At 34.9% G+C, this 49347-nt stretch carries 41 protein-coding genes and 1 pseudogene; 2 read left to right on the top strand and 40 right to left on the bottom strand.

The window, feature by feature from the left end:
* Positions 1-136: 136 nt before the first annotated feature.
* The 5 genes from DFR79_RS11895 to DFR79_RS11875 form a co-directional block, all read right to left on the bottom strand.
* Positions 137-1681: an ABC transporter substrate-binding protein gene (locus DFR79_RS11895; protein ID WP_133515702.1), complete on the bottom strand. Its 1545-nt coding sequence runs from the start codon at positions 1679-1681 to the stop codon at positions 137-139.
* Between the two features lie 109 nt (positions 1682-1790).
* Positions 1791-2807, bottom strand: a complete 1017-nt coding sequence (locus DFR79_RS11890) for a LacI family DNA-binding transcriptional regulator (protein ID WP_133515701.1) — start codon at positions 2805-2807, stop codon at positions 1791-1793.
* Between the two features lie 327 nt (positions 2808-3134).
* The gene (locus DFR79_RS11885) at positions 3135-5309 is read right to left on the bottom strand and encodes an HD domain-containing phosphohydrolase (protein ID WP_133515700.1); all 2175 of its coding nucleotides are present in this window, start codon (positions 5307-5309) and stop codon (positions 3135-3137) included.
* Between the two features lie 36 nt (positions 5310-5345).
* On the bottom strand, positions 5346-6686 hold the full coding sequence (locus DFR79_RS11880; protein ID WP_133515699.1) for a GGDEF domain-containing protein: 1341 nt from the start codon (positions 6684-6686) through the stop codon (positions 5346-5348).
* A 165-nt stretch (positions 6687-6851) separates the two neighbouring features.
* On the bottom strand, positions 6852-7520 hold the full coding sequence (locus DFR79_RS11875; protein ID WP_133515698.1) for an HAD family hydrolase: 669 nt from the start codon (positions 7518-7520) through the stop codon (positions 6852-6854).
* A 144-nt stretch (positions 7521-7664) separates the two neighbouring features.
* Here DFR79_RS11875 and DFR79_RS11870 point away from each other — a divergent pair, with 144 nt between their 5' ends.
* A complete protein-coding gene (locus DFR79_RS11870; RefSeq protein WP_133515697.1) occupies positions 7665-8432 on the top strand; it encodes an HD domain-containing protein in 768 nt (255 codons plus the stop codon).
* Positions 8433-8560: 128 nt separating this feature from the next.
* On the opposite strand, the gene DFR79_RS11865 is transcribed toward DFR79_RS11870, so the two are convergent.
* From DFR79_RS11865 to DFR79_RS11750, 24 genes are all read right to left on the bottom strand, one after another.
* Positions 8561-9277 (bottom strand): MurR/RpiR family transcriptional regulator, encoded by a 717-nt coding sequence (locus DFR79_RS11865; RefSeq protein WP_133515696.1) that lies wholly within the window; start codon positions 9275-9277, stop codon positions 8561-8563.
* Between the two features lie 102 nt (positions 9278-9379).
* Positions 9380-10696: a Coenzyme F420 hydrogenase/dehydrogenase, beta subunit C-terminal domain gene (locus DFR79_RS11860; RefSeq protein WP_133515695.1), complete on the bottom strand. Its 1317-nt coding sequence runs from the start codon at positions 10694-10696 to the stop codon at positions 9380-9382.
* Positions 10697-10756: 60 nt separating this feature from the next.
* Complete coding sequence (gene surE / locus DFR79_RS11855) at positions 10757-11569, bottom strand: 5'/3'-nucleotidase SurE (RefSeq protein ID WP_133515694.1); 813 nt, start codon at positions 11567-11569, stop codon at positions 10757-10759.
* A 3-nt stretch (positions 11570-11572) separates the two neighbouring features.
* The gene (locus DFR79_RS11850; RefSeq protein WP_208107545.1) at positions 11573-13159 is read right to left on the bottom strand and encodes a BCCT family transporter; all 1587 of its coding nucleotides are present in this window, start codon (positions 13157-13159) and stop codon (positions 11573-11575) included.
* A gap of 87 nt (positions 13160-13246) precedes the next feature.
* Positions 13247-14686, bottom strand: coding sequence for an FGGY-family carbohydrate kinase (locus DFR79_RS11845; protein WP_133515693.1), 1440 nt, complete (start codon positions 14684-14686; stop codon positions 13247-13249).
* Positions 14687-14713: 27 nt separating this feature from the next.
* A complete protein-coding gene (locus DFR79_RS11840; protein WP_133515692.1) occupies positions 14714-15493 on the bottom strand; it encodes an SDR family oxidoreductase in 780 nt (259 codons plus the stop codon).
* 11 nt (positions 15494-15504) lie between these two features.
* The gene (locus tag DFR79_RS11835; RefSeq protein ID WP_133515691.1) at positions 15505-16461 is read right to left on the bottom strand and encodes an electron transfer flavoprotein subunit alpha/FixB family protein; all 957 of its coding nucleotides are present in this window, start codon (positions 16459-16461) and stop codon (positions 15505-15507) included.
* Position 16462: 1 nt separating this feature from the next.
* Positions 16463-17257 (bottom strand): electron transfer flavoprotein subunit beta/FixA family protein, encoded by a 795-nt coding sequence (locus DFR79_RS11830; protein ID WP_133515690.1) that lies wholly within the window; start codon positions 17255-17257, stop codon positions 16463-16465.
* A gap of 7 nt (positions 17258-17264) precedes the next feature.
* Positions 17265-18563 carry an MFS transporter gene (locus tag DFR79_RS11825; RefSeq protein ID WP_133515689.1) on the bottom strand — a complete coding sequence of 433 codons (1299 nt, stop codon included), beginning with the start codon at positions 18561-18563 and terminating at the stop codon, positions 17265-17267.
* Between the two features lie 247 nt (positions 18564-18810).
* The gene (locus tag DFR79_RS11820) at positions 18811-20298 is read right to left on the bottom strand and encodes an FAD-binding protein (RefSeq protein WP_166638045.1); all 1488 of its coding nucleotides are present in this window, start codon (positions 20296-20298) and stop codon (positions 18811-18813) included.
* Positions 20299-20687: 389 nt separating this feature from the next.
* Positions 20688-21695: a transcriptional regulator EbgR gene (gene ebgR, locus DFR79_RS11815; protein WP_133515687.1), complete on the bottom strand. Its 1008-nt coding sequence runs from the start codon at positions 21693-21695 to the stop codon at positions 20688-20690.
* A gap of 113 nt (positions 21696-21808) precedes the next feature.
* Entirely contained in the window at positions 21809-24115 is a 2307-nt protein-coding gene (locus DFR79_RS11810; protein ID WP_133515703.1) for a glycoside hydrolase family 65 protein, read from the bottom strand.
* 42 nt (positions 24116-24157) lie between these two features.
* The gene (locus DFR79_RS11805) at positions 24158-27133 is read right to left on the bottom strand and encodes a glycoside hydrolase family 2 TIM barrel-domain containing protein (RefSeq protein ID WP_133515686.1); all 2976 of its coding nucleotides are present in this window, start codon (positions 27131-27133) and stop codon (positions 24158-24160) included.
* 26 nt (positions 27134-27159) lie between these two features.
* Positions 27160-27984, bottom strand: coding sequence for a carbohydrate ABC transporter permease (locus DFR79_RS11800; protein WP_133515685.1), 825 nt, complete (start codon positions 27982-27984; stop codon positions 27160-27162).
* On the bottom strand, positions 27984-28880 hold the full coding sequence (locus DFR79_RS11795) for a carbohydrate ABC transporter permease (RefSeq protein ID WP_133515684.1): 897 nt from the start codon (positions 28878-28880) through the stop codon (positions 27984-27986). Before DFR79_RS11795 ends, DFR79_RS11800 begins: the two co-directional genes overlap by 1 nt.
* Before the next feature lie 49 nt (positions 28881-28929).
* Positions 28930-30207 (bottom strand): ABC transporter substrate-binding protein, encoded by a 1278-nt coding sequence (locus tag DFR79_RS11790; protein WP_133515683.1) that lies wholly within the window; start codon positions 30205-30207, stop codon positions 28930-28932.
* Between the two features lie 102 nt (positions 30208-30309).
* Positions 30310-31239, bottom strand: coding sequence for a lysine exporter LysO family protein (locus DFR79_RS11785; protein WP_133515682.1), 930 nt, complete (start codon positions 31237-31239; stop codon positions 30310-30312).
* A 314-nt stretch (positions 31240-31553) separates the two neighbouring features.
* The gene (locus DFR79_RS11780; RefSeq protein ID WP_133515681.1) at positions 31554-32195 is read right to left on the bottom strand and encodes an L-fuculose-phosphate aldolase; all 642 of its coding nucleotides are present in this window, start codon (positions 32193-32195) and stop codon (positions 31554-31556) included.
* A gap of 17 nt (positions 32196-32212) precedes the next feature.
* Positions 32213-33421, bottom strand: a complete 1209-nt coding sequence (gene mtnK / locus DFR79_RS11775; RefSeq protein ID WP_133515680.1) for an S-methyl-5-thioribose kinase — start codon at positions 33419-33421, stop codon at positions 32213-32215.
* Between the two features lie 10 nt (positions 33422-33431).
* Positions 33432-34553: an ABC transporter substrate-binding protein gene (locus DFR79_RS11770; protein WP_243727786.1), complete on the bottom strand. Its 1122-nt coding sequence runs from the start codon at positions 34551-34553 to the stop codon at positions 33432-33434.
* A gap of 31 nt (positions 34554-34584) precedes the next feature.
* Positions 34585-35643 carry an S-methyl-5-thioribose-1-phosphate isomerase gene (gene mtnA / locus DFR79_RS11765; protein WP_133515678.1) on the bottom strand — a complete coding sequence of 353 codons (1059 nt, stop codon included), beginning with the start codon at positions 35641-35643 and terminating at the stop codon, positions 34585-34587.
* A gap of 45 nt (positions 35644-35688) precedes the next feature.
* Entirely contained in the window at positions 35689-36687 is a 999-nt protein-coding gene (locus DFR79_RS11760) for an ABC transporter permease (protein ID WP_208107544.1), read from the bottom strand.
* Entirely contained in the window at positions 36677-38176 is a 1500-nt protein-coding gene (locus DFR79_RS11755) for a sugar ABC transporter ATP-binding protein (protein WP_133515676.1), read from the bottom strand. Before DFR79_RS11755 ends, DFR79_RS11760 begins: the two co-directional genes overlap by 11 nt.
* 84 nt (positions 38177-38260) lie before the next feature.
* Complete coding sequence (locus DFR79_RS11750) at positions 38261-39343, bottom strand: sugar ABC transporter substrate-binding protein (protein ID WP_133515675.1); 1083 nt, start codon at positions 39341-39343, stop codon at positions 38261-38263.
* 300 nt (positions 39344-39643) lie between these two features.
* On the opposite strand from DFR79_RS11750, the gene DFR79_RS11745 reads away from it, so the two are divergent.
* Positions 39644-40393, top strand: a complete 750-nt coding sequence (locus tag DFR79_RS11745) for a DeoR/GlpR family DNA-binding transcription regulator (RefSeq protein ID WP_133515674.1) — start codon at positions 39644-39646, stop codon at positions 40391-40393.
* A 52-nt stretch (positions 40394-40445) separates the two neighbouring features.
* Here DFR79_RS11745 and DFR79_RS11740 read toward each other — a convergent pair whose 3' ends face one another.
* From DFR79_RS11740 to thiS, 11 genes and pseudogenes are all read right to left on the bottom strand, one after another.
* Positions 40446-40922, bottom strand: coding sequence for a hypothetical protein (locus DFR79_RS11740; protein WP_133515673.1), 477 nt, complete (start codon positions 40920-40922; stop codon positions 40446-40448).
* Between the two features lie 124 nt (positions 40923-41046).
* Positions 41047-42438: an SLC13 family permease gene (locus DFR79_RS11735; protein WP_133515672.1), complete on the bottom strand. Its 1392-nt coding sequence runs from the start codon at positions 42436-42438 to the stop codon at positions 41047-41049.
* A gap of 128 nt (positions 42439-42566) precedes the next feature.
* Positions 42567-42986 carry a hypothetical protein gene (locus tag DFR79_RS11730; protein WP_133515671.1) on the bottom strand — a complete coding sequence of 140 codons (420 nt, stop codon included), beginning with the start codon at positions 42984-42986 and terminating at the stop codon, positions 42567-42569.
* Between the two features lie 158 nt (positions 42987-43144).
* Positions 43145-43588, bottom strand: a complete 444-nt coding sequence (locus tag DFR79_RS11725; RefSeq protein ID WP_133515670.1) for a VanZ family protein — start codon at positions 43586-43588, stop codon at positions 43145-43147.
* A gap of 95 nt (positions 43589-43683) precedes the next feature.
* The gene (gene cysC, locus DFR79_RS11720; RefSeq protein ID WP_133515669.1) at positions 43684-44259 is read right to left on the bottom strand and encodes an adenylyl-sulfate kinase; all 576 of its coding nucleotides are present in this window, start codon (positions 44257-44259) and stop codon (positions 43684-43686) included.
* Positions 44253-46064: a GTP-binding protein gene (locus tag DFR79_RS11715; protein ID WP_133515668.1), complete on the bottom strand. Its 1812-nt coding sequence runs from the start codon at positions 46062-46064 to the stop codon at positions 44253-44255. Before DFR79_RS11715 ends, cysC begins: the two co-directional genes overlap by 7 nt.
* Before the next feature lie 9 nt (positions 46065-46073).
* Positions 46074-46955: a sulfate adenylyltransferase subunit CysD gene (gene cysD, locus DFR79_RS11710; protein ID WP_111570629.1), complete on the bottom strand. Its 882-nt coding sequence runs from the start codon at positions 46953-46955 to the stop codon at positions 46074-46076.
* A 256-nt stretch (positions 46956-47211) separates the two neighbouring features.
* A complete protein-coding gene (locus DFR79_RS11705; protein WP_133515667.1) occupies positions 47212-47646 on the bottom strand; it encodes a hypothetical protein in 435 nt (144 codons plus the stop codon).
* A gap of 114 nt (positions 47647-47760) precedes the next feature.
* Positions 47761-48183: a M67 family metallopeptidase gene (locus DFR79_RS11700; protein WP_133515666.1), complete on the bottom strand. Its 423-nt coding sequence runs from the start codon at positions 48181-48183 to the stop codon at positions 47761-47763.
* Between the two features lie 21 nt (positions 48184-48204).
* Positions 48205-49038 carry a HesA/MoeB/ThiF family protein gene (locus DFR79_RS11695; RefSeq protein WP_432207097.1) on the bottom strand — a complete coding sequence of 278 codons (834 nt, stop codon included), beginning with the start codon at positions 49036-49038 and terminating at the stop codon, positions 48205-48207.
* A pseudogene (gene thiS / locus DFR79_RS16550) lies at positions 49039-49230 on the bottom strand (sulfur carrier protein ThiS); the annotation flags it as partial.
* Positions 49231-49347: the final 117 nt, after the last annotated feature.

Raw genomic sequence — 49347 nt, 5'->3', positions numbered from 1 at the left:
CATTTTGAATATTTTTATTATAATTAAAATTAGTGGTGATCTATTACTATTTACTTACATTTTATGGTAACTATCATATTTTATTTGACGTTATCAATTATAGGACTCCCAGTTGGGAGCCCTATAATAAAAGATACTAATCAATCCATACGTTCCAGAATTTAGGCCAGATTAAGGAAGTTTGACCAAAGCCTTTAACATTAGGACTTGTTATATCATAGGTATAAGTGTCTCCAGTTTTAGCAATTGGAACATGAGTATAGATCTGTTCCTGCAGTTCTGACCAAATTTCGGTTCTTTCTTCTTGATCCATAGTTTTAGTAAATTGACCTACTAATTCTCGTTTTTCTGGGGTATCCCACCAACCAGGATAGGTTGGACTTAAGAAAGTGTAGAGAATTGGATCCGGAACAAATCCGTGCCAGGTATAGAAAAAGTCCCAGACTTCTGGATCATTTCTTCTGGTAGCTACTGTTGCCCAATCATAGATCTGCAGATCAATATTAAATCCGGCTTCTGATAACTGCTGAGCTATAACAACACAGCTGTCATACATTGTTTGATAAGAGGTTGTAGTCATAAATCTGATTCTTTCATTATTATAACCTGCCTCTTCTGCAAGTTTTTTAGCTAATTCTGGATCACCCTGACTGTACTTATCAATACCTGCTTCTGAATACCAGATAGTACCTTCTGGCATAATAGAACCATTTTGATCCCAGAGATCTGGATGTCCATGAGCAGCCTGAAGTACTGGTTTCATATCAAGAGCAGCCAAAACAGCCTGTCTAAGTTTAGTGTTAGTCATCAAACCCTGTTTCTGATTGAAAAACAACTCGCCAAATTGAGCACCCTGATTAACTAAAACTTCAACTCTTTCATTTTCTTTTAAGCTCTCATACATGTCTCCCTGCATTCTCTGTGCATAATCATAATCTCCAGCTTTGACTCCATTGACCCTTGTGCCAGTTTCTGGTACAGGGATAAATTTCAATTCATCAAGGTAGGATATTCTCTGACCGGCAAAACCATCTGACTCTTCTTCTCTCATTGCATAATTATCATATCTAGTTAAAGAAATATAGCGTCCCGTATTCCACTCATTAAATTGGTAAGGTCCTGTACCAATATATTCTTCTGGTTTAATTGGTTGTTCATTTGCATTTTCCATAATTTCTTTAGGCAAAATTACAGGACCACCGTTGATAAAGGCCAGCATTGATTTCCAGGGTGAAAAAGCTTCGGAGAAATGTAAATTCACCGAATATTTTCCGTTTGCTTCTACTTTATCAATGTATTCAAATAGAACTGGTCCCCGAACACCAAATTCTCCCCATCTTTCCAGAGATGCAACTACATCTTCAGAAGTCATTTCTTTTCCATTGTGGAAAGTAACTCCTTCTCGTAAATTAATCGTAACCAGCTTGCCATCATTACTCACTTCCGAATCCTTAGCTAACATTGGTACAGGAGCATATTCTGAGTTAAATGTATAAAGACCTTCAAAAATATGCTGAGCAATAATTGTAGCCAGGTCAGAAGTAATAACCTGCTGGTCTAAAGAAGGTGGTGTATCAATCATAGCAAAACGAAGAGTGCCACCTTTTTCCTGGGCCATCACCATAGAACTTCCAATCAATAAAAGGGCCAAGAACAATATCAGAGTTACATTTTTACGCATTTTATACCTCCCATGCTATTAGAAACCACAGTCAACAAATAGAATCTTTGTCCCCCCTTTTTTGAAAAATTTTATTGAAATAAATCAAAGAAAAAATTTAAATTTTAATTTAGATACTACAAGTCGATTCTCTACTAATTAATTTTGGGGTGAATATCTGCTGTTCTTTAAATTCATCTTTTTCATTTTCAATTAAACTAACCAGCAGATTAATCGCAGCCCTTCCCATTTCTCTTCTAGGTTGAGAGATTGTAGTCAAACTGGGAGTAGAATATCTACTTTGAATAATATTATCAAAACCAATTAATGAAATATCCTCTGGAATTCTAACTCCCAGCTCATAAGCAGCCTTTAGAGCCCCTAAAGCCATCTGATCTTCAGCCGCAAAAACTGCTGTTGGAAGTTCTCTGTTTCCTAATAATTTTTTCATATTCTGATAACCACTGTGATAAGAATAATTCCCTTCCAGAATATAATCCTCTCTTAACTCAATAGAGTTTTCAGTTATAGCTTTTTTATAGCCCATTAATCGCTGTTGAGAATCTTTTCGATTTTCATAATCAGGGCCTGTAATAATGGCAATTTTTTGATGCCCCAGTTCAATTAAATGTTCAGCCGCTAAATATCCTCCCCTAAAATCATCAATATTGATGCTGGGAATATCATTAAAATAATGGGCTATTAACACTATAGGTACATTAAGTTTTTTTAACTTATTAAAAATCCTATTCTTCTTAATCAGCTTTTTTGTGCCGCCAATTAAAATTCCTTCAATAGAACTCTGGTAAAGCAGGTTATTAATAATTTCTTCAAAAGATTTATTATTAAGCATCGATAAAATCAAATTATAATTTTTTTCTCGGGAACTTTTTTCAATACTATTTACTATATCGCTAAAATAAGGATCTAGATAATCAAGTATCAAACCCAGATTATAAGACTTTTTAGTAGAAAGTGATCGGGCATTAATATTAGGTCTATAATTTAGTTCAGCTGCTATTTCTAAAACCTTATTTTTGGTATCATCTTTAATTGGAATAACAGAGTCTTTATTATTGATTACCCGTGAAACTGTAGTAATTGAAACACCTGCTTTTTTAGCTATGTCTTTTAAAGTTGCTGCCATTTGAAAAACCCTCTCTATATTATTAATATTCTGAATATTAATAATATTGTTATCAAAACAAATTTTAACTTAAACCTTAACAGTTAACGTTTTCATTTTTTTATTACCTATTATATATATTAGACACGACATTAATAAATCCTTTATTTTTTTAATATTTTTTATATTTTAAATATTTGGATTCAATTATTAATCACTTTTAAACTATTTATATAGCTGCATAAATAAATGCTCCCTCAAGAAGAAAATTTAATCTCTCACTTTCTTCATTCCTTTGGGAGCATTTTAATAAAATTGATTACTATTATTTATCGCAAGTGAAGCTGCTTAAACCCTAACTTTTTTCTTTTCATGAACAATTGAATACAGAAAATCCTTACTGCCAAAATTAATCGGCTGGGAGTAGACTTCAACTTCCATTAACTCACCTCTTTTAGTCTGATGGATAAAATTAAAGTGCTTTTTGTTTTTCCTTCTGGCCGACTTCATCTCTTCTTTTAATTCCTTTTCAGTTAGAACATTGATCTCAGAAATTTTCATCGACTTCAGCCTTTCTTTCGACCAGCCGTAAAAATTAACAGCAGCAGGATTGGCGTCAATAATCTTGCCGGAATCGGGATCAATAATCAGCATCACCGTACTTTCATTTTCAAAAAGCGCTTCATAGCGTCCTTTATAATTTTCATATTTACTTTTAGCAGCCTCCAGTTCACTGATATCCCTGTAAATTACATAATACTCAACTTCATCTCCCTTTAAATTAAGTGAAAAAGCCTGAACTTCAACATCAATTCTTTTCCCGTCCTTTTTCTTCCTGTATGTTTGGGCATTTACCTCCTGCTTAGCAATCAAATGATTGATGTTTGTCTGAACTTCATCCAGTTTTTCAGCTGGAATTAGAACATCTCTTATCTTTCTTCCCAGAATTTCACTTTCCTTAAATCCAAAAAGTTTTACAAAATATTCATTGACTTTTTTTATCTTGAAATTTTGATCCAAAATTACTATTCCTTCATTTGATTTTTTAAATAGGGATTCAAAATACTGACTTTTATCTAATTTGAATTCTTCACTTTCTAAAGCCTCAAATTTAGCCCGAACATCACTTTTAATGTCAAGCTCTTTTGTTTCCATCACCCTTAAAAAAGCTTCTGCAGCCCGGGGTGAAAACTGAGTGCCTTTATTTTCTCTAATTTCTTTTAAGGCTTCTTCTTTAGACAGTGAATTTCTGTAAGACCGATCAGAAGTCATTGCATCCCAGGCATCTGCGACAGCAATTATTTGAGAAACCAGCGGAATCTGATCAGCTTTTAAACCCTCCGGATAGCCTCTGCCGTCCCACCTTTCATGATGATAAAGCACAATATGTTCTAAAGTCTCAGAATTCGAAAGAGCCTTACTGCTCCAGCCTGGATGTTTTTTTATTAATTCATATTCATAATCCTCAAGCTTAGACTTTTTATTTAGAATCTGAACCGGCACCAGCAGTTTCCCAATATCATGCACCATCCCTGCCCAGTAAGAATCAAGCGCCTTTTCCTCAGAAAGTCCAAGCTCTTCAGCAATCAGCAGGGATAAATTAGCAACATTTTCTGAGTGGCCTTTAGTATAGACATCGTACATTTCTAAAATTTTAATAATTGAAGAAATCAGCTCTTTAGTAAATTTACCCTGCAGCTTATCAAATCTTTTATAGGCGAAAAATGAAGAAGCAAGTGTTGAAAATGATTCCAAAATATTAACAGTGCCCTCATTAAAAGTTTTATCACTCTCGGCAGCAACATCTAAAGAAATCCGGCCAACCACCTTGTTTTTTATTTTAATATCAACAAACATTGACTCCTTTACTTTTTTTACAGCCTGCATAAATTTAACTTTTTCCGCTTCCGGCAGCTGATCTACAGCAATCGAAAAATCTCTGGAAAAATTTACGCCATCACTGTTAAAATCAAGCAGGTATTGATCACTAATCTGAATATCCTTAAGTATTTCTATTTGATGTCCAACAGAATCTATAAATTTACACTGCTGGTCCTCAATTAGATATATTTTGCCATAATCGGCTTCCGGTACTATTTCTATTAAATTGAGCAGGAGATCTGATAAAAAATCTTCTTCGTCAAGCTTTGTCTTCTCGTTTAAACTGGAAACAGAATTGATCATTTTGATAAAACGCTGATTAAGCTCCTCCAGCCTGTTTAGAGACTGATCAAGCTCTTGATTAACAGTTTTTATCTCCTGATTATATTTTTTTAATTTGAAATTATTATCCTTCAGCTTAATTTTTTGACTTCTTAGATTGTCTAGATACTTTTTAAATAAAAAGTAAAAAATGAGGGCAGTAGAAATTACATAGAAAATCCCCTTATAAGTCTGCAGCTGATTAACCTGACTGGAATCAGCAACAAAAAGCAGCAATATTTTATCTGAAAAATATATCCAGCTCAGACCAATTATTAAATATATCAGTATAACCTTAATTTCCTCTTTTAATTTATGCATCTTCAGCACCCCAAATTAGTCTTTTTAAATAAAGATTTACTCTCCATTTCTGCAGACACAATTTCTTCCCTCATCTTTTGCCCTGTATAAAGCCTGATCCACTCTTTTGATTAGAGATTCTTTGGCATTTTGACCTGCTTTGAATTCAGCTACTCCAAAACTGCAGCTTAAATTATTGTCGTGCTCACAGTTATAGCTGTCAATTGCTCTATTAAGTCTTTCAGCCAGCATTTCCGCCTCCTGCAGTTCAGTTTCCGGACAGATCAGCATAAATTCGTCTCCACCATAGCGTGCTAAAATATCATGTTTTCTAATTTTTTCCCTGACTATAGAAACAATCTTCTTTAAAATTTCATCCCCAACATGATGCCCAAAATTATCATTAAATTCCTTAAAGTAATCAATGTCAATCATGATTAGCGATAGAGAATTATTATATCTTTTGGCTCTGTCTATTTCTCTATTTAGCTCCTGGTTAAATTTAGAACGGTTATAAATGCCCAGCATTTCATCGGTTTCTGCCTCTTTAGTTTTTTCCTCAAGCTCTTTCCTTAAACTCTCAACGATTTTTACTGATGCCTTATGTAAAAATTTAATTACAATCAGAGAAATAATTAAGACTGCAGCCAGTACAGTCAGCATAATTCTATAGGATATATTGCTGATTTTATCATAAATTAAGGCTGAGGTAGTTTCCGCCTTTAAGTAATAATCTGTACCCAACAATCTTCTTCTTTCTACTAAATCATCATTTTCAATTTCACTTTCTGCTTGATCAGAACTGCTTAAAATAGTATAATTAATATCTTCTGAATTTAAATGATTGAGCTCCAACAGAGTACCTCTTAAATCATAAATGAGATAATCACTGCCCAATTTATTTCCCTGCTCATCCTTAATAGGTGACTTTAAAATTATGTATTTTTGATCCTCATTAATTTTTAATAAACTATCCTGTTTTTGACTAAATTTAAGATTATCAATAACCTCTAAATATCCCCCTCCATAATGGGCAACCACTTTATGATCTATAAACCTGTAAGCTGCAAGAATATTTTTAAGTACTGAAGCTTCATCTTCATATTTAGCCTGGATATATCTCTGCAGCTGTGAAAAAGATATCTCCCCTCTTATATACCTACCTAATTCATTTTTGATCATTGTCCTGCGTGATAAAGATTCTGCAGCTATTAAAGCTCTGCTTAAATGATTTTCAAGTTCCATCTCAGCAATTGAGACTAAATTCCTAAAGTTTTCATGTATCGAATCTTCCAGCTCATTTTTCAGCGGTATAAATACACCAAAATATGACAGAAGTATAACTATTATAATAATTACTGCAAAAATATTTTTTAGTTCATTGAAAAGTCTGTTCATGCAAGATTCCTCAATTCCAGCTTATAATTTAAGTTAAGTCCAACTATAAATCAGCTTAAACTTATTAGTAAAAATTATCATTCTACTATTTTAATTCAACAATAACTTTTTTATACCTCTTTTTATAATCTCAGCCAAAGAAAAACTCCTGCTAAAGCCTAGGTCTTAAAAAGATTTAAGTTTATTACCTTTTTCCAGCTCAGATTTCAGCTCCTTTAAGCTCTTTAACTTTTTATAAATCAGCTCCTCCACTTCTGGTGCCTGCTCGACTAAATCAGGGATTAAAATCACCCTAATACCTGCCTGAGCTGCTGCCTTTATCCCGTGAACTGAATCTTCAAGAACCAGAGCCTCATCTCGACTGACCCCCAGCGCTTTTATCCCCTTAAGAAAAATTTCCGGATTCGGCTTACTTTTTTCCACCTCATCTCCACCAATTAAATAATCAAATTCATCCTTTAAACCGGCGGATTCTAAGTAAAATTCGATCCTATCTCTGTGGCTGGAAGAAGCGACAGCAGTTAAATACTCATTTTCTTTTAAATAAGCAATTATTTCTCTCAGCCCCTCTTTTACAGGAACTCCTTTTTGTTCTACATATTCTTTGAGCAGCTCATTTTTTTCTTCTCTCATCTTAAGATAAGGAAAGTCCTGCCCATAATCCTCTTTAAATGCTTCTTTGGTGGCTTCTAAATCCAGGCCGACCATCCGGTCAAAAAAATCATCTTCAAAATTATAGCCCTTTTTTTGAGCAAGCTGCTGCCAGAGCTCTTTAGACAGCCTTTCTGTATCAAACATTAAGCCATCCATATCAAAAATTACTGCTTTGATCACTGTAATCAGTCCTTTTTAGATATTTTTATGATATTTTCTTGTACATTTTTATTATAACATAAAGTTTTAAATGTTAAACTGTTCATTTACATGAAGCTGATTTTAAACTATAATAGAATTTAAAGCTGAGAGGAGGCTTTTAGAATGCAGAATATATACCAGAAATTAAATAAATGGTTTAATCTATATACAGCTCAATTTGAACTGGAAAAAGAAAAGGATCAAAAAAACATTAATTTGAAAATAGAGCACAGCAGAAGGGTAGCTCAGGATATGGCAGAAATAATTACGGAAATGAAAATGACCGAAAAGGAAAAATATTTGGCTAAAATTATAGCCCTCTATCATGATATAGGGAGATTTAAGCAGTATCAGAAATATAAAACATTTTCTGACTATAAATCTGAGGATCACGGAAAGTTGGGAGTTGAGGTAATTAAAGAAAATCAGCTGCTGAATGAACTGAAACAGGAGTCCAGAAATATAGTTTATAGGGCGGTTGAGCAGCACAATAAGCCGGATCTCAAAGAAGAATATTTTAATAATCAAAAGGAAATCTTTTTTGCAAAACTGATTCGGGATGCTGATAAGCTTGATATCTTCAATATTTTTATCAGCCGCTATAAAAAACGCAGCCAGAAAGATTATTTGATCAAACTTTCGACTGAAGCCAGGATTAATGATGAGATCTATAATAAGGTTTTGCGGAAAGAATCGATCAATTATGATAAGCTGGAAACAATCAATGATTTAAAGGTTATGCAGCTCGGCTGGATCTATGATATTAATTTTAAAGAAACCATTGAAATTATTAAGGATCGGGGATATATTGAGGTGATTCATGATTCAATGGATTATAGTGAGCGGGCGGAAGAAATTTATCAGCAGGTGAAGGATTATGTGGGGAAATAAAAAATACTTTTAGTATAAAACATTCATATAAATACTAAAAAAGCAGTTTCTCAATAATTAATCTTAGAAACTGCCCTTTTCATTAAGAATTTAGTATTTTTATATAATCAGTTTTTATAATTAATTATTTATTCTTTAGATTTTTTATTTAATATCATCTGCCGGATAACTTCTTCAATGAATATAAAAAATACTGTTCTTGTTTTTTGATATGGTTCTAAATAATCTGGTTGATTATATTTAGATAACCAAAAAATTCGATCGCATTGATTAAAAAGTGAAGTATTATATTCTTCTATCAATATAGCCACTTTTGCTCCTTTCCCCTTAGCCTCCTCATATATAGGCTTAAAAGAACAAAAAGAACCAGTCGCAGTAAATATTAATAGTAAAGTTTTTTTGTCAAGCATCGATGCTATAGAAGTCTCGTCAGACAAAGAAATAACCATTTTGTCTGTACAAGTCCTAAATTTATATTCAAAATACTCGGTAACAGCCCCAGAAGGACCATACCCAAATAGAACAACTTTTTCATGATCATTAATCAATTCGATAAATTCATTAATCATTGTCATATCAAAATCATCAATAAACTTTTTAAGTCTTGTTAATTCATCTGACTGTTCTTTATCAGGTATTTCTTCATCATATAAAAAAGCAATATACTGCTTATAGTTATCAAAACCTAATTTTTTTACATATTTAGATATTTTTGACACAGAACAATCACATATTTCTGCTGCCTCTTTAATCCGAAAAGCTGGATTCTCCTCTGAATATTCAAGTAAGTTTTCATATATTTCTTTTTCAAAATCATTTAGATTACCTAAATCAATATTAATCAATACAAATCACAATCCTTATTATTTTTCATTTATTATATATCCACAATTTGTAATTAATTATATAATTATGATTCAAATACGTCAAGTGATAATAAATTAATTCTATTTTCGACCTGCTATTCTATTAACATAATATGAATATTTTTTTAAAAAATTAACTGGTAATAATTTAATAATGTTATAGCCAATCTTTGTTTTGCTTAAATAAGAATTAAACCAGATTAAAAAGGCTCCCAAATAGCCTTTTGTTTTTTGACTAATCATATCATTAGAAAAAGATATTTTATCTTCAGTTTCAGGTATTGCCTTTGAAAAAAATCTAAATAAGCTCAACCTATAAGCTAAAGTTACTTTTTTTCTTATAAGTATGTTTTGTTGAGATTCTTTAATTATATTTTTTGAAATTTTTTCTATAGAAAGCAAATTTTTATCTGCCATTTTTTTTATAATCTTCTCTACAAAATTATTTCGGCTGATAACAATTGAAGTCCCTTGATCATCATTTTCTTCAATATCTTTTAACAAAGCATCTCCTAGAGAAACATCTGCTAATTCAGCTGTTAAATCATTACAGCTGATGCATCTATATGGAGTAAAAAAATAAGGCCCAAAATAAGGATTCCAGTAGTTTTCTAACGGAATTGATATTTTTTTATCTTTATATTCAATTGCCGCTGAACCTGGCCAGCCATTACCACGATATTGGATTCCAATTAAATTTTCTTTACCACAGGCCATTTTATCCAATATAAGTCTCGTCCCTGAATAATCAACAGAGTGGGTACATAAAATTCCAATTGAAAATATGATTTTATCTTTAACCCATTTTTCTTGTTCCTGAATCTTTCTCAAACCATGAATATGGCAGGGCAGACCAACAAATGCAAATTTCTTATCTTTACTGGTTTTTTTTAATTCCTTTAATGTTGATAATGGATGAGTAGAACAATATTTTGAAGTTTTAGCACTTCTGATCTCTTCAATACTTTGAGCCACAAAAGTTTTGCTTTTCGTTTTATCCTGCTCATTCATTTTTGTAACTACTGCTCCATTAATAATATTTTCATTAAATAGATAAATTAATATACTGGTTGCCAGACCACCTGTAGCAGCTTCAAACCTTAATTTTTTGTCAGTTGAATAAGCCAGATAATTTGATATGAATTTACCAAGCATAAAATCTTCCTTGGTAGATTCCTCTACCTTAAGAATCATATCTGAATATTTCTTTGAATTTAATGATAACCCAGGACATCCTAATAAACATTTATTACATTTTATACATTTATTGTCATCTACCTGAGGAAGATATACATCATTTTTTAACTTTATTTTTATTGCATCAGTTGGACATATTACTTCACAACCTCCACATCCTGTACACAAGTAATCCAGATCCATGTCCCCAACATTTTTCATTAGTTTCACCTAACTTACTTTAATTATAGTGTAAAATAATTTTTTAAAAATTGACAATAGTTAAGACCACTTCTGATAATAATTATCTGTATCTACAGACATCCTTGAATTCAAAGGTGTTATAGAGATTATTTTATCAAAATGCACTGCATAAATATCAGTATCTTTTTTTAATTTTTCTATTTCAGGATTCAATTTCCATTTTAGACTATGCCCTTTAGAAAAATTTCTATCTTCCGGTTTCATATATTGAGCATAATTCATATAAGCCTGCCTCGTAATGCGCACCTTTGTTTCCTGATCTATATCTATTGGAAAATTGACATTTAAAATGCGAACATCTTGGGGAAAGCCATTTGCTGTAATATTTTTAATAATATTTCTGATATGATATTTTTCTGCTTCCCAATCTAAACTACTAAAATTATTAGATTTCTGCTTATTAAAAGGAAAAGCTCTCGAAAAAGCAACAGCAGGTATTCCCAAACTGTCAGCTTCAAAGGCAGCACCTAAAGTTCCACTGCAGGTAAATGCTAAACCAAGATTTTCACCATAATTAACTCCACTAATACAATAATCAGGTTTTTTATCTGTCAGTTCTAAAACAGCATGAGCTACAGCCTGTGCCGGTGATGAATTAACAGCATAGGCCTCAACTATTTGATCATTGAGCTGGATATTTTTCTTTTCAATAATACCAACCTCATCACCTTTGAGAAAACCCCTTCCCATCCCGGTCTGCTGTTCCATAGGTGCTGCTATCAACAAATTGCAAATTGGGTTAATCGCTTCAGCAAGAGCTTTAAGACCTGGAGAATTAATTCCATCATCATTTGTAATTAAAATCAGTGGTTTATCTTTAGCTTTTAGCAAAAATTAATCATCCTTTTCTTCAACTTTTATATCAAATTTTTCTGGCCTTCTCATTATTAATACTAAAGATGCTATACTGAATAAACCTAAGAAAAGTGCAGGGAATCCACCCAAATAGGACATCATTTTTATTCCATCCAATCCTAGAGTTGTAATAAATACAAGAGCTATTCCACCAATGATTATTCCCCAAATTAGTTTAATTAATAAAGGGGCTTCTTCATCTCCAATCTTTATTCCAGCAGTACTAATACTAGACATTGCATTAGTAGTTGAATCAGTAGCTGTAATAAATGAAATCATAACAGCCAGGAGATAAAGGCCAATTATCAATCCAGAAAAGGGAAGCTCACCTAAAACAGCATAAGCTGCTGCACCCGAACCCTGTTCACTCATGATTCCCAAAACATCAACTTTTCCTGTCATTTGATAATTAATAGTAGTACCTGATAATATTGTCATCCAGATAGTACTAAATATACTCGGAAATACAAAATTCATTAAAATAACATCTTTAATTTTATAACCATAAGCAACTCTGGCAAGAAAAACTGCAGAAACAGGTGCCCAGGCCATCCAGTTAGACCAGTAAAACATAGTCCAGTCTGATGCCCATTGATCACCGGCTGTTCCTCCTGTAAAAAGTGCTCTACTAAAAATATTGTCTAAAAATACACCAAAAGTCTCTGTGCCAACTCTTAAAAAATAAACTGATGGACCCAATATTAGTAATACAGCAATTATTATATAGTAAATATACATATTAACATTTGAAAGAACTCTAATTCCTTTCATCAGACCTGTTCCTGAAGAAATTATAAAAGCTATTGTCCCAACTATTGTAATCATAACCCAGAGTGATTTGCTATTATTTATATTAAATAGAGCATTCATTCCTCCACCCATATTCATTACTGCAGTACCAAAAGAAGAGGAAATACCTGTAGCAACAGTGAAAAGTACAACCGCATCAATTATGTTATTAAATCTATTCTGCCTCTTTTGAGTTACTAAAGGTGCTATTTGTGAACCTACACTAAAAGTTCTTTTCATATTATAATAGGCAAAACCAAAAACTATGGTTGGAACTGTATAAATCGCATAAGGAATAAAAGTCCAGTGTAAATACATTGTTTCCATTGCAAATTTAGCGGCTTCTACAGATCTTGGTTTAATTCCCAAAGACTCTGGTGGATAGGCAAAATGCCACATTGGTTCTGCTGTTCCCCAAAATAAAATTCCTGCAGCAATAGTTGTACAGAGAGTAATTGCAAACCAGGATGGTCTGCTAAGCATTGGTTCAGCATCTTCTCCACCTAATTTCACTTCTCCAAGAGGAGAAAAATAAACGAAGATAATTATAATAACACTTAATCCCCCAGCAATACTAAACAACCAGCCCATATCAACAACCATAAAATTCTTAGCAGCTGAAGTAATTTCCAAAAATAAATTCTCATTTGTAAAATTTAAAACTATTGTTGAGATAAGCAAAATAAATGTAGGATAAAATACATATGGGCGTATTTTCTGAGTTGTTTTTTTTGAATCCGGATTTCCTTCATTATTGTTTATTTTATTATTTTTCAAAATAACCCCCCCTTAAAATATGTAAAAATATCTAATATAAACTGGCAAATTATAATACATTTGCCAGTTTATATTTTATTAAGTTGATTAAACTGTTACCATTTCCTCATTTATAATCTGATTCGATCTTTTTAAGAGTTCTTCATTATGATCTGGAATATGCTGATACACTTTTTCATTAATTTCTTTATAAAACTCATGATTTTCTAAATTTGGTTCAAAAGTATCTTCATGTCTAACCATATTTTTTATTGCTTCTTCCCGAGTATCATATACATCAAGAGCTAAAGCTGCACAAATAGCAGATCCCAGTCCAGCCGCACCATTGACCTCATTTCTATGTGCTGGAACTCCAAATACATCAGAAAATATTTCCATAAACAAATCCCCTTTGGAACCACCACCACTTACAACAATCTCGTTTAAATCAATACCCAATTCATCACACATAGCCTGAGCATTATTTTTCATTGTCATAGCAATACCTTCAAGAATTGATCTAAACATATGAGGGCCTTTATGTTTACCATTAAAGCCTAACATAATTCCTCTTTCATATGGTTTGCTTGGTCTTGGTAACCAGTGTAAGATTGTATATAAGCCTTCACTTCCTGCAGGAACATCTTCAGCCAGTTCGTTCAAATAATTTTCTGGAGAAATCCCTCTTTTATCTGCTTCTTTTAGAATATCACTTCCCAGAAGATCTTTAATCCAGGTTACAGTAGACATTCCCCTTCTAATACCGTTACTTTCATATAACCATGAGCCGGGTGTTGCCCCTGGATTAGTAAAATAATTATTAGGTTCAGAATCATAACTATCTCCAAACATCATAGATGTAATGTATGTACCTAAAGAAACAAGTACTGTCCCATCATTTAACAATCCTGCACCTAAACCTTCAACTGCCTTATCATTCGAAGTAGAAACTACTGGTGTACCTGCGGGAATCCCAGTTAATTCAGCAGCTTTTTCAGTAACCACACCTAAAACAGTTGACGGGTCTACTAACTCAAATAACATTTCTTTTGGAGTTGTGAATTTTTTCCCGTTGTCATACCATTCTAAAGTTTCAGGGTCAATTGGCCAGGGTCCTACATAATTTGATCTTGTATCTTTAGTCTCTCCTGTTAACCTGTGTGTTAAATAACCTGTAGTAGTAGTTACATATCTAATCTCATCACTTTTAGGCTCATATGGCCGCGAAAGCCTGGTATCCATCCAACTTTGAACCGGTGAAAACAATTCACCATTTTCTTTCATAACTGCTCTACAGCATCTAATAGATAATAGGCCGACCCCAATAATGTCATCTTTATTTCCTTCAAACTTTTCAAATAACCGGTTACAGGTTAACTGAAGACTGGTCCATAAATCATCATCTGGATGAAGTGCTTCACCATTTTCTCCTAATTGAATTTCTCTTAGCTGTTCAGTGTGTGACACTATTTTATGGCCCGAAGTATCAAAAATAGTTACTTTTGTACTTTGTGTTCCCTGATCTATACCTAAAATAAATTTTGACATTTTAGAATTCTCCTTTTCTATTATATTTTATCGTACTAAGTATCCACCATCAACAGTAAGTACAGTTCCATTTACATAATCAGAAGCAGGACTTGCTAAAAATACACATGCTCCCATTAGATCAGCTTTGTCTCCCCATCTATTTGCTGGAATATGAGATAAAATAGTTTGATTCTTTTCTTCATCATTTCTAGTTTCTTCGGTTAGTTCAGTTTTAAAGTAACCAGGCGCTATTGTATTAACCTGGATATTGAACTGAGCTAACTCATCACACATAGCTTTAGTCAGGCCAACAATACCATGTTTGGTGGATGCATAAGCAGGTGACCACTGTCCACCTAAGAATGAAAATAAAGAACCGATATTAATAATTTTTCCACTTTCCTGTTCAATCATGTACTTAGAAGCTTCATGGATCATCTCAAAGGCAGCAGTTAGATTTACAGAAACCATTTTATCCCATTCTTTTCTGGTATATTTGGTAACATCTCTAACATTTATAGAAATACCAGCACAGTTTACCAGGATATCAATACTTCCCCATTCGTCTACAACAGCATCAACAGCTTTTTTGCAGTTGCCATCCTCAGTAATATCCGCTTCCATAAACTTATATTCATTCCCACAAGCTTCAATCATTTCCTTTGTTTCTCCTCCATCACCCTGTAAGCTCACTGCCATAACATTAGCTCCGCCTTTTGCAAGTGCAGTTGAAAACGCCTGACCAAGACCTGTATTTCCTCCTGTAACTAGAGCATTCTTTCCTTCTAAATTAAACATATCCATATTAAAGTCCATAATTTCCATTTTAAATCCCCCTAATTTTTTTGATCTTCATTTTCATCAATCTTATCTGATAATTTTTTAACAAACTCCAACGCATCACCTTCAACAACAATATCTGAAAGACTGCAGATAGGAGCACTTTTATTTATATTAACTGCAATAATATTATCTATGTTTTTTAAGCCAGCAACATGTTCTATGGCTCCACTAATTCCAAGAGCAATATATAAGTCTGGACTTACTGTTTTTCCTGATTGACCAACTTGAATATTTCTATCAGCTTTTCCATTATCAATTATCTTTCTACTTGCAGACACTTCAGCATTTAATTTATCAGCCAATAATTTTATCTGGTCAAAATTTTTAAGAGTTCCACCACCTCCTGAAACAAGAATTTCACTTTCTCTAATATCATAAGAAATATTATTCTCCTGAATATTTAATAATTCAATCTCACCCTGCTTAAAGTTTTCAGGCTGATAATCAATAACTTCAGCCTCTTTATCAGCCTGAACATCATAAGCAAAAACATTTTGTCTAACACTTAACATTATTGGTTTTCTGGCTTCAGTAATAATTCCCGCCATTATTCTTCCACTAAACGCAGGTCTTACCAGTTCAAGATTTTCTCCGTTATGATTGATTTTAGTTACATCAGCAACCAGTCCGACATGCAGCCTCATTGCCAGGCGTGGAGCAAGCATTCTCCCGAAATGTGTTGCCGGAATAATAATACTGTCAAAGTTATATTTCTTATTCAACTGCTCCATAACATCCGTAACTGCAACCGGGTCATAATTTTTTAAGTTTTGATTCTGAATATTAATTATATAATCAAATTGATGTAATCCCTGGATAGAGGTTGAGTTATTGATTAGAGCTCCATAACTTTTGAAATCTTCTTCCTGGTGAATTTGAGCTACTACCTCTAGAATTTCTATCGAATTTTGAACGTTTTCTGGATCTATATAAACTAAACTTTTTTTCATCTTAAACAAAGCCTTTCTTTTTTAAAAATGAATATACATAATCAATACCCTGATCATCATTTTTTACTACTATTTTATTCTTTTCTTTAAAGTTTTTATTATAAGTATTGGCAACCCTTGTCAGAGAACCTTTTAGACCTATCATATCTTCATCTAATTGGAGTTCTTCATTTGAGATAAAGTTTAATTTATCACTAACATCCAGTGACATATTTTCATACTTAATATATGGCAGTTCATAACCTGTTTCTTTTCTGAAACTTAAAATTGCAGGAAATGACATCCTATAGGTAAGTGTTTTGTCTCCACTTTCAACCTCAATAATAGCTGATTTTTCATTAAAAGAATCCTGATCAATACTTATAATATTCGACATCTGATTTAAACTAAGCAATTCCCCCAGCTGAGCCGGAACATGGGCTGTATCCCCATCCAGGCTTTTACTTCCCGTTAAGATACAGTCATATTCCTTTTCTTTTAAATAACTTGCAAGAATCTTGCTGGTTGCATAAGTATCACTGCCTGCAAAAGCAGGATCAGAAATAATAGTAGCTTTATTTACGTTTCTCCGCAGCAGATCCTCAACAAATGGTCTTACTGATTTAGGACCCATAGTTAAAACCTCAATACTGAGATCTGGGTTAACTTCTTTTGCTTTTAAGGAATAAGCTACTGCTGCTGCATCATCTGGATTTAAAATCAGCTTTACATTATCTCTTATCAGCACATTCTCTTCATAGTCATATTTTATATCTTCTACATTTGGTACATATTTAACCAGGCATATAATTTTCATGATTTAACTAAGCAACCTCTTCCTCAGCATTTTCTATTCTCTCTTTTTGATTAACTTTATAATAAATTCCAGCAATAACTACACCAAGAGCTCCTAACACAGCACTTGCAATAAAGTAGGCGTTATAGCCCCCATTTCCACCAAAGGTGTTAAACAAAAAGGAATTCATCTGCGGTAAAACAATATCCGGGAAATAGCCAATTAAAGAAATCAGACCTATTGCTGAACCCATGACTACTGGATCTATTTTAGCTTTTCCTAATAAGGACCAGTAGGTTCCCCGAATTGCATAATAGAAAATACCAAAAACAATAGCCAACCCGTAAAACACATAATTGTTAAGATTTACCGGCAGGGTGGCAAGTAAGATAAGACAGATAACTCCCCCGGTAAGTGCTCCTCCAATGGTCTTTTCTTTTCCAATCTTATCTGCCAGATAACCACCAAGAAAACCACCTACAGGCCTCATCCAGAGCACTATACCCATAACTGTACCAACAGCTACAGAGGTAGCTCCAACATTTGTTTCTAAAAAACTACCTACATAATATGAGGTCCAGAATACTGAATATCCCATAAAAACAATTCCACCCTGCAGATAGATATACTTATTTTTTAATATCTTCTTCAGATCTGAGAGTTTTAATTTTGGCGGCTCATATCCTTCCTCTTCATTAGAACTTGAACTATCATGTTCTTTAACGAAGAAAAATACTAAAATAGAAGAAATTAATAAAACAAAGGAATACATATAGATTACAGATATTAAAGCATCTGATTTTGCAGCTATATTTGTCGCATCTCCAAGAACTTTAGCAAAGATAAAAACTGCCACACTTCCTAAAGCCGCTTCTACAACTCCTCTACCACCATCTAATATTCCAAAAAACTTACCTTCATCTTTATCTGTTGAAAGCATTTTTACCAACTTCATATGGGCACTCCAGAAAGTAAAGACTGTAAAAAAGCCCCAAATAGCAAAGATGATCTGAACCTGTGGATGGTCAGGAACCTGGGCAAACCAAAATCCACCACCTGCTGTTCCCAAAAGTGATAAGGCTAGCAGATTTTTAGCTGAAAATTTATCACTCAACAAACCACTTGGTAAATAACCAAAAATAAATACTAAACCCAACAAAGAATAAATATTATTCAGCTGCCCATTTGTCATATTAAATACTGCAAGAATTGTTTCCTGAAATTGGGTTCTTAAATAAACCAGGGGATAAATAACTCCAGCAGCAATAACTACTAAGGTAAACTGAAAATATCTATTTAGATCTTTCTTTTTTATATTATCTAACATAATTTCCTCCCTCTTTTATTAAAAATAAAATTTTATAATTAAATCTCATAAATAAGTTGATTTAATTTTTAATTTATAAGATTCAAAATTTTCCCAAGAAAAATAAATTGAATTACTCATACTTAGAAATCTATTTGAATTTGAATTCATATCTGATAAAATGGTTTAGGAGGATTCCTTCTTTGAATGCTTAAACTATTGCCGTAGTGAATGCTAAATTCAAAGAAGGAGACCTCTTTTTTAAATTTTACTCTTCTTTTTTAATATATTTTTTGATTCCATCTTCTTTAGGATAAATTGATCCATAATTCATAATTCCATTAGGATCAAAAACTTCTTTTAATTTTTCAAGCATATAATATGCTGATCCATGTTCTTCTTTTGTCCACTGACTGCGATATTTTCCTATTCCATGATGGTGACACATTGATCCGCCATGTTTTAATGTTTCTTCAACTATAATCTTATGGATAGGGTGGTGATAAACTCTTAACTCATCTTCTGGAGCACAGTTAATTTCATAATTGTAAACAAAGTATAAATTAGTACCATTTATATAACTATGAGATGAATGTCCACCTAATAAAGTTAATTCATGAGCGCGTGGAAACTCATTTTTAATCCTTTCCATTACATTGTTATAGATTATAGGAATTGTTCCCCAATCAGCAGAAATTTCAGTAGTAAATCCAGCATGAGAATCATTTTCTTTCATACCTTCATACTCATCTTCTATATCCTGCTGTGACCAGTTTAAATTATTAAACCAGTTCTCTATTAATTCACTATCAACCTCTTCTATAATGCCATCACTAAACTTATCCACCGCTTCTTCGACGGCTTCACCTGTGGCCTCAACAATATTTTCCGGACCTTCGGCCATTAATATTAAAACACACTTATCTTTACTGAAGTGATAAAAATGCTGTTTTGCATCTTCTTCAGAATAAGCTCTAGCAACTGATGGACGATAACCATTAACCATTACTTCTCTTAAAACTTTAATTCCAGTCTCAATATCTTCTGTTAAATAACCATAGAATTTATTATTTTCAGGATAATGTTTAAATATTTTCACTGTAACTTCTGTTATGTAACAAAGTGTTCCTTCATTACCAATTGCAATGTGTCTTATATCTGGGCCACCTGCTCTTCTGGGTACATTTTTGATTTTAGAAATATGACCATCAGGGAATACACACTCTAAACCAATTACCATATCTTCAATTCCACCATAAAGAGTTGAGAGCTGTCCAATACTTCTGGTTGCAACAAGCCCCCCCATTTTAGCAACTGGTTTTGACTGTGGAGAATGTCCAGTAGTAAAGCCTTTTTCTCTAAGTTCATCTTCCAGTTCTTCTAAAGGTACACCTGCCTGCACAGTTGCCTGCATGTTATAGGTGTCAATATCAACTATTCTGTTAAGATTTTCTGCATCAATTATAACAGTAATATCTTTCCAGTTTTCTAACCCCCCCTCTGTAGAAGTATCACCACTTCTTGGAATAACATTAATTCTTTCTTCATTACAGAATTGTAAAAGTTTGCTTACCTCATCTGATGAATTCGGATAAACAATTGCTACTGGCTGTGGTACATCAAGAGCATTACGAGCAAAAGCATATTTTTTGTATCTGTCTACTGATGCCTCATATAAATCCTCGTTATTGGTATTCACCTGCTCTTCTGACAACAAATCAACTAAATTCTCAACAACTTCCTGTTCTTTTTCAATTACACTCACTTTTTTCCACCTCGGTTTGATGATTTTAAATTTTTGAATTTGTTTGACTATTTTAACTTAAATTTATTATAATACTCATTTTTGACGATGTCAAGAGAAAAAGTGGAAAATTTTCTGTTTTTTATGCTTTTTTATTTTTTAAATGGAAAGTTTTCCATATATATATGTAATAATATTCTAATAAAGTTTTTTATTTTATATAAAGATATAATTTTACTTATAAAACGATTAAATTTTAGCTGATTTAGTTAATTTATTTTGGTGTTTTCTTTTATTAATATCAAAAACTCCTTTCAAAAACTGAATTATTTTTCCAGTTTGAAAGGAGTTTCAATTTAGCTTATTAACTTTTTAAAAAATTAAAGTAAAACATCTTTGTTTTACTCCAATTTAACACTGCCGCGAATAACCATTTCAGTTGGTATATTAACCGTTATTGGCAAAGCTCTTTTGTTTTCGATTCTCTCTTTAAGAGTTCTAACTGCCATCATTCCCATAAACTCAGTGTGGATCTTAACTGTAGTTAGCGGGGGAATGCTAAACTTAGAAGTTGGAATATCATTAATACTGATAATTGAAATATCTTCCGGAACTTTAATTCCCTTTTCATGCAGGGCTCTTAAAACTCCAATTGCCATTGAATCATTTGCAACTACATATGCTTCCGGCAGATTATCAATATCAATCGACTCTTTTGCAATTTTATAGCCGGAATCAATGGAAAATTCTCCTAAGATAATATGCTCTTCCTTATATAAATCCCTGTGGCTCATATATTCAATAAAGGCTTTTTCTCTCTGATCCATTATATCATTTTTGTTTTCATCTCTACCACCGATAAAACCTATCTCTTCAAAATCATTTTCAAATAAATAATCAAGGATTTTATCAATTACTTTTTTAAGGTTCACAACTATAGAGTCATATTTTTGATTATCTACCTCAGAATCCACAAATACTATATGATCAGTCAATTTGCTAAATTTATTTATCTCAGCTTCAGAAAAACTTCCAATAGCAATTATTCCATCAACATTCAGTTCGGGATCAAAATCAAATTTATCTTTATTTTTATATATCTTTTCAACCTTAATCTCTTTATCCTTACATTCAAGTTCTACACCATAGAAAATTGATAAATAATAGGGATCCTCAATCTCTGTTTCCTGACTAAAAGAAGTTACAGTTAAAAAAGTCAGCTCCTCAGTCGTATTTTTTCTTTTTGAATATTTTTCAATTAAAGGTACATATTCTAGTTCTTCTACAGCTTCATAAATTTTCTTCCTGGTTTCATCTTTAACACTTATACTCTGATCGCCATTAAGTACTCTGGAAACAGTTGAGGGAGATACATTGGCTTTTTTTGCTATATCTGTTATTGTAGCCATTTAAACACTCCTTTCCTTCAATTTATATTTAAGGTTTATTCTGTTAAACAACTAAAGTTTTTAAGATTATAAATAAAAAATATCACATAATTGATGTTTTATCAATTAATAGTTCATTTTTCGGAATTAACTTTATAATACATATCTTCTGCAACTGATTTTTCTCTGCTGCTGACTTTTAAGTCCTGCTGAGTTACTTCAATATCCAGAATTTCACCCTTCCAGTTAATAGAATACTTAACCCGCTCCCATTTATCGGGAAGAGATGGCTCAAAGGCAAGAGTCCCGTCCTGATCAATTTTCATACCGCAGTATCCCAAAACTACAGACTGCCAGGTTCCTCCGGCTGAAGCAGCGTGGATTCCTTCTCTGGTATTCCCCTGATTATTATCCAGATCAACATAAGCCGAGCGCTCCAGATAATCATAAGCTCTTCTACTGTCTCCAACCCTTAAACCCATCATACAGTGAATACTGGGGCTTAAAGATGAGCGGTGAAGGGTTCTTTTTTCATAGTAATTAAAATTTATACGCTGAGTTTCTAAATCAAATTTATCTGGCAGTAAAAACATCAGCATTACCACATCAGCCTGCTTTAAAATACAGATCTCATTTTTATCTTTTCCTTTGAGTGACTCCGGCATTAAGGGCATCTTATTTTCATCCCACTGATTAATAACCTCACATTCAAGATCAAAATAGCCTTCAAACTGTTCAATTAATCCCTGCTCACCAACTGTATAAATTTTTTCGCTTAGTTTTTCCCATTCTTCAATTAGATTCCGATCAATTTCTAATTCCTGACAGAGTTGATTATAAAACTCAGGGTCTGAATCCTCATATTCTTTGAGCTTTTCCAGCGCAAAGTCAATATTCCATTTTGCCAGATGATTGGTATAGGCATTATTATCAACCGGCTCGTGCCATTCATCTGGTCCGGTAACCTTTAAAATCTCATAATAATCATGTTCCTGATTGTAGCTAAAACGGCTGACCCAGAATCTGGCTGTTTCCAGTAGAATATGAATTCCTTTTTTATTCATAAATTTCTGATCACCGGTAATTTTAACATAATTGGCCATTCCCAAAGTAACAGCAGCTGTTACGTGATGCTCATAATCTGCAACATAACAGCGATAGCAGGTACCATCCGGTTCAATAGTCCAGGCCGGACATTCTTCTTCACCAGTATCTGCTGATTCCCAGGGATATTTTGCACCCTGATATCCATTTTCTCGGGCATTTTCTTTTGCCTTATCTAAAAGATTATATCTATATTCGACCAGGTTTTCTGCTATCTCCGGAAAAGTCCAGTTGAAAAATGGCAGTACAAAAAGCTCAGTATCCCAGAAAGCATGGCCTCCATATTCTTCACCATGGAGCAGCTTGGCTCCCACATTTGTCTGATTGTCATCAGGACTCGGGGTACTCATCAGCTGAAAAATATTATAGCGGAGAGCCTGCTGCATCTTTTTATCTCCCTCTAAAATTAAATCAGCCTGAGACCACATTTTTTTGTAGACTTCTAGATGTTCGGCCAGCTCTCTTTCCAGACCCTTTTCTTTAAACTCTTCAATATTCTTTAAACAGGCCTGGTAGACATCTTCCTGATCTCGCTCGGTACAGACAGCAGCCAGCTTATCGATAACAACTGTCTCATTTTCTGCCAGCTCCAGATCAAAAAATTCACATGCTATCTCACCAAAAGCTCTAAACTGTTTTGATTTCAGCCTGTCTTCTCCTTTGAGATTTTTAACTTCTACAGCTGCTGCCGTACCAATCTGAAGGCCTAAATCTCTGGTTTCACTTTTTAGAAAGGCACCCTTTCCTTCCAGATCGTTTATCTCTAAAGTATTTAAGTGTTTGACCCTAAATCTAGGAAAGTCAGCAAAATTAGTTACTGTACCATCAATTCTGTTTTCAAACTCAAATAAACCGCCGTAATTTAAAGGAGTAATGTAAGTTCTGACTGCCCCTAAATAACTGTTGGAGCGGCTTAAGAATTTAAGTTTTTCAATTTTTGTCTTCCTACCTGACTGAGTTGTGAGCGTATAACTGCGGAAAAGTATTCCTTTTTTTATATCCAAAACTGAAATAAAGTCGTTCAGCTCCTGATTATCTTCAATTCCAAAGGGCTCTCTTAAAAAATACATCTTTAACTCCAGCCAGTTTGGTGTATTGGCCAGCTCACGCATAAATGCCTCTGATTTATCAAATACTCCGTGAATATAATTAGCAGGCAGTGTTTTTTTATTTCCACCTTCTGCAAAGGCAGCTCGATTTCCCATCCTGCCGTTGGCCAGGCCGAATAATGATTCATAAGCCAGATTTTGATCAGGGTTATAGTCTTCTCTGACAATTAACCATTCATCATCTGACATCAGTTCTCTCAGTTCTTTATTAAAATGATCTCTTATCATCTCTATCACCAGTTCCTCTATTACAAAATATTATCACAGTCTCTATTTTACTTCCATTTTTAGATCAAAGATAAAGTTAACAGCATTTAAGCGGTGTTCTCTCATCTGCTCGGGTCCACAGCTGTTGCTGCCCAGTCCATTCTGTCTGTAGTCCAGCTTTAAAAAGACTCTGTCCTGTTTCTGAAGTTCATTTAGATGTTCTGCTTTTTCGAAATCTTCCTCACTGTACTGATGAGCACTGAAGTTGAACTTTTTGCTGCCTGAAAACTTAATTTTTCTTTCACCACCACTCAGCTCCAGCCAGCTCAAATCGCTGCGGTTACCATTGGCCTGAGGAAAAGGATAGGGAGTATATAAATCTTCCAGCTTTAATTGATAAAGATCAACCAGGGCGCTTTCTTTACTGTCACTATAGTTTTCATGGGGACCTCTTCCCAGCCATTTAAAGTTTTTAAAGCCTGGAACAAGCTGATAATCAAAACCGATCCTGGGCAGCATTGTCTTCATAGATCCAGCCGGATCATTGAGTTTACCTGAAATTTTCAAGTCAACTCCACCCTGATGATCAATTATATATTCTGTCTGCAGTTCATAAAACCACTCCTGATTGGGAGCTCCAAAAACACTTTCTGTATTGATCAGTACAGCCTCTCCTTTTTGCATCCAGCTGAAGTTCTGATTATATTCCTGCATTAAATTTAGAAAGTATTTTTCTTTCCATTCTTTAAGAATATACATATCATTGTCGATTGGAGCCCGCCAGCAGCTAAAAGAGGGCCCATCCAAAAGCAGTTCTTCTCCCTGATAAGAGTAAGATTCTAAATGTCCAGTTACTTTATCAAATATTATTTCTGCCTCTGCTGTTTTGATAGTCAATTTATCGAAGCTTTCTGCTGTTAATATTTCTTCCCCGGCAGCTGCTGCAGATTTATTTTTCCCAGTCACTGCTTTAGCATTTTTAAGTTCAAAGCCTCCCCGGGTAATTATATGTCCGGCTTCAGCCCAATTTCTATCCTGAATCAGTCTAACAGTAAAATAAATATAATAGGCTTCAGCTGAACCTGCAAAGTTAATCCTGTTTAAATCAATTTTAAAATCTCTGGTCTTCCCGGCTTCAATCCCCTTTAAACTCAAACTGGCATCTGCAATTGTTTCTCCTTCAGATTTCACTTTCCATTCCAGTTGATAATCTGCAAGGCTGATAAAGTCATACTTATTTTTAACTTTAAAAATTCCTTCTTCCAGGTCAACTGCTTCAACGCTTACGGGTTCAACCACCTTTTTTAATTCTTTTAAAGCAGGAGAAGGAGTGCGGTTGGGAAACAGCAGTCCATCAAGGTTGAAATTACCGTTATGCGGGCGGTCACCATAGTCACCACCATATTTATAAAATACCTTTCCACTTTCATCAGTGGAGCGAATTCCGTGGTCAATCCATTCCCAGACAAAACCACCGTGCAGGCGATCATATTTTTCATAAACATCCCAGTAGTCTTTTAAGCCTCCAGGACCATTGCCCATTGCATGGGCATATTCGCAGTGCAGGTGTGGTTTGGTGTTTTCTGAATTGCTGCCAATTTCAATCAACTGCTCAACTGAAGAGTACATTGTGCTGTAAATATCTGTTGACTGAACATTTTTATCTCCTTCATAGTGGAGAGGTCTTGTCGGATCTACCTTTTTGGCATAATCAGCCATCGCAGCAAAGTTACTGCCATATTCTGACTCATTGCCCAGTGACCAGATAATGACCGAAGCTCTATTTTTATCTCTTTCCACCAGCCGCTTCATTCTATCAACAAAGGCCTTTTCCCAGCTCTGATCAGCAGTTATCATTTTATAGTCACTTGTCAATTCAAAACCGTGGCATTCTAAGTCAGCTTCATCGATTACGTAGAGGCCGTACTGATCACAAAGCTCATAAAAATATGGTAAATCTGGATAGTGAGCAGTTCTGACTGCATTGATATTGTATTTTTTCATCATCATTACATCTTTGAGCATTTCTTCTTTTGTAATTGTCCGCCCTGTATCCTGATTAAACTCATGTCTGTTGACCCCTCTAAACATCAGCTGTTTTCCATTTAGAAGAATCCTGCCATTTTTTATTTCAATCTTTCTAAATCCAATCTTATCTTCGACTGAATCTCTTAAATGACCTTTGTTATCATAAATCGCAAACTTTAAATCATAAAGATTAGGGCTCTCTGCTGTCCATTTTTTGACATCTAAATCTTTAAATTTAATTTCTGCTTCTGCACTAAGCGCCAGTTCAGCTGCTGTCAGCTCCTTATTTTCAGTAGAAATAGATACTTTTAACTGCCAGCCTTCAGTCTCAACCAACTCAGTTCCATTTAATTTGACTGCTAAACATGCTTCTGCCTTTTTATATTCAGCATCAAAATCACTCTCAAATTTATAATCCCAGATATTCACCCGGTCTGTGATTTCAAGTTCTACATCTCTAAAGATCCCGCTGAACCACCACATATCCTGATCTTCTAAATAACTGCCGTCAGACCATTTATAAACTACAACAACCAGTTCATTTTCTTCTTTTAAATAGTTTTCAACCTGAAATTCGCTGATCATTCTGCTGCCCTGACTGTAACCAATATATTCTCCATTTAAATAAAGATCAAAAGCACTGTCAACTCCATGGAATCTAAGCACTGCTTCTTTTTCTTTTAAATCATCATTGAGATAAAAATCTCTTCTATAAACTCCGGTTGGATTAACAACAGGTACTTCTGGCGGATTTAAGGGAAATTGATAGTATAAATCAGTATAATGCATCTGATCATAACCCTCTAACTGCCAGCAGGAAGGAACATTTATCTCTTCCCAGCTCTGATTAACCTCACTAAAAAGCAGATCTTTATCAATCCGCCTGGGTGAATCAAAAAATTTAAAATCCCAGACTCCATTTAAATTTTTTACCGATCTTTTAAAATATGATCGAGCCGGTAGTCTATTTTTTTCTAATATATTCAAGTCATTAAAAAATTCATTCAACACATCATCCACTCCAATCTATAAAATTGCTACTTAATACCTGACATTGAAATTCCTTCAACAAAACGCTTCTGGAACATGAAATAAACTATAACAACCGGCAAAATTGTTACCAGAGAGGTTGCAAAAAGCCCACCATAATTAGTTGTATTCTGACCACTGAACATATTTAAGGCCACTGCCAGTGGGAATTTATCCTGGGTATTTAAGACCAGATAAGGCCAGAGAAAATCCTCCCAGTTCCAGAGAAATAGAAAAATTGTCAGCGCTGAAATCATATTCACACAGAGGGGAATAACAATTGTATGGAATATCCTGAATTCCCCGGCACCATCAATTCTTGCCGCTTCTAAAAGTTCATCCGGTACCCCTGTTTTTATATACTGCCTCATCATAAAAATCCCAAAGCTGGAGAGGATGGTAGGAGCAATAATTGCTATGTACTGATCTTTCCAGCCAAAGTCGGTAATCATCTGATAAACCGGGATTACAGTAATGATATAAGGAACCATCATTGTAAACAGTACAATTTTAAAAAGAAAATTCTTTAAGAAAAAATTGAATTTAGCCAGCACATAACCACAGAGCAGGCTGGTGTATACCGCAAGTACAGTTTTTACAGTTGAAAGAAAAACTGAGTTCATAAAATATCTTCCAATATTAAAACGAGAATTCAAATTCAAATAATGAGTTAAGGTAAATGTTTCTGGAAAAAAAGTAGGTGGATAACCAATAATCTCTTTATTATGTTTAAAAGAAGAAAATAAAAGCCAGATAAAAGGAATTGACATTGCAATCCCACCTATTAATAAGAGGGTAAAAATTAACCCCTTTGATAATTTAGCTTTAGTCATTAAACTTCTCCCCCTTTCATAATTTTAAACTGGATAAAGGTTACAATCATAATCACAATAAATAAACAGACAGTAATTGCCGAAGCATAACCAAAGCGATAATACTGAAAAGCCTCACGATAAATCATATAAAGCAGGACATGAGTAGAGGTTCCAGGTCCACCTTTGGTCATAATAAATATCTGAGTAAAGGTCTGAAAATAAGAAATAATAGAAGTAATGATTACAAAAATTAAAGTTGGTTTTAAAGTTGGAATTATGATATTCCAGAGCTGCTGTCTTTTATTGGCACCATCAATCTCTGAAGCCTCAATAATACTTTGAGGTACATCCATTAAACCTGCTAAAAATATAATTACTGCATAGCCAACATCTTTCCAGATAGTCATCAGCATTATTGAAGGCAAAGCCAGATCTGGATCAAATAAAAACTTAACATTGGTTATTCCAAAAGCAGATAATACCATCTGAAAAAAGCCAATATTTGGATCATATAGCCACTTCCAGACTAAAGCAACTGCTACTATAGGCATAATAACAGGTAAAAAGTAGAGTGAGCGCATCATACTTTTATATTTTCTGATAGAATTTAGTCCGAGAGCAATTAAAAAACCCAGGACTACTCTTCCTGTAACTACAACTGCAACAAAATAAATTGTGTTTTTTAATGACTTCCAGAACAGCTGGTTATTAAACAGATGGATATAGTTATTAAACTGAATAAATTGAAAAGTATCTTTGATCGGATTCCAGTCAGCAAAACTTCCTACAAAAGCATAAATCATTGGTCCAATCGAAAATACACTGTAAAATGAAATCATCAAAACACTGACCAGTATAATTAAAGCCTTCTGAGAAGCCATCTGAGAATTTGTTTTAATCTTAATCTCAATCACCTCATTTTAAAGGTGCCCTCAAAATATTATTGAAGGCACCCTTTAAATATTATTTTAGTTCTTCAGCATGTTCATAATTGTTTTCATAATAATTAACACTTGTAAGATCTGAAAGACTTAATTGCTGAACAGCATTATTTAAAGCCTCTTCTATAGATAAATCCATAACAGCCACTTCTTCCATAGTCTGTCTAATTACTGTTTCATATTCCCGAGGGAAGACCATTGGGATCATTTTATCCATCTGAGAATTAATTGCTTTAATTGTGGACGAGTCTTTACCTTTTCCAACTAAGTCCTTACGAGAAGAAACTCCACTGAAACCATTAGCAATATCAAGCATTATCTGGTCATTGTTAAGAACAAATTCAGTAAAGTCAACCAGCACCTCATACTGTTTATCAGTAACATTTTTACTAATACCAAATGTTAATTCCATATCAGCACGGGTAACTACCGGTGCGTCTTCACTCCAGACAGGAATTGGAAAAGCTTTGAAGTTTAACTCCTCATCTGTAGAAGAAAACCAGTTAGCCATCCAGGCATGTCCGTAAATAATGGAAGACTGATATCTTAAAAATGAATCTTCAGGTGAACCATTACCCAGAGTAAAGTCACTTATTCTCAAGTCATTTTCCCATTTTTTAATTCTTTCTAAAACATTTACTCCTGCTTCAGAATCAATTGTTGTTTCCCCATTTTTATCTACAAGTCCCTGTCCCTGCTGATAGATTAAGTCAGCCATTGTATACCAGGTACTGTAGTCAAAACCTGCTCTAACAACTTTATCACCATCATAGACTGTTAACTTTTGAGCAACTTCTTCTAGCTGATCCCAGGTTGCTGGAACATCTTCTTCTGTTAGACCAGCTTCCTGCCAGTGATCTAAATTATAGTACATTACAGCTCCATAATAGACTAAGGGAATAAAAACAGGTCTTCCGTTTTCTCCTAAAAAGATACCGGGATTATTAAATCTTTTTTCTAATTCACTTACTTCAAACGGAAGTTCTTTAGAATTTGGTAGTAAAACATCAGAATAAGCAGTATGAGCCATAAATAATTCTGGGCCTCTTCCGGACTGAAGTTCTAAGGGAAGTTTTGTCCAGTAGTCACCCCAAGGCTGCTGTTCGATTTTAAAATCAACATTTTCATTTACCTTTTCATATTCTTCAAACATGTTATAAAAAAATGAATATTCTACTTCATCACCAGGAATCCAGACAGTAATTTCTTCTGATTCCTCAGAAGCGGCGGTTACACTACCAGCAAATATCACTACAGACATCATCAAAACTAATCCCATCACAAGCAAAACTTTTTTCATGTTATCCCTCCATAGATTTAATTTTTAAATATTGGAACAATTAAATTTTACTAATTATTTTACTAAAAGTCAAGTAAAAATATTATTAATTTAATAAATTTCTTATAATTTTATAAAAAAAGGCACTAATATCGGGACCAGTGTAGTTAAAACCATTCCGCTCACCAGAGCCGGAACTACCATCTCTTCTCCCCCAACTTTTTTGATCATAGGTAAAGTTACATCCATTGCGGTTGCTCCTCCAGGAGCTATTGAGGCAGCTCGACCAAACCTCTTAACCACAAAAGGCAAAAGTAAAAATGTTAGAAATTCTCTAAAAATATTTGATAAAAAAGCTATCGAACCAAGTTCTACACTGTGCATCTGAGATAAAATAATCCCAGAAAGACTATACCAGCCAAAACCGGCCCCAACTGCTGCTGCTTCGCTAAAGTTAAAACCAATCAGATAACCGATAATTACAGTGCCCAATATACTGCCGATGGCTATTAGAACAGGGAAAATCATAATGTTCCAGCCATATTTAACCAGATAACTCATCATCTCTTTATTTAAACCAATATCTATCCCAACTCCAAATAACAGCACTATTAAGGCATAATTACTAATCTGATTCATTATTGAAATATATCTCATATCCAGATAAAGTAAAGCAATTATCAAACCCGCCATCACTGTCACGGCAATGATAATGGTGTCTTTATGACCTGCTGGTTCATCACCTTCGCTCTCACTGCTGCTGAAACTGTCATTTTTATAGCTTTTTGAGTCATTTTTGAAAAAAATATAGACCATTAGTACACTGCCTACAATAGCACTTAGAGCAAACAAAAATGCTTTAAACCCTATCTGGCTGATCTGGGATAAAACCTGATCGTCCATCCCAATTTTCGCCCCCATCGAAAATAGTAAAATCAATAACCCTCCATTAGTTAAATACTTGTTGTATCTGATTAACCGCCTGTTTAAGAGCGAAGAATAGCCAATTAAAAAGCCCAAACCAATACTAAAAAATATAAGCCAGCTAGCCAATTTACCCCTCCTTTTTTATTTATTTTTGTATATTCTACATTTTAATAATATTTTTACTAAAAGTCAAGCAAAATTTTTAGTAAAAATATTATTCTCTAAATATTTGTCTTTTATGAGGTTTGCAATAAAAAACTTCTTTTGAACTGAGAACTTAAATTCAATCCAAAAGAAGTTTATGACATAAAATTTATTTTTTTCTATTCAAATCCAGCTTAATATTCAGTATAACTTACAACAAAATGATTATTGAAACTGCTGCTCAAATCTATAACAGAATTTAAATATGAACACTATTAACATATTAGCTTAAATCTTTACTGACCATAAGTTTCAAAAGCTTTTTCCATCCTTTTCATTTCTGCTGAATCTATAATCACCGGTTCTCCAATTGCTTTAGTTCTAAAATAAACTTCAGCCACATATTCTATTTCTTCAGCCACATTGAAAGCTCCCTTGATGTCAGGGCCACAGCTTAAAAGACCATGATTGGCCAGTAAAACTGCTTTATATTTGCTGCCGAGGCTTTCTATGGCGTTTTGAGCCAGCTCTTCAGTCCCAAAACTAGCATATTTTGCACAGGGAACCTTATCTCCAGCAACAGCAATCATATAATGCACAGCCGGCAGCTCAATATTCAAACAGGCAATTGAAGTAGCATAAATTGAATGAGTATGAATAACTGAGAATATATCATCTCGATTATTATAAACTGCTAAGTGCATAGCTAACTCACTTGAAGGCTTGTTATTTCCTTCAACAATATTGCCGTCTAAATCGATGACTACTATATCTTCTTTTTTGACCTGATAATAGTCAACACCACTGGGACTGATCGCCACCAGCTTTTTATCTTTATTTAAAATACTTAAATTTCCACCTGTACCTGTAGTTAGATCTGAGTCAATTAGTTTTTTGCCGTATTCAACAATTAAATTCCGCTCTTTTTCTAATTTCATAGAAAACTCCTTCAGCTTTAAATTTTATACTTTCTAACTACATCCAGCAAATCATCTATACTCTCAAAATTTTTTCTTTTTACTATTAATTCAGAACCAAGGTTCAGTGCCTTAATCTTTAAATCAGCTCTGGTTTTTTCATCTTCAATATCCCAGAATTCAGGAACACCTGCCAGACCGTGTACCCTGCGAATAGCTGAAGTACCTGTGTAGCCAGCAATTTCTGCCAATAGGTGTTTGATAAAAATATCTTTCATACTTTCCAGAGAATACATTCTATCTTCTGACTGATCCATTAATTCTAAAAATCTTTCTTCAAATTTATGCCAGGTATCATTTATAACCTCAATAATATGGTCCTGCATCTCAACTGCCTTATCTTTATTCCAGTATTCCTGAGTCACAAAATTAAGCAGCAGATTACCGAAAAATAGACCGAAATCAAAACCCATTGGTCCATAGAAAGCAAATTCCTGATCAAATATTTTAACACTGTCATCTTTGACAAAAATACTGCGGGTATGCATATCACCATGCAGTAAAGCTTCAGCATGGTTCATAAAATTATATTTTAACTTAGCAACCTCAGTTTTTAATTCATCCCGCAGCCAGAAATCTTCTTCCAGAAATGGTCTTAAACTTTCAGAAACATTATTTCTTTCAACATCAAAATAAGGCTCGGTAAAAATTAAATCTTCTGTGATCTTACAGAGGTCAGGGTTGATAAACTTTTTAACCTCATTTTTCTTTTCCTTAGCATCCATTCCTAAATCTGAACTGTGGAAAAAGTTCTCTGCTAAAAATTCGCCAACTATCTCAGCTATATAGTCATTTTTTTCGCCCTGCATTAAATTATAGGCATATAAATTATAATCACTTAAATCTTCCATAATAAAGACACTCATCTCATTATCTGTAAAAAATATTTTTGGAACATAATCAGGGCAGTAATTGGCCTGTACTTTGATTGCTTCTGATTCTATCCGGGAGCGGTCTCTGGTCATCGGCCAGTCCTTACCAACCAGTCGAACATAGGGTAAAGCCTGCTTTAAAATCAGTGTTTTTTTAGCAGAGTCTTTTGAATTATTAACTTTAAAAACCAAGTTTAAATTTCCATCTCCAACTTCTTCTACTTTTAAATCATCACGCTCAGCACAATAATCCGGCATGATTTCTAAAATATAATCTTTAACTGAGTTTGAATCTAAAATTTTATATTCAACCAATTTTATCACCTCATATTAGTTTTTCTATATTATTCAATGCTTCTTCAGCGCTTATCTTTCCCATTAATGCCTGATGAAATTCACAACTGCAGCTGCCAATTAAGCTGCCTGTATTTTTTAGATCAGGCAGACTTTTTGAGTTAGTCAGCATTTTAAGTACTACTTTATACCAGCGAAATTTATCCCGATCCGCTTCAAAATTAGAAAAGCGGGTTGGATTACCGCAGTGGGCACCAACAACTTTGTCCACTTTTTGAGAAGTAATATAGTACATAAATTCTGCTGCAGCCTCTTTTTTCTGACTTAAGTTATTTAAAGCAAAGGACCAGGTTGTTTTCCAGGGCTGCTCAAAGTAAGCAAAATCAAGAGATTCTTTTTCCAGACAATGCTCATCCATTACTGTACCCAGCTGTCCACTCCAGGTTACTGCCAGCTCTACTTCCTTTTTTTGGATAGCTTCTTTAACTTCCTGATTGCCGAAGTTTATTACATTTTTCTGGCAGTATTTTTTTAAATCTAAATAATCATTTAAGGCTGCTCTGCCGGACTGATTATTTAAAAGAAATTGTCCAGTTTCTGAAAAAGGCTCCAGGCTTCTGGCTCTAAAATAGGGCAGAAGATCAAGAAATATTTCTGAGGCATCTGCTTTTAGCACAAGTGGAGCTGACTGTTTTTCAAAACTTTTTACAACAGCAATTAGTTCTTTGATCGTTATTTTTTCAGCAATATTTTTCGTTTTATCTGATTTACGATAAATTAAAATATGTCCATCAGAAAAAGAGGGAAGTAGATATCTTCTGCCATCCAATTCTAACTCTTCTCTGATCTCCGCCACTATATCAAGATAGTTGTAATTTTGAGCTGCAGCCAATTTAAGTTCTGCTAAATAACCCTTTTCTACAAACTCCTTTAACCATAAATGACCGGCGACCATCACCACATCATATTTATATTTCTGAAAAGACTCCATCAATTCTTCGTAATATTTATTGAAGCTAACAATCTCAAAGTTTACATCAATATCTTTAGTTTTTTTGAATTCTTCTAAAAACCCATATTTGGAATCATTATAAACTTCTACTGCAGGATCACCAACCGCTAAGACATCTATACTCTTGATTTTTATCACCACCAAAATTTAAAGATTCTTAAACTGAAATAGATTAGTCTTTAAATAATTTTTCTATATTTTCTTTAAATGGTGCTTTGACTACCCCTTTTTCGGTAATGATTGCTGTAATGTATTTAGTTGGAGTTACATCAAAGGCCGGATTATAGGCTTTTACTTCTTTCGGAGCGGTGCGGCGGCCAAAACCATTTCTTATTTCTTCGGGATCTCTTAATTCAATTTCAATCTCGTCTCCGGTTGCTGTTTCCATATCAATAGTAGAAGTAGGTGCCAAGAAATACATTGGGATTCCATATTCTTTGGCTAAGATTGCAACTCCCAGGGTTCCAATTTTATTTGCTGCATCACCATTGGCAGCAATTCTGTCAGATCCTACTAAAACCGCATCTATTTTTCCTTCCTTCATCACCTGGGCTGCCATATTATCAGTAATTACTGTTACATCAAGACCGGCTTTATATAATTCAAAGGATGTAATCCGTGCACCCTGGAGTAATGGTCTTGTTTCATCAGCATAGATTTTGAAATCATAACCTTTGTCATAACCGAGATACATTGGAGCTTCTGCAGTTCCATAACCGGAAGTCGCAAGTCCACCGGCATTACAGTGGGTTAAAAGTCCCATTCCCGGCTCAAGTAAATTTAGAGCATGTTCTCCAATTGCAATATCCATTTTTTGGTCTTCGTCTAAAATTTCATCACTTTCTTCTAAAAGGGCTGCTTTTATTTCCTGAACATTTTTGCCCTCAGCTTTTTCCAGTTCAAATCTTTTTTTCATCCGCTTTAATGCCCAGAATAGGTTGACAGCTGTCGGCCGGGAAGTAGCAAGATAATCGCTGACTTCTTCCATTTCCTCTTCCAGCTCAGCCACAGAATCAGTTTCAACTTTATTTAGACAGACATATAGACCATAGGCCGCTGCAATTCCTATAGCAGGTGCTCCTCTAACACTAAGTTTTTTAATTGCTTCCCAGACACCTTCTTTGGTATCCAGCTCTAAGTATTTTTCTTCTTCCGGTAATAATGTTTGATCCAGTAAGATTAACTTATCATCACTCTCATTTAGTTTGGCTGGTACAATACTTTTAGTCATTTAAATTCCTCCTTGAGTTTTGCTTAATAAAACATCTATCAATTATCAGTTCTTTTTCTTATAATATGTCAGACTTAGAGCTAGAATTAAGACAATTCCCTTTACGATATCCTGTGAATAATAGGGGAAGTTCATCATAACCAGCCCATTTAATAGGGTTCCCATCAGTAAAGCTCCCAAAATGGTACCCAGTGCATTGGGGCGGCCGATTCCAAAAACTGAAAAGCCGATAAATGCAGCCGCAACTGAATCCATTAAATAAGGGTCTCCAGCACTTACCTCACCAGAACCCATTCTGGCTCCTAAAACCAGGCCGGCTACTGCAGCTATAAATCCTGACATCATATAAGCTATTGTTTTATATTTTTTAACTGGAATTCCTGAAAGCTTTGCAGCTTCCTGATTACTACCGATCATATAAAAGAAGCGGCCATATTTAGTATGATTTAAAAAAACAAATACAAACAAGGCTACTATTAACATAATAATTACCGGAACTGGAATCCTAAAGATTGTACCCTTACCTAAAAATAAATAGGCATCAGTTAAGACCCCTGGTGCCATCCCCTGATTATTAGGGAGAGGCATATAATTATAAATTGCTGTACCGCTCTGAAAAGTTACTGAAATACCTGTTAATAAAAACATCATCGATAAAGTAGCCAGCAGGTCAGAAATATTCATTTTGATAATAAAAAAGGCGTTTACTCCTCCAACAATTACTCCAACTAAAATAGGTACGATTATTGCTGGCACAGTTCCCAGTTCCCAGATAACCATAAACTTTGCTGCTATAACAGCTGCAAAGCCTGCAATCGCTGCTGCTGAAAGATCTAAACCATCGACTGTTAAAGACATCGTAATCGCCAATGAGATTAAACCCACTATCGAAACCGAGCGGAAAATATTAATTATATTAGAGAATTTCATAAAATTATCTAGGAATATTGAAAAAAACAAAATTGTGGCCAGGATAACAAAAATAGTTCCATATTTATAAAGTAAATTAAATAAGTCTATACTATTTTTTTCTTCAGTCTTCACTACTTCCACCTCCAGTAGAATAAAATAACAGCTCTTCTTCATCAGTTTCACTAGTTTTTAATTCTTTAACAATTTTACCATCATACATTACATAAACTCTATCTGTTAATCCTAAAATTTCTTCAAATTCACTAGAGGCGTAGATAACACCCTTACCGTTACTTACTATTTCACCGATCAGCTTATAGATTTCAGCCTTTGAACCTACATCTATTCCCTTAGTCGGTTCATCAAAAATATAAACTTCATAATCAGCTAAGAGCCATTTCCCAATAGAGACCTTTTGCTGGTTACCACCACTTAAATTATTAACCAACTGCTTCTCACTCGGAGTTTTGATACCAACATTATCTATCACCTTTAAACTGGCTTCTTTGATTTTTCTTCTGCTCATAAATGAATTACGGCAGTAATGGTCTAAATTCACTAGAGTCAGATTTGTTTCTATCGACTCATTAACTAATACTCCTTCTGTATGTCTTTCTTCTGGCACTAAAGCCAGTCCATTTGTCACCGCCTGGTAAGTATTGTTATTATAAATTTCCTGATCATGCAGCTTGATCTTTCCAGCAGTAACTTTTGATTCACCAAAAAGTAGTTTACTCAATTCAGTTTTGCCGGCTCCAACAAGCCCTGCCAGTCCTACTATTTCTCCGGCTCTAACTTTAAGATTAACGCTGTCAATCCCATTTTTACCCGATAAATTTGATGCCTCAAAAATTGTTCCATTAACTTCACAGTCAATTTTAGGAAAGCTGTTCTCAAGTTTTCGACCCAGCATTTTCTCTACCACTTTATCAATAGTCATCTCTTTAAGATCATAGGAGCCAATAAATTGACCATTTCTTAAAACACTCACCTTTTCACAAATCTTAAAAACTTCATCCAGTCTGTGAGAAATAAATATTATACTCATTCCCTGATTCTGAAGCTTATTAACAATTTCAAAAAGTTTTTTTGATTCTTCCAGGCTGAGTGGTGCTGTTGGCTCATCTAAAATTAAATATTTAGCCTTCAAGAATACTGCCCTACCGATTAAAACCATCTGTTTTTCTGATAAAGAAAGTTCTCCCACATTCTTATTGACATTGATATCTAAATCCAAAGCTTCTACCTCTTCTTTTGCCCTCTTTTTAATATATTTCCAGTCCATAAAAGTATTCTGCTGATCATTGATCATATAATCCATCATAATGTTTTCTGCTACACTTAAAGATGGAATTAAGGCTGTGTCAACTTCCTGATAAACTATTACAATCCCTTCTTTTTTCGCCTGTTTGGGATTTGAAATATCAATTTTTCTTCCATCAATTAAAATTTCTCCATCAAAAGTGTTATAGACTCCAGCCAGTACCTTCATCAGTGTGCTTTTCCCAGCCCCATTGGCACCGACTAAAGCATGAATTTCTGAATCTCCAACATTAAAATTTACACCGTCTAAAGCTCTTACACCAGGAAACTCTTTTGTTATATTTTTCATCTCAAGCATTCTACCACTTCCTATTAAAGGAATTTTAGTAAAGCTTGCTGGGTAAATCCCAGCAAGCTTTAGTCTTTTTCTATTGATTTTAATTTATTTAACTGATTCTTCTAAAGTATGCATCCAGTCTTCTACAAAAGCATTACTGCTTCCCCAGCCATCATAAATATCTGATAGATCATCCATTGTTACTCTTTTTTCTTCTTTAGATGGAAGATCATCAACATGAACTAAAACAGGATCTAAAGAATAATACCTTGGTATATCTTCGCCAGCAAGAGCTTTCAGGGCCAGTCTGATTTGAACTTCTCCTACTATAGCAGGGTTAACAGCAGCTGAAGATCTCCAAATTTCCGGATGATCCTGCATCATAGCTAAATCCTGATTGGAGATATCTACAGAATAAAGTGGAATTTCTTTACCTGAATCTACTATTGCATTGTAAAACCCTTTAGCATATTCATCCCACACTGCATATACAGCATCAATTTCACCTTCATCACTGGTAGTTAATATTGTTTCTAAGGCAGTTTGAGCATCTCCCATTGGGTTATCTGTTCCCTGGTCAATTGTAGCTACAACCTCAATACCTGTATATGTTGGTAAAATAGCACCTTCCCAGATTCTATGCCTTTTATCAGTTGGAGGAACATTAGCTACACGATTGTAAACTACATTGGCTTCTCCATCCATTTCTTCAACTAGTGACATTTGAGAAATTAAACCCATCATCAAATCATACTGGTCAATCGAAACTAATTTACCCTGATGAATTTCACGAGGAACATCAAAATCATTATCAAAAACAATTACTGGAATACCGGCTTTTAATGCTTTTTCTACAGAGGCATATAAAGCATCTGCCTTACCGTGAGAAATTAAAATAGCATCCATTTCATTAGAAATAGCATTTTCAATACCATTTGTCATTTCCAATAAGTCGTTATTGGCATCAATTACGCTTAAATCGATACCATATTTTTCAGCTTCAGCCTTGCTTCCATTAATATGCATCATCATATGAGTACCAGTTCCCCACTCTTTAACTAAAGCCATTTTTAAGTCTTTACCAGCTATTGCTTCTGGAACTTCCTGGGCCATAACCATTAAACTTGCACCCATTAAAAAAGAGATAACCAACAATAAGACTAAAGATTTTGAAGCCAGCTTTTTCATTTAAATCTCCCCTTGAATTTTTAATTTTTTGAAAATTATTTATTATCTTAATAATAGCACTCAGATTTCACGATGTCAAGCTCTTTTTGAAAATATTTGATATTTTTTGATTATATATTGGTCAATTACTCCATATTAAAACTTATTTTTTCATGATAAATCAATTTTTTAAAAAAATATTCACTTTTTAGCATGTTTTACGCCAAAATATGATTTTTTTGCTTGTTTTTTTATTTTCTAGCTTGTTTTTTTTGAAAAAAAATGATAATATTAAAAAATATTAAGGAGGTTTGATCTAAAATGATTCCTTACAAAAGAAGAAATTTAATCTTAGATTTACTGCATTCAAAGGATATAGTTTATTTAGATGAAATTCAGGAAAAGACAGATGTATCTGTGGCAACTGTGAGGAGAGATCTTAAAACTTTGGAAGAAGAAGGTCAAGTAGAAATTTTAACAGGCGGAGCAGCTAAATTAGTTGTTAGTGTTGCTGAAAAATCTTTTGAAGAAAAAATGAAACTTAATAAAGAAGAAAAAGAAGCGGTTTCCAGTTATGCTTCTACCCTAGTCAAAGACGGACAATTTATCTTTTTAGGTCCCGGAACAACTGAAAACCATATTATAAAACATTTAAAAGGGAAAAATGTTACAGTCGTGACCAATGGTGCTTTTCACATAGATGAATTATTAAAGTATAAAATTAAAACAATTTTATTGGGGGGCAGTGTCCTGACTAATATTGCAGTTTTAGTTGGTCCTTCTGCAATTAAACAGGTTTCTAATATGAATTTTGATAAATGTTTTATTGGAGCTTCTGGGATTACCTTAGATAATGGTCTTTCAACTTCAAATATTGACGTTGCAGAAATTAATAGAATTGTAATTGAAAAATCTAAAGAAGTATATTTTTTAGCGGACTCTACTAAAATTGGCGCTGATTCTCGCTATGTTTTTGCAGATATAAATGACTGCAATAAATTTATTACCACAGACAAAGCAAAAGTTGATAATTTTGATTCTAAAAAATTAATTATTGTAGAAAAGGATTAACAAAAAACTCTTAGCATTTAGTAAAATCTGCCAGGAGTGCTTATAGGGCTATTTACCTTTCCAGCTTACCATCATAAAAAATATCCTGCGGCAGTTTGATCTTTTTCAACCAGCTTTTAATCTTTTCCTCTTTAACCTGGTTGGAAATATATTCGTTATGAGAAAAATTAATAAAGACTCTATCAAGTTCTGCTGCTGTGATCTCTTTTTTTAATTTTTCTAAATCATGATCATCAACTAATTTTGTGTCCAGCTCAAATTTATTTTTGGCTGCCATTTCTTTTATTTCTTCTAAGTATTTTTTTGCATTATCATGATAAATGTCAACAACAGAATTTTCTAAATCACGTACAACTTTCTTTCCTAAAACTCCCTCATCAGATATTAGATGTTCAGAAAGTTTAGGTACATTCTCAAACATTACAGCTCTCACAAAAAGTTTATCATTTTTGCTTATTATTTTTTCCAGGTGCTCATTAATTTTTTTTAGATCCCCATAACTGAATAAAATCAACATATATTTTTTCATCTTTATCCCTCACAAATTTAACACTTATTTAAATATAATTAGTCATTTCCCTAATTTTTTCTGCATAATCTCTTTGTTTACTACCTTAATATTATATACCAGAGAGTTACAATTTTAAAGCCATTTAAACAAAAATATCCAGTCCTATCAGCGGCCAATAAAATCTGGCAACTAAGATATAAATAATCCAGCCGAGTACTTTGAGCAAAAGCCCCCATTTTAAGGCATCTTTAATCTCATAATACCCTGAGGAAAAAGCAATTGCATTTGGCGGAGTTCCCATCGGCAGCAGAAAAGCAAGACCACCAGATAAAGCAACAGATAATGTTAAAAGAATTGGATTTAGACTGTAGGCTTCAGCAGCACTATAAGCTAAGGGCAAAATTACTGCAACAGAAGCAACATTACTTACTCCTTCAGTTAAAACTGAAGTGAAAATCGCCATCAAAACAACAAACAACAATGGAGCTATTTCCAGTTGTGAGAAAAACCTTTCCGACATCCAGTCAGTAACTCCGGTTTCCACAAGAGATGAGGCAACTACTACCGCTCCCCCATACATTAAAATTACTCCCCAGTTTACATATTCCTCTACTTCCTGCCAGGTCACTACCTTAAAAGCGACAATTAAGACTCCTCCAAGCAGAGCTGTAATTGCAATATCAATTAACTGAGATAAAAATAACCAGCTTAATACTACTGTCCCTAAAATTGCAATCATTTTCTTTTCAGATTTTGACAGACCTCCTCTTGCATCTGATTTAGCTTTCAATTTTTCAAAAGAAGAGGAGGTATCCTCGATATCAATATCAGCAAATTTTGCAATAATCACTGCCAGAATAATTAGAAGTAATGTTGGCAGCGGCCAGCTGTATTTAATCCATTCAAAAAAGCCAATTGAAATTCCATAATGCTTTTCTAAAAGGCCAACAGCCAGCAGATTACGAGCTCCACCCAGGTAGGTTGTAATTCCCCCAATAACTGCTCCCCAGGACATCGTTAAAAATAGCAGCTTACCATAATTACTCTCTAATGGTTTTAAGTCTAAGCTAATTACAACTTCTAAGACTATCGGTAAAAGCAGAGCAGCTACTGCATGTGCCGGCATTATTAAAGACAAAAATGCTGCTGAAAATAAAATTCCATATAAAAGTTTTAAAGGGCTGCTGCCGCTAAAAGAAATTATTTTAAAAGCCAGCCTGGATCCCAGTCCTGTCTGGTATAAACCGGAAGCTAAAATTAAAGCTCCCAGAATAAAAAAGATTGCTTTAGAACCAAACAAAGAAAAAGTCTGTTCGAGGCTCATCACATTTAGTAAGGGCAGCAAGGCAATTCCCAGCAGTGAAGTCACTGATAGAGGAAGCACATGGGTAACCCAGAAGCTTAAAACCAGCACAAAAACTGCCAGCGCCCGCTGTCCGGCTGGACTTAAACCTGCAAATGGAGGTAAGATTAGTAGAATCACGAAAAAAACTATCCCGATATATTTACTAATCTCTTTGAAATATTTTAACATAAAACCATCCTTTCCGACAAATAATGTATATCTAGGTACCAGCAAAAAAACCTTTTTGAACCTGGTACCTAGACTATAAATTTAAAAACCTCTCCCATTTTCGCTCACAGGAGAGGCTGTTAAAGCGGCTATTTTGCCAGTTTCTTTTCTAATTTATATATTTCTTTTTCATTTTCAATCTGTTTGCGAGCATAAAAAGACATGTCGGATTCAATATTATCAAGTTGAGTTTCAGTTGTGGTTCTGTATTCACTTAAACCTCCAACCTGGTCAAATGTTGCATTAACTCTTTTCTCAATTCGAGCTAATGTATCATTTGTCTCCTCTTTAAAACTATTGAATTCTCCTCTAAAGTTTGAAAGATTAACTTCCAGGCCATCAACTCGAGAATCCAGAGCAGTAAGTTTGGAGTCCAGTTTATCAACCCTGGAGTCCAGTTTAACAATCTTAGTATCCAGTTTATCAACCTTAGTATCCAACTTATCAAACTTAGTATCAAGATCTTCAATCTTCGAAAGGATTAAGTTTAATGTTTTATCTTCAGCCACCTCATTTTCACTCTCCTTTCTCTGTTTTCTCCATAAACTTTTAAAATCTATTTAAAATTAATTATTCATTAGTTTAATTATATTACTTTGAAAATGGATTGGCAAGGATATTAAAGAAAAAAGCTAATAATAAATTTTAAGCTCTCTTTACTGTTTCATTAAAAAAAATTAAATATAAAAATAACCGTCCGATAAAAACCAACACCTACTAAAATACCCAGAGTATCAGTAAAAATGTCCTTCAATTCAGCTGCTCTACCGGGAACAAAGCTCTGATGATATTCATCTAGAGCTGCATAAATAACAGCTATTAAAAGTGTATAGAAAATGGAATACCTAATAACAACTCCACTCATTCTAAAAGCATTAATTAATAGCAGGGCCAGAACAAAAAAGACAAAAAAGTGAGCAGCCTGACGAATAAAGCTGTGGAAAAAGCTAAATTCAAGCTCGACAAGAGGAAGATTATTAAATAGTTCATATAATTTTTTAGAAATTCCCTGGCTCATCCGGGAAGATTCTGCACCATTTTGAGCAGAAAAATTGAAGATTAGCCCCATCCAGATTACAACAAAAATCCAGGCTGACATTTTTCTAATCATAATCTATTACTCCTTCTGAAGCTTATATTTATAAAAATAATGAGTTGCAGGTTGAGCTATCAGGATCGGCCTTCAACTGACCAATTTGTTAAAATTTAAATCACTCCCAGTACCAATTTTACTGATTCTTCAAGGCTCAAGTTTTCGGTATCAACTACCAGCTCAGGATTTTCCGGTTCCTCATAGGGAGCTGATATCCCGGTGAAGTTTTCGATTTCACCTTTTTTGGCTTTTGCGTAAAGTCCTTTGGGATCCCGCTCAGCACAGGCCTCAACACTGGCTCTAATATAGATTTCCTTAAAGTTTTCTGTCCCTGCAGCCTGCCGGGCAGCCTCTCTGCCGGCACGGTAGGGAGAAATAAAAGAAGCCAGGGTAATCAGTCCGGCATCTGCAAAAAGAGCAGCTACCTCACCGATCCGGCGGATATTTTCCACCCTGTCCTCGGCAGTAAAACCGAGATCTTTATTTAAACCAAAGCGCAGGTTATCACCATCAAGGCGGTAGGAAGCTTTACCCCTCCGGTAAAGCTCCTTTTCCACCTCAACAGCAATGGTTGATTTACCGGAGCCCGAAAGCCCGGTAAACCATAAAACTATTCCCTGCTGCCCCAGCAGTTCCTCCCGGGCAGCCTTATTTATTTCACCTGAATGCCACTTAATGTTATCTACCATGGTCTAAAAATAATCCCCCTGTCCTGGAGCAGGCCCTTAATCTGGGCTGAAACCTGATCCTCAGAAGTGAATTCTGGAATCTGGAGATCAAATTCTAAATCAGTTGTTACCCTATCTCCCAGCCAGACTGTCTCGATCTGCTGGGGGTTAACCGTTGTCTTGATCAATTCCAAATCGGATTGACTCAACTCAACCGCTGTTACAACTAAAATCGCTCCTGCATCAAGCATTAAATGAGAAACCTCTGCCAGACGGCGTAAATGCTCTTCCTTATTCTTTTCACTGTCACCGTTTTTAATATCAGCATCAACACCATAGAGTAGATTACCAATACCGAGGAAATAAACCATCTTCCCATCATTAAATAATCTCTTCTCTAAAGCTTTCGCTGTTGGTTTTTTACCTACATCTTCTTCTCCGGTAATTAAAATCAGAGTTGATTTCTGATTATATTTTTCCGCCCGTTCTTCCCGACTGATCAAGGACTGCTCCCACTTGTAGTTACGACGCATAACCTTTTCTCTAACCCAGCTCTGCTCATCTTTTAGAGCCTCGGAGATAATTCCACCACCGGCAATCTCGAATTCATCGACAATAACAAAACGGCTGGTTTCTTCAATCTCTCCTGCCAGGTCAAAGGCCATTGCTTTATCAAGTTTAAAAACTACCTCAGCCACATCATGGCGCTCAATCTTTTCCTTGTTTTCATCCTGATTTAAATTGGAAGCATCAATGACTCTATTGATTTTTTCCAGACGGGCCTTAATTTTAGCAGTTCCTACTTTTAAGTAATATACCTTATCCTTAACTAAGTCCTGGCGGGCCAGCCAAAATAAATTGGCCTTAATTCGTGCCGAAACCTCTGGCTCTTCCTCATCAGCTCGGGCAGCAAGTTCACCCCGGGTGATATAAATCTGTTCATCAAGAGTAAATCCGGTTGCCTTACCGACCTTAACTTTGTGCTGCTTATCTTCTGCAAATCCTTCTATACTTTTAACCGTACTTTTTTTACCGGAGGGATAGAAAACAACCTCATCTCCAACATTCATTTCTCCGGCGCCTACTGTCCCGGCAACTATGCGGCGGTCATCTCCACCTTTGGTAAATTTATAAACATCCTGAACCGGCATTCTAAATGGTTTATTATGCGGTAAAGCTTCATTTTCAAAGCTGTCTAACTGTTCTAAAACTGTCTGTCCCTGATACCAGTCCATATTTTCTGACTTATCTGCTACATTATCACCGAGCATCCCGCTGACTGGAATAAAGGTCTCTGCCTCTAAACCAATCTCAGCTAAAAAGTCGGTGTATTCAGCTACAATCTGCTTATATGTATCCTGATCATAATCAACTAAATCCATCTTGTTGACCACAACTGCAATCTGTTTGATTCCGAGCATGGAAAGCATGTAGCCGTGGCGGCGGGAGTTTTCTTTAACTCCCTCTGAGGCATCGATTACTAAAAGAGCCGCTTCCGCTCTTGCCGCACCGGTTACCATATTTTTTAAAAACTCAATGTGTCCCGGGGCATCAAGAATAATATACTGTCTCATATCTGTCTGAAAAAAGACCCGGGCTGAATCAATAGTAATTCCCTGAGCCTGTTCATCTTTTAGAGCATCTAAGAGAAAAGCATATTCAAATGGCTTGGAGTTTTTGCGGCAGGTTTCCTTAACCTGTTCTAATTTACCCTCAGGCAGAGAATCTGTGTCTGCCAGCATTCTTCCGATAATCGTGCTTTTCCCGTGATCAACATGTCCTGCAATAACTAAATTTAAATCCTGTTCTCCTTTTGTATTCTTCATCATTACCCCCTACATATACCCGTCTTTACGCAGTTCTTCCAGACCGCCACCATCTTCTTTATCCTGAGCTCTTCCCTCACGCTCAGCGATATTGGCAAACTTACCGGTTTTCAGCTCTTCTACGACCTCATCAACTGTGGATGCCGTAGATTCCACCGGCTCAGTACAGGGAGCACAGCCTAAAGAACGATAGCGTTTACCCTGACCCTGATCAAAATAGAGTGAGACCATCGGAATCTTTTCCCGCTGAATATATTCCCAGACATCAAGCTCAGTCCAGTCTAAAAGCGGGTGAATCCGGACATGGGTCCCCGGTGCAAAGTCTGTCTTATACTGATCCCAGAACTCAGGCGGCTGATCTCCAATATCCCAGTCATTGTTGCGGTCCCGGGGAGAGAAATATCTCTCTTTAGAGCGGGAACCTTCCTCATCTGCTCTGGCACCAACAATAACACCTGTATAAGGTTCACGGTTGCTGTCCAGTTCGTACTCATCTTTATTATGATTATATCGGTAGCGGCGCCAGTTACCATTTAAGGTATTCTTTAGCGCAGCTGTTTTCAGACGCCCACAGCATTCTAAGTGAGTTGCCTTGCCATTGGGAAAAGTGTCTCCTGCTGCCAGAGTCTCTTCATCCTGGCCGTAAATCATATCCAGATTCCACTTTTTAGCCAGCTTATCCCGGTGCTCAATCATCTCGGGAATCATATAGCTGGTGTCAATATGTACCAGTGGGATTGGAACATGTCCAAAAAACGCCTTTCTGGCCAGCCAGAGCATAACTGTTGAGTCCTTACCAACTGACCACAGCATACAGATATTTTTAAATTCACTGTATGCTTCTCGTAAAATATGAATACTTCTGCTTTCTAATTTGTCTAAATGATCCAAATTTGACCCTCCTTAGGTACCGGGTACTTGGAAAATAATGGAAAATAAATCCCGGATTTATACTTATCTTTTTGGTGTTATCATTATATCTAATTTAATGTAATTATTGAGCTAAATCTACTTAATTTAAATTAACTAAATTTTATCAAAGTAAGACAACAAAAACAAGCCCATTCAAAAAGAGCAGTTCCTTTTAACTGCCTGGAACTGCTCCTGATATTTAGTTTAAAATTATGTCAGCAATATTTAATCATCATTAAATACTGTTGATATTTTCCTCACTTTTTTCTGTTTTTGTGTTTTTAAGTTGATCAATTTTCATGGCCAGTTTGCCCTGTTCAAGGCTCAGGCGAACAGTTTGACTGTGAATCTTATCAATTGTGTAATCCAGTTCATCTAATTGATCACTACGTTTATTTAGTGTTTTGCTGATATTATAGAGTTTAATATCATAATTTTCAAGAATATTATCCAGCTTATCAAAACGCTGATCATGTTCATCAAGCTGGTTATCAATTTGATCAAAACGCTTATCATGCTCATCGAGCCGGTTATCAATTTGATCAAAACGCTTATCATGCTCATCGAGTCGACTATCAATATTATCAAACCGTTGATCATGTTCCTCCAATTTGTTTTCAAGCCGATCAAAGCGATCAATTAATGTTTCTAAAATTTTAGCTTCTGACATCTGGTTCACCTGCCCCTCTTCGTATTCTCCAGTATATTTATTATATCGCAAATTGCTAGTAATTAGCAAATAATATTCAGCTTAATTTTGAGAGGCTGGCTAACTACAAAAAATTTAAATTTGCACTTCAACTTCTATTTCTTCCGGCTGCTCATTCTTAATAAAATAGGCTCTAAAATCTTCCTGCTCCTGCTGTAGAGAAATAATTAAATAAATAGCCTCTTTGTAATTGGCCATATCTATGTCTTCCTGTGAGGGATGCGCCGGTGAATGAGGATGAGAATGAAATACTGAAATGAAATCAAGTTCATTTTCTCTCATATCCTTAAAAACATCAAACTGCTCTTCCGGCTCCATTAAATAATGTTCGGGGCTGTTTTTGGTGTTCTCCATTAAATAAACTTTTGTTGAAAAATATTTTCCCGCATCTTCATCAATAATACCCGCTATAATTCCACAGGCCTCTACCGGTTTATGCTGCAGGGAATACTCCAGGATTTTCTGATAATCTTCTTTTTTTAGAATTAATTTTGACATTGACTCACTCCTTTGCAGTGTTTATGCCTCAGCCTGCTGCTGGTGCAGATTACAGCTCAGCTCATATTCCATCAGCTCTGTAATCACCGGATTATCACCACAGACATCACAGTTATCACTTTTTTTGACTTCTACCTCTCTAAAAGAAAGGTCTTTTGCATCATAAACTAACATTCTGCCGACAAGTGGGCGCCCAATACCGGTAATCAGCTTTAAAACTTCTGTCGCCTGCAGGGTTCCAATTGTACCTGCGATTGCTCCCAGCACTCCTGCTTCCTGACAGCTCGGGATCGCTCCTTCTTTTGGTGGCTCAGCAAAAATACAGCGGTAGCAGGGACCCTCGCCCGGCATAATAGTTGTCAGCTGACCTGAAAACTGCAGAATTCCAGCCTCAACCAGCGGTTTCCCGGCCATCACACAGGCATCATTTAAAAGATAGCGGGTGGGAAAATTATCGACTCCATCCACTATAATATCATAATCAGCAATAATTGCTTCCACATTATCTTTATTCAAATATTGATTATATGTTTTTACATCCACATTGGGGTTCATCGCTTCCAGTTTTTCGCGGGCTGACTCCACCTTGGGCCGACCTGTATCTTCAGTTGTATGAAGAATCTGACGCTGTAAATTTGTCAGATCAACATGATCACTGTCAACCAGACCCAGGGTTCCAACTCCGGCAGCTGCCAGATAAAAAGCAGCAGGAGAACCAAGTCCTCCTGCTCCAACTACCAGCACCTTCGCATCTTTAATTTTCTGCTGACCTGTACCTCCCAGGTCTTTTAGAATAATATGGCGGCTGTAGCGCTCGATTTCTTCTTCCGTTAAATCGAAAGCTCCTCCCCCCATAAAGAAAATATATTCAATATTATCACCTGACTCCACATCTCTTTCTGCCAGCTCTCCCTGGGGTACCATCGAATCATTTAATTTAACAACAGTCACCTCAGGATCTACATCCAGCTCACCCAGCAGCTCAGCCAGATTTAAACCTTTATTAACTTCTTTTTCTTCTCCATTAACAGTAATTTTAATGCTCATTTATTGTCCTCCTTAATTAATTTAATCGAGTAGGAGGGAAATAATTAGTTTATTCCCCGTCCTCTCACACCACCACAGCGTACCGTTCGGTACTGGGCGGTTCATTAAGAATTAATT

Origin of the sequence: Halanaerobium saccharolyticum, from assembly GCF_004362045.1 — a bacterium.
Lineage (GTDB): Bacteria > Bacillota > Halanaerobiia > Halanaerobiales > Halanaerobiaceae > Halanaerobium > Halanaerobium saccharolyticum_C.
Note: the sequence above shows the minus strand (reverse complement) of the source record. Positions and strands in the feature narration are given on the sequence as shown.

Coding starts and splice junctions, on each gene's coding strand:
- DFR79_RS11895 (WP_133515702.1), bottom strand. CDS start 1,681: ATGCGTAAAAATGTAACTCTGATATTGTTCTTGGCCCTTTTATTGATT.
- DFR79_RS11890 (WP_133515701.1), bottom strand. CDS start 2,807: ATGGCAGCAACTTTAAAAGACATAGCTAAAAAAGCAGGTGTTTCAATT.
- DFR79_RS11885 (WP_133515700.1), bottom strand. CDS start 5,309: ATGCATAAATTAAAAGAGGAAATTAAGGTTATACTGATATATTTAATA.
- DFR79_RS11880 (WP_133515699.1), bottom strand. CDS start 6,686: ATGAACAGACTTTTCAATGAACTAAAAAATATTTTTGCAGTAATTATT.
- DFR79_RS11870 (WP_133515697.1), top strand. CDS start 7,665: ATGCAGAATATATACCAGAAATTAAATAAATGGTTTAATCTATATACA.
- DFR79_RS11860 (WP_133515695.1), bottom strand. CDS start 10,696: ATGAAAAATGTTGGGGACATGGATCTGGATTACTTGTGTACAGGATGT.
- DFR79_RS11845 (WP_133515693.1), bottom strand. CDS start 14,686: ATGTCAAAATTTATTTTAGGTATAGATCAGGGAACACAAAGTACAAAA.
- DFR79_RS11840 (WP_133515692.1), bottom strand. CDS start 15,493: ATGGAAATTATGGACTTTAATATGGATATGTTTAATTTAGAAGGAAAG.
- DFR79_RS11835 (WP_133515691.1), bottom strand. CDS start 16,461: ATGAAAAAAAGTTTAGTTTATATAGATCCAGAAAACGTTCAAAATTCG.
- DFR79_RS11830 (WP_133515690.1), bottom strand. CDS start 17,257: ATGAAAATTATATGCCTGGTTAAATATGTACCAAATGTAGAAGATATA.
- DFR79_RS11825 (WP_133515689.1), bottom strand. CDS start 18,563: ATGTTAGATAATATAAAAAAGAAAGATCTAAATAGATATTTTCAGTTT.
- ebgR (WP_133515687.1), bottom strand. CDS start 21,695: ATGGCTACAATAACAGATATAGCAAAAAAAGCCAATGTATCTCCCTCA.
- DFR79_RS11810 (WP_133515703.1), bottom strand. CDS start 24,115: ATGATAAGAGATCATTTTAATAAAGAACTGAGAGAACTGATGTCAGAT.
- DFR79_RS11800 (WP_133515685.1), bottom strand. CDS start 27,984: ATGACTAAAGCTAAATTATCAAAGGGGTTAATTTTTACCCTCTTATTA.
- DFR79_RS11790 (WP_133515683.1), bottom strand. CDS start 30,207: ATGAAAAAAGTTTTGCTTGTGATGGGATTAGTTTTGATGATGTCTGTA.
- DFR79_RS11780 (WP_133515681.1), bottom strand. CDS start 32,195: ATGAAATTAGAAAAAGAGCGGAATTTAATTGTTGAATACGGCAAAAAA.
- mtnA (WP_133515678.1), bottom strand. CDS start 35,643: ATGACTAAAAGTATTGTACCAGCCAAACTAAATGAGAGTGATGATAAG.
- DFR79_RS11755 (WP_133515676.1), bottom strand. CDS start 38,176: ATGCTTGAGATGAAAAATATAACAAAAGAGTTTCCTGGTGTAAGAGCT.
- DFR79_RS11750 (WP_133515675.1), bottom strand. CDS start 39,343: ATGAAAAAGCTGGCTTCAAAATCTTTAGTCTTATTGTTGGTTATCTCT.
- DFR79_RS11745 (WP_133515674.1), top strand. CDS start 39,644: ATGATTCCTTACAAAAGAAGAAATTTAATCTTAGATTTACTGCATTCA.
- DFR79_RS11740 (WP_133515673.1), bottom strand. CDS start 40,922: ATGAAAAAATATATGTTGATTTTATTCAGTTATGGGGATCTAAAAAAA.
- DFR79_RS11735 (WP_133515672.1), bottom strand. CDS start 42,438: ATGTTAAAATATTTCAAAGAGATTAGTAAATATATCGGGATAGTTTTT.
- DFR79_RS11725 (WP_133515670.1), bottom strand. CDS start 43,588: ATGATTAGAAAAATGTCAGCCTGGATTTTTGTTGTAATCTGGATGGGG.
- cysC (WP_133515669.1), bottom strand. CDS start 44,259: ATGGTAGATAACATTAAGTGGCATTCAGGTGAAATAAATAAGGCTGCC.
- DFR79_RS11715 (WP_133515668.1), bottom strand. CDS start 46,064: ATGAAGAATACAAAAGGAGAACAGGATTTAAATTTAGTTATTGCAGGA.
- DFR79_RS11705 (WP_133515667.1), bottom strand. CDS start 47,646: ATGTCAGAAGCTAAAATTTTAGAAACATTAATTGATCGCTTTGATCGG.
- DFR79_RS11700 (WP_133515666.1), bottom strand. CDS start 48,183: ATGTCAAAATTAATTCTAAAAAAAGAAGATTATCAGAAAATCCTGGAG.
- DFR79_RS11695 (WP_432207097.1), bottom strand. CDS start 49,038: ATGGGGGGAGGAGCTTTCGATTTAACGGAAGAAGAAATCGAGCGCTAC.